68 protein-coding genes and 1 tRNA gene (2 of these 69 running past the window's edge) are annotated in these 54,462 nt (G+C 62.5%); 15 read left to right on the forward strand and 54 right to left on the reverse strand.

The genetic code is table 11. The features are described from left to right. Positions 1-548: the 5' portion of a hypothetical protein gene (locus MOK15_RS10295; protein WP_242932713.1), read on the reverse strand. The gene continues 136 nt to the left of window position 1, outside the view; 548 of the gene's 684 nt are visible here — the first part of the coding sequence; the start codon lies at positions 546-548; its stop codon lies off the left edge, out of view. A 167-nt stretch (positions 549-715) separates the two neighbouring features. Then, on the reverse strand, positions 716-1,102 hold the full coding sequence (locus tag MOK15_RS10300; RefSeq protein WP_242931534.1) for a PH domain-containing protein: 387 nt from the start codon (positions 1,100-1,102) through the stop codon (positions 716-718). A gap of 153 nt (positions 1,103-1,255) precedes the next feature. Here MOK15_RS10300 and MOK15_RS10305 point away from each other — a divergent pair, with 153 nt between their 5' ends. After that, on the forward strand, positions 1,256-1,969 hold the full coding sequence (locus tag MOK15_RS10305; protein WP_242931535.1) for a hypothetical protein: 714 nt from the start codon (positions 1,256-1,258) through the stop codon (positions 1,967-1,969). A gap of 212 nt (positions 1,970-2,181) precedes the next feature. On the opposite strand, the gene MOK15_RS10310 is transcribed toward MOK15_RS10305, so the two are convergent. From MOK15_RS10310 to lepA, 3 genes are all read right to left on the reverse strand, one after another. Then, positions 2,182-3,234, reverse strand: coding sequence for a PAS domain-containing sensor histidine kinase (locus tag MOK15_RS10310; RefSeq protein ID WP_242931536.1), 1,053 nt, complete (start codon positions 3,232-3,234; stop codon positions 2,182-2,184). Positions 3,235-3,510: 276 nt separating this feature from the next. After that, positions 3,511-3,987: a hypothetical protein gene (locus MOK15_RS10315; RefSeq protein ID WP_242931537.1), complete on the reverse strand. Its 477-nt coding sequence runs from the start codon at positions 3,985-3,987 to the stop codon at positions 3,511-3,513. Positions 3,988-3,991: 4 nt separating this feature from the next. Continuing rightward, positions 3,992-5,800 (reverse strand): translation elongation factor 4, encoded by a 1,809-nt coding sequence (gene lepA / locus MOK15_RS10320; protein ID WP_242932714.1) that lies wholly within the window; start codon positions 5,798-5,800, stop codon positions 3,992-3,994. 185 nt (positions 5,801-5,985) lie between these two features. Here lepA and MOK15_RS10325 point away from each other — a divergent pair, with 185 nt between their 5' ends. Further along, entirely contained in the window at positions 5,986-6,756 is a 771-nt protein-coding gene (locus tag MOK15_RS10325; RefSeq protein ID WP_242932715.1) for a CsgG/HfaB family protein, read from the forward strand. A gap of 50 nt (positions 6,757-6,806) precedes the next feature. Here the strand turns inward: MOK15_RS10325 and MOK15_RS10330 are convergent, their stop codons facing one another. From MOK15_RS10330 to rpsL, 29 genes are all read right to left on the reverse strand, one after another. Continuing rightward, positions 6,807-7,850 (reverse strand): acyltransferase, encoded by a 1,044-nt coding sequence (locus MOK15_RS10330; RefSeq protein ID WP_242931538.1) that lies wholly within the window; start codon positions 7,848-7,850, stop codon positions 6,807-6,809. Positions 7,851-7,990: 140 nt separating this feature from the next. Further along, positions 7,991-8,221 (reverse strand): hypothetical protein, encoded by a 231-nt coding sequence (locus MOK15_RS10335; RefSeq protein WP_242931539.1) that lies wholly within the window; start codon positions 8,219-8,221, stop codon positions 7,991-7,993. A 42-nt stretch (positions 8,222-8,263) separates the two neighbouring features. After that, entirely contained in the window at positions 8,264-8,920 is a 657-nt protein-coding gene (locus tag MOK15_RS10340) for an adenylate kinase (RefSeq protein WP_242931540.1), read from the reverse strand. 51 nt (positions 8,921-8,971) lie between these two features. Further along, complete coding sequence (secY, locus tag MOK15_RS10345; RefSeq protein WP_242931541.1) at positions 8,972-10,336, reverse strand: preprotein translocase subunit SecY; 1,365 nt, start codon at positions 10,334-10,336, stop codon at positions 8,972-8,974. Between the two features lie 190 nt (positions 10,337-10,526). Then, positions 10,527-11,063 (reverse strand): 50S ribosomal protein L15, encoded by a 537-nt coding sequence (rplO, locus tag MOK15_RS10350; RefSeq protein ID WP_242931542.1) that lies wholly within the window; start codon positions 11,061-11,063, stop codon positions 10,527-10,529. A 278-nt stretch (positions 11,064-11,341) separates the two neighbouring features. Further along, entirely contained in the window at positions 11,342-11,521 is a 180-nt protein-coding gene (rpmD, locus tag MOK15_RS10355; protein ID WP_066560520.1) for a 50S ribosomal protein L30, read from the reverse strand. 6 nt (positions 11,522-11,527) lie between these two features. After that, on the reverse strand, positions 11,528-12,244 hold the full coding sequence (gene rpsE, locus MOK15_RS10360) for a 30S ribosomal protein S5 (protein WP_242931543.1): 717 nt from the start codon (positions 12,242-12,244) through the stop codon (positions 11,528-11,530). Between the two features lie 2 nt (positions 12,245-12,246). Beyond that, a complete protein-coding gene (gene rplR, locus MOK15_RS10365) occupies positions 12,247-12,612 on the reverse strand; it encodes a 50S ribosomal protein L18 (protein ID WP_242931544.1) in 366 nt (121 codons plus the stop codon). A 1-nt stretch (position 12,613) separates the two neighbouring features. Continuing rightward, on the reverse strand, positions 12,614-13,147 hold the full coding sequence (gene rplF, locus MOK15_RS10370) for a 50S ribosomal protein L6 (RefSeq protein WP_242931545.1): 534 nt from the start codon (positions 13,145-13,147) through the stop codon (positions 12,614-12,616). Beyond that, the gene (rpsH, locus tag MOK15_RS10375; protein WP_022682106.1) at positions 13,147-13,542 is read right to left on the reverse strand and encodes a 30S ribosomal protein S8; all 396 of its coding nucleotides are present in this window, start codon (positions 13,540-13,542) and stop codon (positions 13,147-13,149) included. The genes rplF and rpsH overlap by 1 nt, the downstream gene beginning before the upstream one ends. A gap of 12 nt (positions 13,543-13,554) precedes the next feature. After that, a complete protein-coding gene (gene rpsN / locus MOK15_RS10380; protein WP_007707881.1) occupies positions 13,555-13,860 on the reverse strand; it encodes a 30S ribosomal protein S14 in 306 nt (101 codons plus the stop codon). Between the two features lie 67 nt (positions 13,861-13,927). Next, positions 13,928-14,503 carry a 50S ribosomal protein L5 gene (gene rplE, locus MOK15_RS10385; protein ID WP_242931546.1) on the reverse strand — a complete coding sequence of 192 codons (576 nt, stop codon included), beginning with the start codon at positions 14,501-14,503 and terminating at the stop codon, positions 13,928-13,930. After that, positions 14,503-14,814, reverse strand: a complete 312-nt coding sequence (gene rplX / locus MOK15_RS10390; protein WP_007686567.1) for a 50S ribosomal protein L24 — start codon at positions 14,812-14,814, stop codon at positions 14,503-14,505. The genes rplE and rplX overlap by 1 nt, the downstream gene beginning before the upstream one ends. Continuing rightward, the gene (gene rplN / locus MOK15_RS10395) at positions 14,814-15,182 is read right to left on the reverse strand and encodes a 50S ribosomal protein L14 (protein ID WP_007686569.1); all 369 of its coding nucleotides are present in this window, start codon (positions 15,180-15,182) and stop codon (positions 14,814-14,816) included. The genes rplX and rplN overlap by 1 nt, the downstream gene beginning before the upstream one ends. Positions 15,183-15,357: 175 nt before the next feature. Next, on the reverse strand, positions 15,358-15,621 hold the full coding sequence (gene rpsQ, locus MOK15_RS10400) for a 30S ribosomal protein S17 (protein ID WP_006960320.1): 264 nt from the start codon (positions 15,619-15,621) through the stop codon (positions 15,358-15,360). Between the two features lie 14 nt (positions 15,622-15,635). Continuing rightward, a complete protein-coding gene (gene rpmC / locus MOK15_RS10405) occupies positions 15,636-15,839 on the reverse strand; it encodes a 50S ribosomal protein L29 (protein ID WP_242931547.1) in 204 nt (67 codons plus the stop codon). Positions 15,840-15,842: 3 nt separating this feature from the next. Then, complete coding sequence (rplP, locus tag MOK15_RS10410) at positions 15,843-16,274, reverse strand: 50S ribosomal protein L16 (RefSeq protein WP_179043900.1); 432 nt, start codon at positions 16,272-16,274, stop codon at positions 15,843-15,845. A 21-nt stretch (positions 16,275-16,295) separates the two neighbouring features. Further along, on the reverse strand, positions 16,296-16,991 hold the full coding sequence (rpsC, locus tag MOK15_RS10415; RefSeq protein WP_242931548.1) for a 30S ribosomal protein S3: 696 nt from the start codon (positions 16,989-16,991) through the stop codon (positions 16,296-16,298). 4 nt (positions 16,992-16,995) lie between these two features. Further along, entirely contained in the window at positions 16,996-17,382 is a 387-nt protein-coding gene (gene rplV / locus MOK15_RS10420; RefSeq protein WP_242931549.1) for a 50S ribosomal protein L22, read from the reverse strand. Then, on the reverse strand, positions 17,382-17,657 hold the full coding sequence (gene rpsS / locus MOK15_RS10425) for a 30S ribosomal protein S19 (RefSeq protein WP_021244948.1): 276 nt from the start codon (positions 17,655-17,657) through the stop codon (positions 17,382-17,384). Before rpsS ends, rplV begins: the two co-directional genes overlap by 1 nt. A 5-nt stretch (positions 17,658-17,662) precedes the next feature. Next, complete coding sequence (rplB, locus tag MOK15_RS10430; RefSeq protein WP_242931550.1) at positions 17,663-18,499, reverse strand: 50S ribosomal protein L2; 837 nt, start codon at positions 18,497-18,499, stop codon at positions 17,663-17,665. Between the two features lie 10 nt (positions 18,500-18,509). After that, positions 18,510-18,827, reverse strand: coding sequence for a 50S ribosomal protein L23 (locus tag MOK15_RS10435; RefSeq protein ID WP_242931551.1), 318 nt, complete (start codon positions 18,825-18,827; stop codon positions 18,510-18,512). After that, on the reverse strand, positions 18,820-19,443 hold the full coding sequence (gene rplD, locus MOK15_RS10440) for a 50S ribosomal protein L4 (protein ID WP_242931552.1): 624 nt from the start codon (positions 19,441-19,443) through the stop codon (positions 18,820-18,822). Before rplD ends, MOK15_RS10435 begins: the two co-directional genes overlap by 8 nt. 3 nt (positions 19,444-19,446) lie before the next feature. Beyond that, positions 19,447-20,202 (reverse strand): 50S ribosomal protein L3, encoded by a 756-nt coding sequence (gene rplC, locus MOK15_RS10445; RefSeq protein ID WP_242931553.1) that lies wholly within the window; start codon positions 20,200-20,202, stop codon positions 19,447-19,449. Between the two features lie 273 nt (positions 20,203-20,475). Continuing rightward, positions 20,476-20,784: a 30S ribosomal protein S10 gene (rpsJ, locus tag MOK15_RS10450; RefSeq protein ID WP_007686587.1), complete on the reverse strand. Its 309-nt coding sequence runs from the start codon at positions 20,782-20,784 to the stop codon at positions 20,476-20,478. A 208-nt stretch (positions 20,785-20,992) separates the two neighbouring features. Then, the gene (gene tuf / locus MOK15_RS10455; protein ID WP_242931554.1) at positions 20,993-22,183 is read right to left on the reverse strand and encodes an elongation factor Tu; all 1,191 of its coding nucleotides are present in this window, start codon (positions 22,181-22,183) and stop codon (positions 20,993-20,995) included. Positions 22,184-22,319: 136 nt separating this feature from the next. Then, the gene (fusA, locus tag MOK15_RS10460) at positions 22,320-24,392 is read right to left on the reverse strand and encodes an elongation factor G (protein WP_242931555.1); all 2,073 of its coding nucleotides are present in this window, start codon (positions 24,390-24,392) and stop codon (positions 22,320-22,322) included. Between the two features lie 187 nt (positions 24,393-24,579). Then, a complete protein-coding gene (rpsG, locus tag MOK15_RS10465; RefSeq protein ID WP_021227559.1) occupies positions 24,580-25,050 on the reverse strand; it encodes a 30S ribosomal protein S7 in 471 nt (156 codons plus the stop codon). A gap of 18 nt (positions 25,051-25,068) precedes the next feature. After that, complete coding sequence (gene rpsL / locus MOK15_RS10470; RefSeq protein WP_004208728.1) at positions 25,069-25,440, reverse strand: 30S ribosomal protein S12; 372 nt, start codon at positions 25,438-25,440, stop codon at positions 25,069-25,071. Positions 25,441-25,942: 502 nt separating this feature from the next. Between rpsL and MOK15_RS10475 the strand changes: the two genes are divergently transcribed. From MOK15_RS10475 to MOK15_RS10485, 3 genes are all read left to right on the forward strand, one after another. After that, complete coding sequence (locus MOK15_RS10475; RefSeq protein ID WP_242931556.1) at positions 25,943-27,124, forward strand: M23 family metallopeptidase; 1,182 nt, start codon at positions 25,943-25,945, stop codon at positions 27,122-27,124. Next, positions 27,105-27,488 (forward strand): polymer-forming cytoskeletal protein, encoded by a 384-nt coding sequence (locus MOK15_RS10480; RefSeq protein WP_242931557.1) that lies wholly within the window; start codon positions 27,105-27,107, stop codon positions 27,486-27,488. The genes MOK15_RS10475 and MOK15_RS10480 overlap by 20 nt, the downstream gene beginning before the upstream one ends. Before the next feature lie 122 nt (positions 27,489-27,610). Beyond that, positions 27,611-28,108 (forward strand): N-acetyltransferase, encoded by a 498-nt coding sequence (locus MOK15_RS10485; RefSeq protein ID WP_242931558.1) that lies wholly within the window; start codon positions 27,611-27,613, stop codon positions 28,106-28,108. 403 nt (positions 28,109-28,511) lie between these two features. On the opposite strand, the gene MOK15_RS10490 is transcribed toward MOK15_RS10485, so the two are convergent. From MOK15_RS10490 to yajC, 7 genes are all read right to left on the reverse strand, one after another. After that, entirely contained in the window at positions 28,512-30,020 is a 1,509-nt protein-coding gene (locus tag MOK15_RS10490; protein ID WP_242931559.1) for a YifB family Mg chelatase-like AAA ATPase, read from the reverse strand. Between the two features lie 26 nt (positions 30,021-30,046). Next, the gene (locus tag MOK15_RS10495; RefSeq protein WP_242931560.1) at positions 30,047-30,724 is read right to left on the reverse strand and encodes an RlmE family RNA methyltransferase; all 678 of its coding nucleotides are present in this window, start codon (positions 30,722-30,724) and stop codon (positions 30,047-30,049) included. A 10-nt stretch (positions 30,725-30,734) separates the two neighbouring features. Next, positions 30,735-31,853: a Ppx/GppA phosphatase family protein gene (locus MOK15_RS10500; protein ID WP_242931561.1), complete on the reverse strand. Its 1,119-nt coding sequence runs from the start codon at positions 31,851-31,853 to the stop codon at positions 30,735-30,737. A gap of 127 nt (positions 31,854-31,980) precedes the next feature. After that, positions 31,981-33,405: a M20/M25/M40 family metallo-hydrolase gene (locus tag MOK15_RS10505; protein WP_242931562.1), complete on the reverse strand. Its 1,425-nt coding sequence runs from the start codon at positions 33,403-33,405 to the stop codon at positions 31,981-31,983. A 108-nt stretch (positions 33,406-33,513) separates the two neighbouring features. After that, positions 33,514-33,855: an Mth938-like domain-containing protein gene (locus MOK15_RS10510; protein WP_347567223.1), complete on the reverse strand. Its 342-nt coding sequence runs from the start codon at positions 33,853-33,855 to the stop codon at positions 33,514-33,516. Between the two features lie 47 nt (positions 33,856-33,902). Continuing rightward, positions 33,903-36,485 carry a protein translocase subunit SecD gene (gene secD, locus MOK15_RS10515; RefSeq protein ID WP_242931563.1) on the reverse strand — a complete coding sequence of 861 codons (2,583 nt, stop codon included), beginning with the start codon at positions 36,483-36,485 and terminating at the stop codon, positions 33,903-33,905. Positions 36,486-36,493: 8 nt separating this feature from the next. Then, positions 36,494-36,829, reverse strand: a complete 336-nt coding sequence (gene yajC, locus MOK15_RS10520) for a preprotein translocase subunit YajC (RefSeq protein ID WP_242931564.1) — start codon at positions 36,827-36,829, stop codon at positions 36,494-36,496. 185 nt (positions 36,830-37,014) lie between these two features. Between yajC and MOK15_RS10525 the strand changes: the two genes are divergently transcribed. Beyond that, a tRNA-Pro gene (locus tag MOK15_RS10525) sits at positions 37,015-37,091 on the forward strand. A 155-nt stretch (positions 37,092-37,246) separates the two neighbouring features. Here MOK15_RS10525 and MOK15_RS10530 read toward each other — a convergent pair. Further along, positions 37,247-38,004, reverse strand: a protein-coding gene (locus MOK15_RS10530; protein ID WP_242931565.1) for an IS5 family transposase whose coding sequence is annotated in 2 segments (ribosomal slippage) — positions 37,247-37,668 and positions 37,668-38,004 — 759 coding nt in all. Because the reading frame shifts where the segments join, the coding sequence is not laid out codon by codon here. Positions 38,005-38,245: 241 nt separating this feature from the next. Between MOK15_RS10530 and MOK15_RS10535 the strand changes: the two genes are divergently transcribed. Beyond that, positions 38,246-38,785 (forward strand): glycosyl hydrolase 108 family protein, encoded by a 540-nt coding sequence (locus MOK15_RS10535; protein ID WP_242931566.1) that lies wholly within the window; start codon positions 38,246-38,248, stop codon positions 38,783-38,785. Between the two features lie 11 nt (positions 38,786-38,796). Beyond that, positions 38,797-39,063: a 3TM-type holin gene (locus MOK15_RS10540; RefSeq protein ID WP_242931567.1), complete on the forward strand. Its 267-nt coding sequence runs from the start codon at positions 38,797-38,799 to the stop codon at positions 39,061-39,063. A gap of 519 nt (positions 39,064-39,582) precedes the next feature. Here MOK15_RS10540 and MOK15_RS10545 read toward each other — a convergent pair. The 10 genes from MOK15_RS10545 to coxB form a co-directional block, all read right to left on the reverse strand. After that, complete coding sequence (locus MOK15_RS10545; RefSeq protein ID WP_347567190.1) at positions 39,583-40,029, reverse strand: hypothetical protein; 447 nt, start codon at positions 40,027-40,029, stop codon at positions 39,583-39,585. Between the two features lie 166 nt (positions 40,030-40,195). Then, positions 40,196-41,077 carry a class I SAM-dependent methyltransferase gene (locus MOK15_RS10550; protein WP_242932717.1) on the reverse strand — a complete coding sequence of 294 codons (882 nt, stop codon included), beginning with the start codon at positions 41,075-41,077 and terminating at the stop codon, positions 40,196-40,198. A 10-nt stretch (positions 41,078-41,087) separates the two neighbouring features. Next, positions 41,088-42,488 (reverse strand): threonine synthase, encoded by a 1,401-nt coding sequence (thrC, locus tag MOK15_RS10555; protein WP_242931569.1) that lies wholly within the window; start codon positions 42,486-42,488, stop codon positions 41,088-41,090. Positions 42,489-42,532: 44 nt separating this feature from the next. Next, positions 42,533-43,189, reverse strand: coding sequence for an SURF1 family cytochrome oxidase biogenesis protein (locus MOK15_RS10560; RefSeq protein ID WP_242931570.1), 657 nt, complete (start codon positions 43,187-43,189; stop codon positions 42,533-42,535). 91 nt (positions 43,190-43,280) lie between these two features. Beyond that, positions 43,281-44,111, reverse strand: coding sequence for a cytochrome c oxidase subunit 3 (locus MOK15_RS10565; RefSeq protein WP_242931571.1), 831 nt, complete (start codon positions 44,109-44,111; stop codon positions 43,281-43,283). Between the two features lie 38 nt (positions 44,112-44,149). Continuing rightward, a complete protein-coding gene (locus tag MOK15_RS10570) occupies positions 44,150-44,725 on the reverse strand; it encodes a cytochrome c oxidase assembly protein (protein ID WP_242931572.1) in 576 nt (191 codons plus the stop codon). Then, on the reverse strand, positions 44,725-44,862 hold the full coding sequence (locus MOK15_RS10575) for a hypothetical protein (protein ID WP_242931573.1): 138 nt from the start codon (positions 44,860-44,862) through the stop codon (positions 44,725-44,727). Before MOK15_RS10575 ends, MOK15_RS10570 begins: the two co-directional genes overlap by 1 nt. Next, positions 44,859-45,779, reverse strand: coding sequence for a heme o synthase (locus tag MOK15_RS10580; RefSeq protein ID WP_242931574.1), 921 nt, complete (start codon positions 45,777-45,779; stop codon positions 44,859-44,861). The genes MOK15_RS10575 and MOK15_RS10580 overlap by 4 nt, the downstream gene beginning before the upstream one ends. Positions 45,780-45,913: 134 nt before the next feature. Next, positions 45,914-47,581, reverse strand: coding sequence for a cytochrome c oxidase subunit I (gene ctaD / locus MOK15_RS10585; protein WP_242931575.1), 1,668 nt, complete (start codon positions 47,579-47,581; stop codon positions 45,914-45,916). An 18-nt stretch (positions 47,582-47,599) separates the two neighbouring features. Beyond that, complete coding sequence (coxB, locus tag MOK15_RS10590; protein ID WP_242931576.1) at positions 47,600-48,607, reverse strand: cytochrome c oxidase subunit II; 1,008 nt, start codon at positions 48,605-48,607, stop codon at positions 47,600-47,602. Positions 48,608-48,897: 290 nt separating this feature from the next. Here coxB and pyrE point away from each other — a divergent pair, with 290 nt between their 5' ends. The 6 genes from pyrE to MOK15_RS10620 all read left to right on the forward strand — a co-directional run bounded on the left by pyrE (position 48,898) and on the right by MOK15_RS10620 (position 53,318). Then, entirely contained in the window at positions 48,898-49,479 is a 582-nt protein-coding gene (pyrE, locus tag MOK15_RS10595) for an orotate phosphoribosyltransferase (RefSeq protein ID WP_242931577.1), read from the forward strand. 5 nt (positions 49,480-49,484) lie between these two features. Beyond that, positions 49,485-50,222, forward strand: a complete 738-nt coding sequence (locus MOK15_RS10600; protein WP_242931578.1) for a pyridoxine 5'-phosphate synthase — start codon at positions 49,485-49,487, stop codon at positions 50,220-50,222. Positions 50,223-50,355: 133 nt separating this feature from the next. Next, entirely contained in the window at positions 50,356-50,757 is a 402-nt protein-coding gene (gene acpS / locus MOK15_RS10605; RefSeq protein WP_242931579.1) for a holo-ACP synthase, read from the forward strand. After that, a complete protein-coding gene (gene lepB, locus MOK15_RS10610) occupies positions 50,754-51,677 on the forward strand; it encodes a signal peptidase I (RefSeq protein ID WP_242931580.1) in 924 nt (307 codons plus the stop codon). The genes acpS and lepB overlap by 4 nt, the downstream gene beginning before the upstream one ends. 23 nt (positions 51,678-51,700) lie before the next feature. Beyond that, positions 51,701-52,783, forward strand: coding sequence for an AI-2E family transporter (locus tag MOK15_RS10615; RefSeq protein WP_242931581.1), 1,083 nt, complete (start codon positions 51,701-51,703; stop codon positions 52,781-52,783). A 205-nt stretch (positions 52,784-52,988) separates the two neighbouring features. Continuing rightward, positions 52,989-53,318, forward strand: coding sequence for a hypothetical protein (locus tag MOK15_RS10620; protein ID WP_242931582.1), 330 nt, complete (start codon positions 52,989-52,991; stop codon positions 53,316-53,318). A gap of 62 nt (positions 53,319-53,380) precedes the next feature. Here the strand turns inward: MOK15_RS10620 and MOK15_RS10625 are convergent, their stop codons facing one another. Continuing rightward, the gene (locus MOK15_RS10625; RefSeq protein WP_242931583.1) at positions 53,381-53,941 is read right to left on the reverse strand and encodes an FKBP-type peptidyl-prolyl cis-trans isomerase; all 561 of its coding nucleotides are present in this window, start codon (positions 53,939-53,941) and stop codon (positions 53,381-53,383) included. An 83-nt stretch (positions 53,942-54,024) separates the two neighbouring features. Then, positions 54,025-54,231, reverse strand: coding sequence for a 30S ribosomal protein S21 (rpsU, locus tag MOK15_RS10630; RefSeq protein ID WP_021226581.1), 207 nt, complete (start codon positions 54,229-54,231; stop codon positions 54,025-54,027). A gap of 225 nt (positions 54,232-54,456) precedes the next feature. Here rpsU and MOK15_RS10635 point away from each other — a divergent pair, with 225 nt between their 5' ends. Then, positions 54,457-54,462: the start of a class II aldolase/adducin family protein gene (locus tag MOK15_RS10635; protein WP_242931584.1), read on the forward strand. 753 nt of this gene lie beyond the right edge of the window; 6 of the gene's 759 nt are visible here — the first part of the coding sequence; its start codon is at positions 54,457-54,459; its stop codon lies beyond the right edge, outside the window.

Below are 54,462 nucleotides of genomic sequence, written 5' to 3' on the forward strand. Positions count from 1 at the left end.
TTGCGTGCCACGATCCTCAGCACGCACAGGCCATCGCCCCGCGCCGCCATCATCGAATAGCGGTCTCCGCGCAGCAGGAAATGCCAACTGCCATTGCCCGGCTTCCACTCATTGCCGTCGATGACCTGCACCGGCCCGCCATCCTGCGCGCCCAGCCGCACGCTGATCCGGGTCGCCCCGCTGGTCCGGCGCGGCGGCGCGAAAATCAGGATCGGTTCGCCATCCAGCGTGATCGGGATCGGCGTGTCGCGCAGCAACCGCGATCCACCGATAATCAACTGCGGCAATTCCGCCGAAAATGGCAGCCGATCGCGGGCGAAATGGCGCTGGCGCACCACGGGGTTGGCGTGGAAGCTGTGCACCTGGGTCGCCGTCAGCCGCCCTTCCTCGACCAGGCCATGGCAGGTCGGGCACAGCAAGGTCGCGCCCGGTCCGTCGGGCAACCCCAGATAACGATAGATGGTCACGCCGCAGCGCACGCAGGCAAAGCCACAAGTCTGGCGGATTTCAGCGCGCTGCTCGGCCGTCAGATCCAGCAAAGACGGCATCACTCGCAAACCCACCATGAAGACACCCCTTTGCGCCGCCGTCCACCCCTTTGCGGATCGGCGTTCCTGACATGGCGTCCTCTTGCGACTGGGCGTTCTGACGACCCCCTTTGGTTACGCTATCGTTGAAATAAATCCGTCCGAGTCAAGCGTCTGTACGAAATCTTCTATCGTTGCGGCAGCAGGTCCACGTTGCGCGCCGCCGCGATCGCGCGGATACGGTCGGGGCGCGGCATGTTCTTGATCGCGATTTCGGCGATGTCTCCCGCGCTGAACAGCTCGACATGGCCGACGCCGAACAACCGCTGCCCCAGGCTCTGGGTGATCCGCACCGACCGGATGCTCGACAGCGCGATTTCGGTCCGCTGCTTGGCCAGCAGCCCCCGCTCCATCAGCGCCTCCCGTTCCGACAGCGCCAGCCGCTCGCCCTTGTGCATCACCCACCACACCCCGATCGCCAGGATACCGACGACCGAAATCAGCAGCAGGCTGAACAATAAGGGATGCGCCCGGAACATCGCGGGATGCTCGTCATACAGCCAGGTTTCGCTCACGCCGCCTCCAATGATCTTGGCAGCGCCGACTTGACCATGGCCCGGTCGGGCCGTCAAGGCGCATGGCGCACAATCCGCACGACGTCGGCGATCGCCAGCCCGGCGGAGAAAATCGCTGTCCTACACATAACCAGATAGGTTATTTACGCAGGCATGACGAAACGCATCGCTCCCCCCGCCCCGCCATCGACCATGCGCCCTGCCGCCGATGTGGCGGCCAGGCTCGCGCAGTTACCCGATTTCAAGGCGGTCCCCCGTCGCTATCGCCATGACGGCTGGACGCCCGAACGCCAGCGCGCCTTCATCGCCGCGCTCGCCGACATGGGATCGGTCAAGGCGGCCGCGCGCAGCATCGGCATGACCTCGGAAAGCGCCTATTGCCCGCGTCGCCAGCGCGGCGTGGAGGGTTTCGCGGCGGCATGGCTGGCCGCGCTCGACCATGGCGTGCGGCGGCTGGAGGATATCGCGCTGGAACGCGCCATCCACGGGGTGGAGGTGCCGGTCTACAGCTATGGCAAACTGGTCGGCACGCGCCGCGTCTTTAATGACCGGCTCCTTATGTTCATGCTGCGCAACCGCGCGCCCGACCGCTTCACCCCCCGGGCGTCGGTCCGCCCGCAACCGGTGGTGGCCGATCCGATGGCAGAACGCCCGGACAGCCCCGACGCGATCCAGCGGGTCAAAGAGGTGCTGGAAACCATCCGCCGCTACCGCGCCGCCGAGGAAGCCGCCCCCCAAGGCCCGATCACGATCCGGGGCGACGAGCGCGTGGCGTTCGAACGGTGGAAGGCCGGGGGCGAAGCGGTGGCGGATGGTCGGGTGGACGACAGGGATGTGACCGAGGGGCTGGGGATCAGGCGGATTTGAGGGAAATGGCCGATTATTGCCATTTCCCCTGGTCATGCCGGGCTTGACGGTCGTATAAATGGCTGAAAATGGCCGTTTCCCGCCAGCCTGCTTCTGAAGTTACAACTTCAGGAAGCGGACTTTCGCAGCAAATTGTCGGTACGCAACGCGGGGAACATGGCACGGATTCTGCGGAAGGCCTTCCGCAGGGGGGAGAGCAGCGGCGCCAGGCGTTATGCCACCTTCCTCCGGTCAATGCCGTCGGTATCCGTGGCAGAGGTGTGGACGATCGAGACTATTGTGCCGGGATGGCCCCCCTGGGTCTCGACGGTAGCATCCATCTGATTGGCCAGTGCCTCGACGATGCTGGTGCCCAGACCCGGTTTCGCGTCGGCCAGCGACTTGGGGGTGCCAACGCCATCGTCACTGATCGATAGTTTCCAGTCCTGCCCGCGCGAATGATAATCGACCAGGATCTTGCCGCTGCGATCGCCGGGGAAGGCGTGTTTGAGCGCATTGATCACAAGCTCGGTGACGATCAGTCCCAGACTGACCGAAATGTCCGCGTTCACGCTACTGTCGTCGGCAGTCACTTCAAGCGACAGTTGATCATGATCGCGGATCATCGATGCGCCCAGGCTCTGACAAAGCTGGGTGAAATAGGTGCGCAGTTCCACATCGCCCAATCGCGATGCCGCAAGCTGCTGCTGGAGGGTGGCGATAGACATGACCCGGTGGTGCGCATCATGGAGATGGCCGCGGGTCTCTTCCGATTGCACCCGCCGCGCGCTCTGCATGAGCACGCTGGCAATGATTTGCAGGCTGTTGGCGACGCGATGCTGGATTTCCTGGAGCAGTATCGCCTTTTCGCGCAGCAGGTCATCCTTTAGCTTTTCGCTGATCCGTGCCTGGGTGACGTCGGAAATGGTCAGGAGCAGGCGGACCTGTTCGGCATCGCCATATTCAAGCTTCTGTGCGTTGAGGACGAGGCGGCGTGGTACGGCATCGCCCCTGAGTTCCATCTCATAGGCTTCGATCTTTGCATGACCGGAGAGGGTTGCCGCGAGCAAGGATCGAAGCTGCGGCACGTCCCATTCGCGCGCGCTTAGCTGGAATAGCGGTCGTCCGGCCACATTCTGCGGATCGAGGGCGAAAGTGCTGTAGAAGGACGTGCTGGCGGCGATCACGGACAGATCACCATCAAGCAGAAGCGCGGGCGCGGTGGAAGACGCAAGGATAGCCAGCGCCAGATTGTGCGCAATGTCGGTATGGCTCGTTCGGTTCACGATATGCCCCCTTCCGGGGAAGCCGGGAGCTTGCGGGGATGAAAGCCGGTCCGGGTAGCGGCGACATACTGCTCCCCGGTCGGGAACATGGACTCGCATCCGCTCCGTAGCATGGATAACGCCGAGACCCGGCGTCTATTCGATCAAGGGAGGATATTTCGGTTCGGAGCGCCCGCTGAGGGGAACGGATCGAGCAAGCCCCCCTGGGTGAACGAATCTCAGGTGTCGAACGCAATTGCCTGGCTGCTAAATGGCGACAATTGGCGCTGATCAACCCTACCCCACTCGCCCCCTGACCGCCGCCAGCACCTCGCCCGCCAGTCGCGCATAATCGGCGCAGGCGCGCTGCATTGCTGCCTCGGCGCCCTCACCGCGTAGGTGCCCATAATAATGGCGATTCTGCGCCGCGCGCATTTCGCGCAGCCGCGCGCGCGCTTCCACCGCCAGCCCCAGTTGCGGCCCGGTGCGCCGCCAGGCTTCGGCTGCGCTGAAGATGCGGCGGCCGGGATGAATGCCCGGATCGTCCCCCGCCGCCGCGCCCAGCCGGTGGCCCCGCCCCGCTTCCACGATCAGGTCGGTCAGGAACAGGTCGAGTTCGCGCAGGCCGTTGCCGATCAGCTTGGCCGGCATGGCGGCACGCCGCCTGCCCGCCGCATCGGGACAGACGCCCATCGACATGCCGTTGGCCAGAAACGCGGCCGCCCGCTCGATTCGTGCGACCTGCCGCGCAAGCTCTGCGCAGCGGTCGCCCATCAGATCAGCTCTCATCCCCCATGCGCAGCGCCGCAATGAACGCCTCCTGCGGAATCTGCACGCTGCCATATTCGCGCATCCGCTTCTTGCCTTCCTTCTGCTTGTCGAGCAGCTTCTTCTTGCGGCTGATGTCGCCGCCATAGCATTTGGCGGTGACGTCCTTGCGCATCGCCGCGATCGTTTCGCGCGCGATCACCTTGCCGCCGATCGCCGCCTGGATCGGGATTTTGAACAGATGGCGAGGGATCAGGTCCTTCAACCGCTCGCACATGCCGCGCCCGCGCGATTCGGCGGTGCCGCGATGGACGATCATGCTCAGCGCATCGACCGGCTCGCTGTTGACCATGATGCTCATCTTGACCAGGTCGCCTTCGCGATAGCCGATCTGATGATAGTCGAAACTGGCATAGCCCCGGCTGATGCTTTTCAGCCGATCGTAAAAGTCGAATACCACTTCGTTGAGCGGCAGTTCATATGTCACCTGCGCCCGCCCGCCGACATAGGTCAGGTTCTTCTGGATGCCGCGCCGGTCCTGGCACAGCTTCAGGATCGAACCCAGATATTCGTCCGGGCAATAGATGATCGCCTCGATCCACGGCTCCTCGATCTCGTCGATCTTGGTCGGGTCGGGCATGTCGGCCGGATTATGCAGTTCGATCTCGCCCGCGCCATAGGTGAGTTGGATCTTGTACACCACCGACGGCGCGGTGGTGATGAGGTCCAGGTCATATTCGCGCGTCAGCCGCTCCTGGATGATCTCCAGATGGAGCAGCCCCAGGAACCCGCAGCGGAAGCCGAAGCCCAGCGCCGCACTGCTTTCCATCTCGAAGGAGAAGGACGCATCGTTCAGGCGCAGCTTGCTGATGCTGTCCCGCAGCTTGTCGAAATCATTGGCGTCGACCGGGAACAGGCCACAGAACACAACCGGCTGCACTTCCTTGAAGCCCGGCAGCGCCTTGGCCGCGGGATTCTTGACCGTGGTGATGGTGTCGCCGACGCGGGTCTGGCTGATATCCTTGATCTGCGCGGTGATGAAGCCGATCTCGCCGGGGCCGAGTTCGGGCAATTGCTCGATCTTGGGTCGCATACAGCCGACCCGGTCGATGAGATGCTCGGTGCCGCCGATCATGAACTTGATGTTCTGCCCCTTCTTGATGACGCCGTTCATCACGCGCACCAGGATGACGACGCCCAGATAGGGGTCGTACCAGCTATCGACCAGCATCGCTTCCAGCGGGGCGTCGCGGTCGCCCTTGGGCGGGGGGATCTTCTTGACGATGGCTTCGAGGATATCGTCGATGCCGATGCCGGACTTGGCGCTGGCCAGCACCGCTTCGGACGCATCGAGGCCGATCACCTCCTCGATTTCCGCGCGCACCTTTTCCGGTTCGGCGGCGGGCAGGTCGATCTTGTTGAGCACCGGCACGATCTCATGGTCATGCTCGATCGACTGGTAGACATTGGCCAGTGTCTGCGCTTCGACGCCCTGCGCGGCGTCCACGACCAGCAGCGCGCCCTCGCACGCGGCCAGGCTGCGCGACACTTCATAGGCGAAGTCGACATGGCCCGGCGTGTCCATCAGGTTCAGCTCATAGGTTTCGCCATTTTTCGCTACATAATCGAGGCGCACCGTCTGCGCCTTGATGGTGATGCCGCGCTCCTTTTCGATGTCCATGTTATCAAGGACTTGCGCGCTCATCTCGCGGTCCGTCAGGCCGCCGGTGCGTTGGATCAGCCGGTCGGCCAGGGTCGATTTGCCATGGTCGATATGCGCGATGATAGAGAAGTTGCGGATGTGGCTGAGCTGTGTCATGGGCGCGCCGATAGCAGTCATTTCGCGCGCTGTCAGCAGGATCACGCTGTCAGCGTCAATCCATGACAAGGGCCGTCATATCCGGCCTCATTGCTTGGAAGCGAAAGGCCGCTGTGCTAGGTAGCCGCCAAAATATCCGGGGCGCGCGACATTCTTTATATCAAGCAAAGAACGGGGTTCTTGAAATGCGTGGATTGAAGACGCTGACCGCCACGGTGGTATGCCTTGCCTTGGCGATGCCGCAAGCGATGGCAGAAGATAAAAAAGGTTCCTCCGGCCGCCAGGCCCAGACGAAAAAGCAGATGGAAATTCCCCACTGCACCAAACGCCTCGGCACCGTCGCAATCGTTGAACCCGACAATCAGTGGTGGCGCGAACTCAGCCTTGGCAGCCCGGAAGCAATCATCAAGCTGTTCGTGCAGCAATCGGGTTGCTTCGGCCTCGTCAATCGCGGCCGCTCTATGGCCAGCCGCAACATGGAACGCGCCATGGCCGACTCCGGCGAACTGCAGGCGGGATCGAATCTAGGCAAGGGCCAGGTGAAGGCGGCGGACTATTTCCTGCAGCCCGATATCGTCACCACCAACAGCAATAGCGGTGGCAACGCGATTGGCGGCCTGCTCGGCGGCTTCATGGGCGGCACCCTCGGCGCGATCGCCGGCGGCATCTCGGTCAAGAAGAAGGAGGCCAATGTCACTCTTTCGATCGTCAACGCCCGCACCACCGAGGAAGAAGCGATGACCGAAGGCTATTTCCGCAAATCGGACCTCAGCTTCGGCGGCGGCGGCGGCCTGGGCTGGATGGGTGGCCTCGCCGGCGCCGGTGGTGGTGGCTACCAGAATACCGAGATCGGCCAGGTGATCGTGCTCGCCTATCTCGACGCTTATACCAAGCTGGTGACGCAGCTTGGAGGCCTGCCGGCTAACGCGGCGGCGGCGGCGCCTGTGGCGCAATAAGCGGCACCCCCATTGTCAAAAGGGCGCGGTCGGAAACGATCGCGCCCTTTTCATGTCTGGCTGGGCGCGGTATCGGGCAAGGGCGCCCGTGCCTCACGACGGCGTTTCCACCAGGCAAGAACCGCCTCGCCGACCGGCCGTTCGACGAGGCGGTTGATGGCCGTACCCAATAGCAACGCCACCATGAAGGCGACGGCAAAGCCGATCCATGGGCTATAGCCCGCCCTGGCGAATTCCAGCATGACGACGAAGCCCACATGCTGGTGGATCAGGTAGAAGGAATAGCTGATCCCGCCCAGCCAGACGAGCGGCTGCAAGCGCAGGAAGCGCAGATGACCATGGATCAGCGCCCCAAACGCGATCAGCAGGACGCAACCGACGATGGCCACGTCCCATGTCTCCATGGTCGCGATCGACAGCAGCACCAACGCGGCATAGGGTGCCTGCTGGCGCAGCGTCCGCTGCCCGCACCAGACACGATAGGCCAACATGCCGATGACGAAAAAGGGCGTGTAGCGCAGCACCAGCACCATGATGATCCGCTCCGGCATGTCCGGCCAGGCCCAGTAGAGCCACCGTATCATCAGCCACGCTGCCAGCACCGGTTCCAGCCGCCGAATGCCGATGAACTTCCAGATCGCGATCATGCAGAAATAGAAGGCGATCTCGACCGTCAGCGTCCAATAGGCGCCATCCACCTCCGGCAGGAAGGCAAAGCCTTGCAGCATGGTGACATTCGCAAGGATCGCAGCCGGTCCAACCAGCAATTGCGTCGCTTGCGCCAGATATTCGATCGACAAGGTCAGCAGCATCGCCACCAGATAGGCGGGATAAAGCCGCGCGAAGCGGTTGACGACGAAATCGGCGACCGTCCGGATACGATCCAGCGTGAAGAAAATCGCAAAGCCGGAAATAGCGAAGAAGAGCAACACCCGATAGTTGCCGCCGGGAAAGCTGAACGGCACATGCGCCGCCTGCGGGAACAGTTGGTGGAAGCGGGTGGAATAATGGAAGATCAGTACACACAGGGCACCGATACCGCGCAGGGCGTCCAGTTCCGTCAGGCGGCCATGGGAGAGCGGCGTTCCGGCCATGCGCTCTCATAGCAACAGCGCAGCAATGAATCCGTTAAGTTCGTGGTTAACGATGCGCGCAATATCAACGATTTTTGCTATTTTCTTGCCAGATTGAAACAGAAACGCCCGCGCGATTGATAGGACTGACCCAGGCCGGCTCAGCGCCTGTCCGACTCGGCCACCCGTTTCAGCCCGGCCAGTTGCTCGGCCAATAGCTGATCGACCAGCGGCGCCAGTTTCGCCGAACCACCGCGCAGATAGACCGCCTCGGCGCTCGCCGCGATCTCGACCCGGCTTTCGGTCGCGAAACCGTTCTCGCTCACCCCCGTCACAGCAGAATGGGCTGGTGTGGCCATCGCCACACCAGCCCATGCCAGTAACCCGATCATGCGCATGTCTCCGCCTCCCTCTTGTCCGGGAGGCAGCCTAACTCATGCCCCGCCGCGGTCCAATATGCCAGCGATCGCAACGGTCACGTCATCCATGTCGGCCATGCCGTCCACCCGCGACACGATACCACGCGCCTCGTAGATCGGCAGGATCGGCGCAGTCTTGGCACGATATTCGGCCATGCGCGTGCGCACCGTTGCCTCATTGTCGTCGGGACGACGCTTGAATTCATGCCCATGGCATTTGTCGCACTCGCCCTCGACCTTCGGCTGCTTGAAGATATCATGATAGCCTTCGCCGCAGGTCGCGCAGGTGAAGCGGCCGGTGATGCGCTCGACCAGCGCCTCTTCATCCACGTTCAGCTCGATCACATGGTCGAGCGTGCGCGCCCGCGCCGCCATCAGTTCGTCCAGCAATTCAGCTTGACGCTCGGTACGCGGATAGCCGTCAAAGATGATTCCGGTCTCAGGCGACAGCTTGTCCATATGCTCGCCCAGGATCTGCGCCATCAGTTCGTCCGGGAAGAATTTGCCGGATTTCATGATCTCGTCGGCCATCTTGCCGACTTCGGTGCCTTCCTTGACGGCGGCACGCAGAATGTCGCCCGTCGACAACTGCATCATGCCCCGACTGTCCACCAGGCGCGCCGCCTGCGTGCCCTTCCCGGCACCCGGAGGGCCAAGCAGAATGATATTCATTGCGCGCATACTCCCCTGTTTGTGCGCTGTAGGTCGTAAGCCGTGCGCCCCTCAGCGCAGACGACCCTTGAGCTTCGCCTTCTTGATGAGATCGCCATATTGATGGGCGAGCAGATGGCTCTGAATCTGGGTCACGGTATCGACCGTAACATTGACCACGATCAACAGGCTAGTCCCGCCAAGATAGAAGGGAATTCCCGCCCTGGCGATGGCGAACTCCGGCGCAAGACAAATGAAGGCCAGATAGGCGGCACCGATCACGGTGATGCGCGTCAGCACATAATCCAGATAATGTTCGGTGTTCTTGCCCGGACGGATACCGGGGATGAAGCCACCGTTGCGTTTCAGATTGTCGGCCGTCTCTTCCGGATTGAACACCACAGCGGTGTAGAAGAAGCAGAAGAAGACGATGCCGAGGCCATAGAGCGCCATGTAGACCGGGCTGCCGTGCGACAGATACTGGTTCAGCGTCAGGACGAAATCGCCCCACTTGCTTTCACCTGCCACGGTGTTGCCCGCAAACTGCGAGATGGTGAGCGGCATCAGCAGCAGCGATGATGCAAAGATCGGCGGAATCACGCCGGCGGTGTTGACCTTGAGCGGCAGATGGCTGCGGTCCGCCTGCATCAGGCCCTGACGTGTCTGGCGCTTGGGATATTGGATCAACACCCGGCGCTGCGCGCGTTCCATGAAGCAGATCAGCAGGACCAGCCCAAGTGCCAGCACGATGATAAGCATAATCAGCAGACCGGAGATCGACCCTTCGCGACCTGACTTGAACAGGTTGCTGAGCGTCACCGGCAACTGGGCCACAATGCCCGCCATGATGATGAGCGACACGCCATTGCCGATACCGCGTGAGGTGATCTGCTCACCCAGCCACATCAGGAACATGGTGCCGCCGATCAGCGACACGACCGCCGTCAGACGGAACAACAGGCCTGGATCGACCACCGCCTGCACGCCCGACTGGGCGCCAAAACTTTCAAGGCCGACCGCGATGAAATAGCCCTGCACCGCCGTCAGCGCGACCGTACCATAGCGGGTATATTGGTTCAGCTTCTTCCGGCCGCTCTCGCCTTCCTTCTTGATCGCCGCAAGCTGGGGCGAGAGGCTGGAGCCGAGTTGGACCACGATCGAGGCGGTGATATAGGGCATCACGCCGAGCGCGATCAGGCTCATGCGCGACAGCGACCCACCGGAAAAGGTGTTGAAGATGTCGAGGATGCCGCCATTCGTCTGGGCATAAAGCGTCGACAGCGCGGTCGGATCAACGCCCGGCAACGGTACGAAGCTCAGGAAACGGAAGACGATCAGCGCGCCCAGCGTGAACCACAGGCGCTTCTTGAGGTCGGTCGCCTGGCTGAATTTCGCGAGGCTGAGATTGGATGCGAGCTGGTCGGCTCTCGATGCCATGGTGGCTGCCCTTCAAATCACTCTTGCCCAGATGGAGATCCGAGCCGGAATCGCATTCCCCTTAGCGGGGGCTTGGGGCGCTGTCGAACCGGGATTTGCCGCCCTTGCAACAAACAGCGTCCCCGATACACATGACCCCGCCGACCCATATCGGGCAGCGGGGTCATGCTTGCAAGACTTGCAGACCGGATCAGGCCTTCGCTGCGGCCTTCTTGGCGGCAAGGGCGGTGCCCTTCTTCGCCTTGGCCTTCTCAGCCGCGGGAACGACTTCGATCACATCGACCTTGCCACCGATCTTTGCGACCGCCTCGACCGCGCCCTTCGACGCGCCGGCGACCAGGAAGCTGACCTTGGCCGTCAGTTCGCCCTTGGCGAGCAGACGGACGCCGTCCTTGCCGCCACGGGCCAGGTTCGCCGCCTTCAGCGCGGCGTGATCGACAGTGGCGTTGGCGTCCAGCTTGCCGGCGTCAATCACCTTCTGCACTTCACCCAGGTTCACGATCGCGTAATCCTTGGCGAAGATATTGTTGAAACCGCGCTTCGGGATGCGCATGTGGAGCGGCATCTGGCCACCCTCGAAGCCGTTGATGCTGACGCCCGAACGCGCCTTCGCACCCTTCTGGCCGCGACCGGCGGTCTTGCCCTTGCCCGAGCCGATACCACGGCCGACGCGCATCCGGCCCTTGCGGGCACCGGCATTGTCATTGAGTTCGTTAAGCTTGGTCATATAATGCACTCGCTTTCGCTTTTGTCGCGCGAGACATGATTGCCTACGGGTAATCATGCCGAAGTCCCAGCCAAGGCTGGGACCGCTGACGGCCAGATGCGCCCTTGCGGATCACGTCTGACCAGATGAAACCGGGGGTCTCCTCATCGAGGACGCGCCATCCGGCCTGAGAACCCAGCCTGTGCTGGTATTTTCGGAACCGCGCCTGTAGCGCGCCTCTGAAAAAAACGAAAGAGGGGTTTCCCCCTCTCACGCTTTCTATCGATGAACCGAAGGGTTTAGCCTTCGACCACCGCAACCATGTGGGGGAGCTTCTTGATCGCACCGCGGACTTCCGCCGTGTCTTCAAGCTCCACCACCCGGTGCATCTTGCCAAGGCCCAGACCGATCAGAATCTTCTTCTGGTCGGCGGGGCGACGGATCGGCGAACCGATCTGCTTGATCTTGATTTTCGCCATATCCTGTTACTCCGCAATCGCTTCGGCATCAGCCTGCGCGACTTCGTCCGAGGCGCCACCGCGACGCAGAAGGTCGGCGACCTTCTTGCCACGGCGCTGCGCCACCGACTTGGGGCTGGTCTGTTCGCCCAGCGCCGCGAAGGTCGCACGGATCATGTTGTAGGGGTTCGACGTGCCGTTCGACTTGGTCACGACGTCTGCGACGCCGAGGCTTTCGAACACGGCGCGCATCGGACCACCCGCGATGATACCCGTACCGGCAGGCGCCGAACGGACAGTCACCTTGCCCGCACCGAAATGGCCAAGGCCATCATGATGCAGGGTGCGGCCTTCCTTGAGCGGAACGCGGACCATCGCCTTCTTGGCAGCGGCAGTCGCCTTGCTGATGGCTTCAGGCACTTCGCGCGCCTTGCCATGGCCGAAACCCGCACGGCCCTTGCCGTCGCCGACAACAACGAGAGCAGCGAAACCGAAGCGCTTACCGCCCTTGACGGTCTTCGAGACGCGGTTGATGTGAACCAGCTTCTCGATCAGCTCTTCGCCCTGCTCCTCGTCGCGGTTGCCGCGACGATCGTCGCGACGGCCACGGCCACCGCGATCGCCACGGTTGCGATCGCCGCCGCCACGGTTGCCACGGCCACGGCCGGGACCACGACCTTCGGTCGGTGCAGCCTCGACGCCCTCGACGGGCGCGACGACTTCATTGGTATTTTCGTCAGCCATGATCAGAACTCCAGCCCGCCTTCACGGGCGGCATCGGCCAGCGCTTTGACGCGGCCATGGAACAGGAAGCCACCACGGTCGAAAACGACGCGGGTGACACCGGCTGCGGTCGCCGCAGCGGCGACACGCTTGCCGACTTCGGCTGCGGCTTCGGAGCTGGCGCCGGTCTTGCCCAGAGCCTTGGAGCCGACATCCTTGTCCAGGGTCGACGCCGAAGCCAGGGTCTTGCCCTGTGCGTCGTCGATGACCTGGGCGTAGATGTGACGACCCGACCGGTGCACGCTCAGGCGGGGCTTGTGACCCGAAACCGCCTTGAGCGCGGTGCGAACGCGGCGACGACGCCGCGCGAAGAGGGAAAGCTTTGCCATCTTACTTCTTCTTCCCTTCCTTGCGGAAGATGAACTCGCCGGCGTACTTGATGCCCTTGCCCTTATAGGGTTCGGGCTTACGCCAGCGACGGATCTCGGCCGCGACCTGACCAACCTGCTGCTTGTCGATGCCGCTGATCTCGACCGTAGTGTTATCCGGGGTCTTGATCTCGATGCCTTCCGGAATCTCGAAATCGACGTCGTGCGAATAGCCGAGCTGCAGCTTCAGGGTCTTGCCCTGCGAGTTGGCGCGGTAGCCGACACCGGTGATGAGCAGCTTCTTGGAGAAGCCCTCGGTCACGCCGGTAATCAGGTTCTGGATCAAGGTGCGCTGCATACCCCAGAACGCGCGAGCGCGCTTGGTGTCATTGGCAGGCTTCACCGCGATCAGGCCGTCTTCGACGCTGTAGGTGACTTCGTCGGCCAGCGGAATCGCGAGGGTACCCTTGGGGCCCTTCACCGACAACTGACCGTCTGCGATCGACGCGGTCACGCCCGAAGGCACTGTGACCGGCTTTTTACCAGTGCGGCTCATCAGAACACCTCCGCCAGCACTTCGCCGCCGACATTCTGTTCGCGCGCTTCGGCGTCGGACAGAACACCGCGAGGCGTCGAGACAATGGTGATGCCCAGGCCGTTGCGAATAACCGGCAGTTCCTTGGAACCCGAATAGACGCGGCGGCCCGGCTTGGACACACGGGCGACATGCTTGATCGCCGGCTGGCCCTCGAAATATTTCAGCTCGATGCGCAGGCCGGGGTGCTTGCCGAGGGCTTCCTCGGAATAACCACGGATATAGCCTTCGCGCTGCAGCACGTCGAGCACGCGGGCGCGCAGCTTCGAAGCGGGGGACACAACGCTGTCCTTCTTCGCCTGCTGCCCGTTGCGGATGCGGGTGAGCATATCACCCAGGGGATCGGTCAATGCCATCTCAAATGATCCTTACCAGCTCGACTTGGTGACGCCGGGGATCAGGCCCTTGTTGGCCAGATCACGCAGCTGCACGCGGCAGAGGCGGAATTTGCGGTAGTAAGCGCGGGGACGCCCCGTCAATTCGCAGCGGTTCCGAACGCGGGTCGGGTTGCCGTTGCGGGGGATCTCCGCCATCTTCAGACGCGCGATCAGACGATCGCTGTCATCGGCCGCGGTATCATTCGCGATCGCCTTGAGCTTCGCATAGCGGCCGGCATATTTCTTTACCAGCTTCTTGCGGCGCTCGTTCTTGTTGATCGAACTCAGTTTCGCCATGACTTAAGTTCTCTTCCTTAGCTTAAGCGTTGGGAGAGAAGCGGGGCCAGATTCCCTAAAAAGGGTTTCAGGCCGCCTGCTTCTCTTCTTCCTGCGGGAAGGGGAAGCCGAAAAGGCGCAGCAGTTCGCGCGCTTCGTCGTCCGTCTTCGCGGTGGTGGTCACGATAATGTCCATGCCGCGCACCTTGTCGATGCGGTCATAGTTGATCTCCGGGAAGATCAGCTGCTCCTTGATGCCGAAGGCATAGTTGCCACGACCATCGAAGCTCTTCGGGTTCAGACCACGGAAATCGCGCACGCGAGGCAGCGCGATGTTGATGAGGCGGTCCAGGAACTCGTACATGCGCTCACGGCGCAGCGTGACCTTGGCGCCGATCGGCATGCCTTCACGCAGCTTGAACTGCGCGATCGACTTGCGAGCCTTGGTGATGACCGGCTTTTGGCCAGCGATCAGTTCCATTTCCTCAGCCGCCGAAGTAACCTTCTTCTTGTCCTGGGTCGCTTCGCCCACGCCCATGTTGAGCGTGATCTTCTCAATCTTGGGCACTTCCATGACGTTCTTGTAACCGAACTTCTCGGTCATCGCCTTGGCGATTTCAGCGTCATACTGCGCCTTCGAGCGCGGAATATATTTGTCGCTCATTACAGCACCTCACCGGACTTGACGGCGACGCGGACCTTCTTGCCGTCGCGATCCTCGAAACGGACGCGGGTCGGCTTGCCATCCTTGTCGGCGACAGCGACGTTCGAAATGTGCAGCGGCGCAGGCTTGCGCTCGATGCCACCCTGCGGGTTCGCCTGGTCGGGCTTGCGGTGACGTGCGTGCACGTTGATGCCTTCGACCAGGACCTTGTCGTCCTTCGGCAGCACCTGCAGGACGGCACCGGTACGGCCCTTGTCCTTGCCGGCCAGGATGACGACCTTGTCGCCCTTCTTGATCTTCGCAGCGCTCATTACAGCACCTCAGGGGCGAGCGAGATGATCTTCATGTGCTTCTTGGCGCGCAGTTCGCGAACGACCGGGCCAAAGATACGGGTGCCGATCGGCTCCTCGTTCTTGTTGATGAGCACAGCGGCATTGCCGTCGAAGCGAATCACGCTGCCATCAGCGCGACGCACGTCCTTGGCGGTGCGCACGATGACGGCGCGATGCACGTCACCCTTCTTCACCTTGCCACGAGGCGCAGCTTCCTTGATCGAGACGACGATGATGTCGCCCACGCTCGCGAAGCGACGCTTCGAGCCGCCCAGCACCTTGATGCACTGGACGCGCTTGGCGCCGCTGTTGTCAGCGACGTCAAGATTGGATTGCATCTGGATCATGGATCCGGTTCCTTCTTATTTGGCCTACCGGGACAATTCCCGGCGGTTCCGAATTTCGTGCATAGAGACTCATGACGAGCCTTTGACTCTACGCGAAGCGCGGGCCTGTACCCTTTCCGAGAGGAAAAGGCCAGCCCCGCGCCCCATTTTAGTTCAAAGGCTCAACGAGCCTCCCTCAGGCCGCCGTCTCCGGCGACTTGTGGGTGTCCACGCGCTCGATGACCTTCCAGGTTTTGAGCTTGGAAATCGGCGCGGTCTCTTCGATGCGGACCGTTTCGCCTTCCTTGTAGACATTGCCCTCGTCATGGGCGTGATACTTCTTCGAACGGCGGATAATCTTGCCGTAGAGCGCATGCTTAACCTTGCGCTCTACACGAACCACCACCGTCTTGTCGGTCTTGTCGGAAACCACCGTTCCCGTCAGCACGCGCTTGGGCATCGTGTGTTTCCTTCTTACTTCGCAGCCGAGCGGTTACGCTCGGACTGAAGGGTCTTGATCTGCGCAATCGACCGGCGAACTTCCTTCACCCGGCTGGGCTTTTCCAGTTGGTTGGTGGCCGCCTGGAAACGCAGGTTGAACTGCTCGCGCTTCAGGTTGTTGAGTTCGGTCGACAGTTCGTCGTCCGTCTTGGTCTTGAGGTCGGCAACGTTCGCCACGGCTTAACCCTCCAGGTGCGAGGTGTCGCCGAGGCGGGCAACGACCTTCGTCTTGATGGGCAGCTTCATCGCGGCGCGCGAGAAGGCCTCTGCTGCGAGCGGACCGGGGACGCCATCCAGTTCGAACAGGATACGGCCCGGCTTGACACGAGCGGCCCAATATTCGACCGAACCCTTGCCCTTGCCCTGACGGACTTCGGCAGGCTTCTTCGACACGGGAACGTCGGGGAACACGCGGATCCACAGACGGCCCTGACGGCGAATATGACGGGTGATCGCGCGGCGCGCCGCCTCGATCTGACGCGCGGTGACACGCTCAGGTTCCAGTGCCTTCAGACCATAGGAACCGAAGTTCAAAGCCGAACCGCCCTTGGCGTCGCCCTTGATCCGGCCCTTGAAGGTCTTGCGGAACTTCATTTTTTTCGGTTGCAGCATGACGCTATACCTACCTTATTCTCAGCGCGCCGGGCGCACGCCGGAGGTTTGAGCCTCCAGCATCAGCCGGTCGGTCGCGAACGGATCATGGCCGAGAATCTCGCCCTTGAAGATCCAGACCTTGATGCCGCACACGCCATAAGCGGTGTGCGCCGTGGCTTCGGCATAGTCGACGTTCGCGCGCAGCGTGTGCAGCGGAACGCGACCTTCACGATACCATTCGACACGCGCGATCTCCGCGCCGCCCAGACGGCCGCCGCAGGTGATCTTGATGCCTTCGGCGCCCAGACGCAGGGCCGACTGCACCGCACGCTTCATCGCACGGCGGAACGCCACGCGACGTTCGAGCTGATCGGCGATGCCCTGCGCAACGAGCTTGGAATCGACTTCCGGCTTGCGGATTTCGACGATGTTCAGGCTGACGTCCGAAGAGGTCAGGCTGCCCAGCTTCTTGCGCAGCTTCTCGATGTCCGCGCCCTTCTTGCCGATGATGACACCGGGACGGGCAGCGTAGATCGATACGCGGCACAGCTTGGCCGGACGCTCGATCACGACCTTGGAGATCGCGGCCTGCGGCAGGTTCTTCATGATATACTGGCGGATCTTAAGATCCTCCAGCAGCAGGCGACCATAGTCGGCGCCTTCCGCGAACCAACGGCTGTCCCAGGTACGGTTGATCTGCAAACGCAGACCGATCGGATTGCTCTTGTGACCCATAGTCTTACGCCTCCGCCTCTTCTGCAGCTTCACGCACGACGATACGCACGCGGCTGAAGGGCTTCAGGATCCGGGTCGACTTGCCGCGGCCGCGAGCGTGGAAGCGCTTCAGGGTGAAGCTCTTGCCCACCGATGCTTCCGCGACGACCAGAGCGTCGACGTCCAGATTGTGATTGTTTTCCGCATTGGCGATGGCCGAAGCCAGCACCTTGCGCACGTCAACCGCCATCGCCTTCTTCGAGAAGGCGAGGATGTTCAGCGCTTCCTCGACCTTGCGGCCGCGGATGAGCGTCGCCACCAGGTTCAGCTTCTGGGCCGAACCACGGATCTGCGTGCCAACGGCCAGCGCCTCATTGTCGGCGACGCGACGGGGAGCCTTTTCCTTGCTCATTAGCGCTTGCCCTTCTTGTCGGCAGCGTGACCGGGGAAGTAGCGGGTCGGGGCGAATTCGCCCAGCTTGTGACCAACCATATCCTCGTTAACGGACACCGGAACATGCTTGCGGCCGTTATAGACGTTGAACGTCAGGCCAACGAACTGCGGCAGGATGGTGGAACGACGCGACCAGGTCTTGATCGGCGCACGGCCACCCGCGTCCTGCGCGGCTTCCGCCTTCTTCAGAAGGCTGAGGTCCACGAACGGACCTTTCCAGACGGAACGAGCCATCTCGCTTACCTCTTCTTCTTCGCGTGGCGGCTACGGATAATGAACTTGTCCGTCGCCTTGTTGTGGCGGGTGCGCGCACCCTTAGTCGGCTTGCCCCAGGGCGTAACCGGATGACGGCCGCCGGAGGTCCGGCCTTCACCACCGCCATGCGGGTGATCGACCGGGTTCTTCGCCACACCGCGCGTCAGAGGACGCTTGCCGAGCCAGCGGTTGCGGCCGGCCTTGGCGAGGTTGGTGTTGGCGTTGTCCGGGTTGGACACGGCACCAACGGTGCCCATGCAGTCCGAACGGATGTAGCGCTGCTCGCCCGACGACAGACGGACCATCACCATGCCACGATCGCGACCAACCAACTGGGCATAGGTGCCCGCCGAACGGCAGAGCTGTCCACCCTTGCCGGGCTTCATCTCGATATTGTGGATGATGGTGCCGACCGGCATCTGGCCCAGTTCCATCGCGTTGCCGGGCTTCACGTCGGTCTTCTTGCCGGCGACGATCTTGTCACCGGGAGCAAGACGCTGCGGCGCCAGGACATAGGCCTGGGTGCCGTCGGCATAGTTGACCAGCGCGATGAAGGCGGTGCGGTTGGGGTCATATTCCAGACGCTCGACCGTGCCCTCAACGTCCCACAGGCGACGCTTGAAGTCGATGATGCGGTAACGCTGCTTGTGGCCGCCGGCGATGCCGCGCGACGTCACATGGCCCTTGTTGTTGCGGCCACCGGTCTTGCGCTTGCCTTCGGTAAGCGCCTTGACGGGCTTGCCCTTGTGCAGACCGCTGCGGTCGACGAGGATCAGGCCACGCTGGGCCGGGCTCGTCGGGTTATAGTGCTTGAGTGCCATCTATCCCGCCTCAAATACCGGTGGTGACGTCGATGGACTTACTGTCGGCAGTAAGCGTCACGATCGCCTTCTTCACGTCCGAACGCTTGTAGGGCTTACCCTTCCAGCGCTTGACCTTGCCCTTCTGAACCAGCGTGTTGACCGCCTTCACGGTCACGCCGAACAGGGCTTCGACAGCCGCCTTGATCTCCGGCTTGGTGGCATCGCCGGCGACCTTGAAGACCACGGCGTTGTTCTCGGAGAGAAGGGTCGACTTCTCGGTGATGACCGGCGCGACAACCACATCGAAATGACGGTTGTTCACGGTCGCGGCTTCTTTCTTAGCCATTGAAACGGGCCTCCAGCTTTTCGACCGCGGCGCGGGTAAGCACCAGCGAATCGGCCTTCAGGATGTCGTAGACGTTGGCGCCAACGGCCGGCAGCAGGTTCACGCCGATGATGTTCGCCGAAGCCTTCGCGAAACTGACATTGACCGCATCGCCGTCGATGAACAGCGCCTTGGTCAGGTTCAGCTTGGCGAGGTGCGCGACCAGAGCCTTGGTCTTGCCTTCCGCCACGTCGAGCGTGTCGAGAACGATCAGCGAACCGTCCTTGGCCTTGGCCGACAGGGCCATCTTCAGGCCAAGCGCACGCACCTTCTTGTTGAGGTCGTGACCGAAGTCACGGGCGCGGGCGCCGTGCGCCTTACCACCGCCGATGAAGATGGGCGCCTTGCGATCGCCGTGACGAGCCGTACCGCCGCCCTTCTGGCGACCGAACTTCTTGCCGGTGCGGGCGACATCCGAACGCTCGCGGGTAGCGCGGGCCGGGGCACGACGCTTTTCGAGCTGCCAGGTGACGACGCGGTGCAGGATATCGGTGCGAGGCTCGATACCGAACACGGCATCGTTCAGCTCCACTTCACCGGCAGCTTGCGCGTCGAGGGTCTGTACATTGACCTTCATGGTTTAGCCCTCCTGGCCTTCGGTCGCTTCGGGAGCGACTGCTTCTTCAGCAGGCGTCTCGGCCGGAGCGTTGTTGCTGTTCCCCGCAGCCTTCAGGCTGGCGGGATACGGAACGTCGGCGGGACGCTTCACCTTGACGGCGTCGCAGACGGTCAGCCAGGTGCCCTTGGCGCCCGGAACGCTGCCCTTGACGAACAGCAGACCGCGCTCGACGTCGGTGCGCACGATTTCCAGGTTCTGCTGGGTTCGCTCGCGATCACCCATGTGACCGGCCATCTTCTTGTTCTTGAAGACGCGACCCGGATCCTGACGATTACCCGTAGAACCATGGGCACGGTGGCTGATCGACACGCCGTGGGTAGCGCGCATACCGCCGAAGCCCCAGCGCTTCATGGCGCCGGCAAAACCCTTACCCTGGGTGTGACCGGCAACGTCGACCAACTGGCCAGCGATGAAATGATCGGCCGCGATCTCGGCGCCGACATCGAGGAGCGCGTCCTCGGCGACACGGAATTCGACCAGGCGCGCCTTCGGCTCCACTTCCGCCTTGGCGAAGTGGCCGCGCTGCGGCTTGGCGACATTCTTGACCTTCGCGACACCCGCACCGAGCTGAACCGCAACATAACCGTCACGATCAACTTCCTTGCGAGCCACGACCTGATTGCCCTCAAGGGCCAGAACCGTAACCGGAATATGCCGTCCGTCCTCCTGGAACAGACGGGTCATCCCGACTTTCTTAGCGATCACGCCTGTGCGCATCACTGATTACTCCCATAGAGGCCCGCCTTAGCAGCGGGCGTATCCAACGAAAAAACCGCTCAGGATCTCTCCTTCGCGGCCCAACCCAATGTATAGATCACCCCGTCCGGGTTGGATGCCGATCCCGCCAGGGAAAGGCGACGGGGGACCAGGACCACGCGCCGTTCCGGTTTACCGGAAGGGCCGTGCGGTATCCCTTGTGTCGTTTGAGCTTCCGGCAGACCGGAATGCCCGATACCCTGCCCTCCTTTCGGAAAGCAGGGACTTGTCGGCTTATGCCAACTTGATCTCGACGTTCACGCCGGCAGCCAGGTCCAGCTTCATCAGCGCGTCGACCGTCTGCGGCGTCGGCTGCACAATGTCAAGCATACGCTTGTAGGTGCGGACCTCGAACTGCTCGCGCGACTTCTTGTCGATGTGCGGACCACGGTTGACCGTGAACTTTTCGATGCGCGTCGGAAGGGGAATCGGACCGCGAATGAGGGCGCCGGTGCGGCGGGCGGTGTCGGCGATGTCGCCGGTCGCCTGATCGAGCACGCGATGATCGAACGCCTTGAGGCGAATGCGGATATTGCTGTCCATAGTTCCTGTACCGATGCGAAAGAGCCAAATACCGGAGCATTTTCATGAATCAGCCGGAGCAGCCGATGATTTACAAAAATGCGCCAACAAAAAAATATCCGCCCCGACATTTGCCCTTCTAGCTCATTCGAGCCGGAGAAAGGCGATCCGGGGCGGTTAAAATCCTCAGCGGCGCGAATCAGACGATTCGCGCCGCTGCGGTCCTATATTACTTCGAGATCGTGCCGACAACCCCTGCGCCGACGGTACGACCGCCTTCACGGATTGCGAAACGCAGACCGGAGTCCATCGCGATCGGGGCGATGAGCTTAACGCCGAGCTTCACATTGTCGCCAGGCATGACCATCTCGGTGCCTTCGGGCAGGATCACTTCGCCGGTCACGTCCGTGGTACGGAAGTAGAACTGCGGGCGATAGTTCGCGAAGAACGGGGTGTGACGGCCGCCTTCTTCCTTCGACAGAACGTAGACTTCGGCGTCGAACTCGGTGTGCGGAGTGATGGTGCCGGGCTTGGCCAGAACCTGACCGCGCTCGACTTCTTCACGCTTCGTGCCGCGAACCAGCGCGCCGATGTTGTCGCCCGCACGACCTTCGTCGAGCAGCTTGCGGAACATTTCAACGCCGGTGACGGTGGTCTTGGTGGTCGGCTTCAGACCGACGATCTCGACTTCTTCACCAACCTTGATGATGCCGGTTTCGACACGACCGGTGACGACGGTGCCGCGACCGGAGATCGAGAACACGTCTTCGATCGGCATCAGGAACGCCTTGTCAACCGGACGCTCCGGCTGCGGAATGAAGCTGTCGACAGCGGCCATCAGCTTCAGAACGGCGTCGTGGCCGATTTCAGGGGTCTTGTCCTGAAGGGCAGCGGCAGCCGAACCGGGGATGACGGGGATATTGTCGCCGTCGAAATCGTACGAGCTGAGCAGCTCGCGGATTTCCAGCTCGACCAGTTCGAGGATTTCGGCGTCGTCGACCAGGTCGACCTTGTTCATGAACACGACGAGCTGCGGCACGCCAACCTGGCGAGCGAGCAGGATGTGCTCGCGGGTCTGCGGCATCGGGCCGTCGGTGGCCGACACAACCAGGATCGCACCGTCCATCTGGGCGGCACCGGTAATCATGTTCTTGACGTAGTCAGCGTGGCCGGGGCAGTCGACGTGCGCGTAGTGACGGGCTTCGGTCTCATATTCGACGTGGGCGGTCGAAATGGTGATGCCACGCTCGCGCTCTTCGGGCGCCTTGTCGATATTCGCATAGTCGACGAAGGTCGCGCCGCCGGTTTCGGCGAGTACCTTGGTGATCGCCGCGGTCAGCGAGGTCTTGCCATGGTCGACGTGACCGATGGTGCCGATGTTGCAGTGCGGCTTGTTCCGCTCAAACTTAGCCTTAGCCATTTTATCCTACCTTCTAATCAAATCAGCTTTGGTCTGACCGCTCGGCCGCGCCTCGCGAAGGCGCGTCCATAGCAGCAAATTTTCAGATTACCAGCCCCTAACCGAGCCGTTCGCACGGCCCGGCCAGAGAAAATCATCAGGCCATCTTCGCCTTGACTTCGTCCGCCACATTCTGCGGCACTTCGTCATAATGCGAGAAGATCATCGAATAGTTCGCACGCCCCTGGGTGAACGAACGCAACGAGTTCACATAGCCGAACATGTTGGCCAGCGGGACCATGGCCTCGACCACCTGCGCGTTGCCGCGGGTGTCGGTGCCCTGGATCTGACCACGGCGGCTGTTCATGTCGCCGATGACATCGCCCAGATATTCTTCCGGAGTGACGACCTCGACCTTCATGACCGGCTCAAGCAGGGTGATGCCCGCCTTCTGCGCCGCTTCGCGCATCGCTGCACGACCGGTGATTTCGAATGCCAGCGCCGACGAGTCGACGTCATGATAGGCGCCGTCATAGAGCAGGATCTCGAAGTCGATGATCGGGAAGCCGATCAGCGAGCCGGTAGCTGCCGTTTCGCGCATACCCTTTTCGATCGCCGGGATATATTCCTTGGGAATATTACCGCCCTTGATCTCATCCTTGAAGATGATACCCGCGCCGCGCTCACCCGGCGTCAGCTTCACCTTGATGCGGCCGAACTGGCCGGTGCCGCCCGACTGCTTCTTGTGGGTATAGTCGATGTCGACGGGCTTCTTCAGATATTCGCGATAGGCCACCTGCGGCGCGCCGACATTCGCCTCGACCTTGAACTCGCGCTTCATGCGGTCGACCAGGATTTCGAGGTGAAGTTCGCCCATGCCCTTGATGATGGTCTGGCCCGATTCGTGATCGGTCGTGACGCGGAAGGACGGGTCCTCGGCGGCCAGGCGGTTGAGCGCGACGCCCATCTTTTCCTGGTCAGCCTTGGTCTTGGGTTCAACCGACAGTTCGATCACCGGCTCAGGAAATTCCATCCGCTCCAGAATGATCGGCTGGCGTTCGGCGCACAGCGTATCACCAGTGGTGGTTTCCTTCATGCCGGCCAGCGCAACGATGTCACCCGCATAGGCCGCCTCGACGTCCTCACGCGAGTTCGCGTGCATGAGGAGCATACGGCCGATCTTTTCCTTCTTGTCCTTGACCGAGTTCAGATAGGTGCCCTTGGTCAGGGTGCCCGAATAGACGCGCAGGAAGGTGAGCGAACCGACGAACGGGTCGTTCATGATCTTGAACGCCAGGCCGGAGAAAGGCGCGTCGTCCGCGGTCTTGCGGCTGTCGGGTTCTTCCGTGTCGGGGTTGATGCCCTGCACGTCGGGGATGTCCAGCGGCGAAGGCAGATAGTCGACCACCGCGTCGAGCAGCGGCTGAACGCCCTTGTTCTTGAACGCCGAGCCGCACAGCACCGGCGTGAACGCCTGCTCCAGCGTGCCCTTGCGGATCAGCTTCTTGAGCGTGGCGGTGTCGGGCAGATTGCCTTCGAGATAGGCCTCCATCGCCTCGTCATCCTGTTCGACGGCGAGTTCGATCAGCTTTTCGCGATATTCGGCGGCCTTGTCGGCGAGGTCGGCCGGAATCTCCTCATAGGAGAACTCAGCGCCCAGATTCTCATCTTTCCAGATGATCGCGCGATTCTCGACCAGGTCGACCAGCCCCTTGAAGTCCGATTCCGCGCCAATGGGCAGATACAGGACGGCCGGGGTTGCGCCCAGACGGTCGATGATCGTCTGCACGCAATAATAGAAATTGGCGCCGGTGCGGTCGAGCTTGTTGATGAAGCACATCCGCGGAACCTTGTACTTGTCCGCCTGGCGCCACACGGTTTCCGACTGCGGTTCAACACCCGCAACGCCGTCGAACGCGGCGACCGCGCCGTCGAGCACGCGCAGCGAACGCTCGACTTCGATGGTGAAGTCGACGTGGCCGGGAGTGTCGATGATGTTCAGGCGGTGATCGTTCCAGAAACAGGTCGTCGCAGCCGACGTGATGGTGATGCCACGCTCCTGCTCCTGCTCCATCCAGTCCATGGTGGCAGCGCCGTCATGGACTTCGCCGATCTTGTAGGACTTGCCGGTATAGTAAAGGATACGCTCGGTCGTGGTGGTCTTGCCGGCGTCGATATGCGCCATGATACCGAAATTGCGATAGCGTTCGAGCGGATGGCTGCGGGCCATGATGCTTCTCCGTTGCCGGCGCGCCGGCGGTTGGGGATTCGTTTGATCTGGGCGTGGCCCCTAAACCAATCCGTTCGCCATGGGTAGCCACCCATGGCGAACGGACCAATTCTCGAAGCCGAATGTCGAAGCGGGCACCGGAGCGCCCGCCACGATTTTACCAGCGGCACTTCTGCCGCTATCGCTGTTACCAGCGATAGTGCGAGAAGGCGCGGTTCGCTTCCGCCATGCGGTGCGTGTCTTCGCGCTTCTTCACGGCATTGCCGCGGTTGTTGGCGGCGTCCAGCAGCTCACCCGACAGGCGCGCGGCCATGGTGGTTTCGCTGCGATTGCGCGCGGCAGTAATCAGCCAGCGAATGGCCAGTGCCTGGGCGCGCTCAGGACGCACTTCGACGGGAACCTGGTAGGTCGCACCGCCAACGCGGCGACTGCGGACCTCGATGCCCGGCTTCACATTGTTCAGGGCATCATGGAACATGCCGATCGGATCCTTCTTGGCGCGGGTCTCGACGGTTTCGAGAGCGCCATAGACGATCGATTCAGCAACGGCCTTCTTGCCGTCCTGCATGATGCTGTTCATGAACTTCGACAGCACGATATCACCGAACTTGGGATCCGGCAGGATAACGCGCTTTTCGGGGCGACGACGACGTGACATATTTCTGGTCTCCCCTTCTTACTTCGGACGCTTCGCGCCGTACTTCGAACGGCTCTGCTTACGATCCTTGACGCCCTGGGTATCCAGAACGCCGCGCAGCACATGATAGCGCACACCGGGAAGGTCGCGTACGCGGCCGCCACGGATCAGCACAACGCTGTGCTCCTGAAGGTTATGACCTTCACCCGGAATGTAGGTGATGACTTCGCGCTGGTTGACCAGACGCACCTTCGCCACCTTACGGAGAGCCGAGTTCGGCTTCTTCGGGGTTGTCGTGTAGACGCGGGTGCAAACGCCGCGCTTCTGCGGGTTCGCATCCATTGCAGGGACCTTCGATTTGGTCTTCTGCAGTTCGCGGCCCTTGCGGACCAACTGGTTGATTGTTGGCATGAAGCCCTTCACCTTTTCAGTTACTTTACCGTGGCATTCCCGTGTTCCAAGCCATTTGGAAAGCAAAACCTCCAAACAGCAAAGGCCCCGGTGGGCATAAAGCCCCCTGGAGCCGCAAGAGCACCCGGCAATGTTCAGCTCTAGTGGCGCCCAGGGATATGTCGCGAGGAGACGAGTCTCCGTACGGCAGGCCGCTGGGCGAGCGGCGCTATAGCGATGCATGTCCCATGGGTCAAGAAGGCGCCTGAAAGCCCGTTATCCTTACCCCGGCAACATAGGAAAAAGGCGGTGGCGAGCCGACTCGATCAAGGGAACCGGATTCGGTGCGTGACATAATCGCCGAAAAGTGAAAAATATTGTCAGATCGATGGAACCAACGTCCGATTCCATCATTTCACCGCATCAAGCATTCGACTCGTCACGAGTCCGGGACACCGGATTCGCGCGATGGGCGGAGCTTTGCTAGCGGCTCTGCTCGAAGTAGAGAGTCGCGGGGTCGCACTTGTCGCATCAGAAGAAAAAGGGAGGGGCCGGCCTCCGGGACCGGCTTGCCGCCCTATGCCCTGAGCGGGAAATTTTCCTGCGATCCGGCGGCCAGGTCAAATTCATCCGTATTTCCCGCCGCGCGCAGATTGGCGCCTTCGGCCTTGCCGCAATTGCGCTGCTCGGCTGGGGTGGCGTCACCCTGTCGATGATGGTGAACAGCCTGTCTGTCGCGCATCAGCGCGCGGCGCTCGACCAGCAGGGCCGCTCCGTCGCGACCGCCGCCAGCAAGGTGGATGGCTATCGCAAGTCGGTCGATGATCTGGCGCAGGATCTGGAAGCCCGCCAGGATTTCATGGATGATCTCTACAAAACCCATTTCGGGACCGAGGACAGCAAGGCTGAAGGCGCCGACCTGGTCGGCCCGGAGAAAGCCGGCAAGAAAGACACCCCCTCGGCCAAGATCAGCATGGCGCCGGAAGCCGCGCCACTGGTCCGGCTGGAAGAGCGGCAGCGCCGCTTCGCCCTGTTGCTGACCGCGGCGGTCGAACGCCGCGCCAACAAGGCCGCCGCCGCCATCCGCAGCTTCGGCCTCAACCCCGACAGCCTCGCCCGCAACGCCGCGCGCGCGCAGGGCGGCCCCTTCGTCCCATGGAAGGGCGAGAAGGGCGCGATGACCGACGAACTGGAACATCTCGCTGACGCCATGGCCCGGATGGAGTTTCTCGAACGCAGCTTGTTGACGATCCCGTCAGGCAAGCCGACCGCCGCGCCGATGCTGTCCAGCTCCTACGGCTATCGCCGCGACCCGTTCAACGGCCATGCCGCCTTCCATGCCGGCCTTGACTTCCCCGGCCGCTACGGCCAGTCGATCCAGGCGGCCGCCGGCGGCAAGGTCAGCTTCGTCGGTCAGCGACAGGGCTATGGCAATGTCGTCGAAGTCGAGCATGGCAATGGTCTGATGACCCGCTATGCGCACTTGTCCGGTTTTGCCAGCCGCGTCGGCCAGCAGGTCGCACGCGGCGACACGATCGGCCGTATGGGTTCCACCGGTCGCTCGACCGGCACGCACTTGCATTTCGAGGTCCGGCTGAACGGCCAGGCCATCAACCCTCGCCGTTTCCTGGAGGCCCGCAAAGATGTTCTCCAAGTCCAGCAAGTCGCCACGGCCCGTTTCGCCGATGTCGGCAACCGGAGCTAAGCATACCCCCTTCTCGCTGATCGGCAGCGACGTGACGATAACGGGCAATCTGTCCGCATCGGTCGATCTGCATGTCGACGGCATGATCGAGGGCGACATTAGTTGCGCGTCGCTGGTGCAGGGACCCGATAGCCGCATCACCGGCCATGTGACGGCGCAAAGCGCGCGCCTCGCCGGCCTGGTCGACGGATCGATCGCCGCCGATCAACTGGTGGTGGAAAGCAGCGCCCGGATCACCGGCGACGTGACCTACACCACCATCACGATCGAAGCGGGCAGCCGCATCGAGGGCCGCTTCGCTCACAAGGATAATGAGGCGCCCGCGACCGAACTGAAGCTGATCGCCAACGACAGCGCGGGTTGATCGACGGAACGTCGACCGATCTTTCTTGTCCAGGGATTGGCTCACAGAGTGTTGGTGAGTGGAGAATCCTCTGCTTGTTTTCGGATGGACAAGACCGGAAGTGGCCATCTATCCTATGACCAATGCAGATAGTTCAAGAACGCCCCGGCGACGAGACGGCCATCCGCGCCGTGACGCAAGCCGCTTTCATCGGCCTGCCCCATAGCCAACAGACCGAAGCAGCCATCATCGATGCGCTTCGTGCTGCGGACGCGCTTACGATATCGCTCGTCGCCCTGGACGATAGTGCGTTGGTTGGACATGTCGCCTTCTCGCCCGTCATGATCGATGGCGCGGATCGCGGATGGTTCGGGCTTGGCCCGGTTTCGGTCGCTCCTGAGCGTCAACGCGACGGAATTGGCTCCCGGCTCATCAGGCATGGCCTGGAGCAACTGAAAGCCGACGGCGCGCGCGGCTGTGTCGTTCTTGGCGATCCCGAATATTATCGGCGCTTCGGATTTGAACCGAACCCCGATCTGAAATATCCCCATGCACCGTCCGAATATTTTCAGGCGCTCGCATTCCATGATGAAAATCCCCTCGGCGAGGTCGAGTATCATGCGGGTTTCAACGCAACTTGAACGCTGAAACGGCAGCCTGTCACATAACCGATTGGGCCGTTTACAGTCATCCCCCCGTAAGGTGAGGATCATTATGTCCGCTGCTGATCGTTCGAAGACCAACCGCTTTCCCTGTCGACCGCACCAGATCGCATCCAACCATATCGATCCGTAACCTCGCGGCCACAGGGTCGACAAAAAACGTCCTATTTCTCGCCCCGACGTCATTTCACCCTGTCCTATTTCCCTCCGGCCAGATTATCCTCCGTCCGTCTTTGAATTGCCGGACCAGTCCCGCCTTCGCGCGCCGGCGCACGCGCGCACATGCGCGCGCCAGAGTGTGAACTTCGGCGTAGAACAATCACTTATGCCACACCTTCGCCGCGACGCGACGGCGGCGCGTTCCTATCGAAAGCCCGCGCCGTTAATTGACCGGCGCCCGCCGCCGGTAACTGAGTGCTTCGGCGACATGCACCCGCCCCACTTCTTCCGCGCCGCCCAGGTCGGCGATCGTCCGCGCCACGCGCAGCACACGGGTATAGCCACGCGCCGACAGTTTCATCGCCACAGCCGCCTGCGCCAACAACTGCCGGCCCGGCTCATCCGGCCCAGCGACATGCTCCAGCCGCTCGCCATCCACCTCGGCATTGGTCCGGACCCCGCTCCCGGCATAGCGCGCGGTCTGCACTGCCCGCGCCAGCGCCACCCGCGCCGCGACTTCGGCCGATCCCTCGGCCGGCGGCGGCAGCACCAGGTCGGCGGCCGTCACCGCCTGCACCTCGACATGCAGGTCGATACGGTCGAGCAGCGGCCCCGACACCTTGGCCTGATAGTCCGACGCGCAGCGCGGAGCACGCGAACAAGCCAGCGCCGGGTCGCCCAGATGCCCGCAGCGGCACGGATTCATTGCGGCAATAAGCTGCACCCGCGCCGGAAAGGTCACATGCGCATTGGCCCGCGCCACCGTCACCTCGCCCGTTTCCAGCGGCTGGCGCAGCGAATCGAGCACAGTGCTCTGAAACTCCGGCAATTCGTCCAGGAACAGCACGCCCAGATGCGCCATGCTGACCTCGCCCGGTCGCGCCTTGATGCCCCCGCCGACCAGCGCCGCCATCGACGCGCTGTGATGCGGGTTGCGGAACGGCCGCGCCCTGCTGATGCGTCCGCCCTCCAGCGTGCCGGCGACGCTTGCCACCATCGAGCTTTCCAGCGCCTCGGATGGGGTCATGTCGGGGAGAATGCCCGGCAGGCAGCTCGCCATCAGCGACTTGCCCGCACCCGGTGGCCCGACCATCAGCAGATTATGACCGCCCGCCGCTGCGATCTCCAGCGCGCGCTTGGCGACTTCCTGCCCTTTCACCTGTTTCAGGTCCGCCGTCCGTACCGGTGCGGCGACCGCGCCCGGCTGCGGTGGGGAAAGCGCGGAAGTCCCCTTGAAATGATTGAGCAGGCTGAGCAGGTCCGGCGCGGCGACCACTTCCACCCGCCCTGCCCAGGCGGCCTCGGCGCCCTGGGCCGCCGGACAGACCAGTCCCATTTCCTGCCCACCGGCATGGAGCGCGGCCAGCAATACGCCGGGCGACGGTGCGGTGCGTCCGTCCAGCCCCAGCTCGCCGACCACGACATAGTTCGACAGCGTCTCCGCATCGATCACCCCCATCGCGCCCAGCAGGGCCAGCGCGATCGGCAGGTCGAAATGCGATCCTTCCTTGGGCAGGTCAGCGGGCGAGAGGTTCACGGTGATGCGCTTGGGCGGCAGCGACAGGCCGATGGCAGCAATGGCGTTGCGCACCCGCTCGCGGCTTTCCGCCACCGCCTTGTCGGGCAGGCCGACGAGAATGAAGTTGGGAAGGCCAGGGACCAACTGGCACTGCACCTCAACGGCGCGCGCCTCCAGCCCCAGATAGGCCACCGTCGAAACCGTTGCGACCAATTGCCCCCAATCCCCCTGTCAGCAGCCTATCCGGCCGGTTCGTCCGCGCGCCCTTTGAACCCCTGCGCCACGACATACCATTCGACGCTGCCCTTGCGGCTGGCCGGCGGCTTGGCGTGCTTGATCGTCGTGAAATTCTTCTTGAGCAGCACCAGCAATTCGCCATCGGTCCCACCCGCGAACACCTTGGCAACGAAGGTGCCGCCCTTGCGCAGATTCTCCACCGCGAACAAAGCCGCCGCCTCGACCAGCCCCATCGTGCGCAGATGGTCGGTCTGGGCATGGCCCACCGTGTTGGCCGCCATGTCGGAAATCACCAAGTCCGGCTCCTGCCCCAGCGCCTCGCGCAGCAGGTCGGGCGCCTTGTCGTCCATGAAATCCATTTCGAACAGGGTGACGCCGGGAATCGGATCGACCGGCAGCAGGTCGATGCCGACCACAGCCGCCTTGGGCGCCATCTTGCGCACCACCTGCGCCCAGCCGCCCGGCGCCACGCCCAAGTCCACGACCGCCCGCGATCCCTTCACGAAATGGAATTTCTCGTCCAGCTCGATCAGCTTGAAGGCTGCGCGGCTGCGCCATCCTTCCGCCTTCGCCTTGCGGACATAGGGGTCGTTGAGATGGCGTTCGAGCCAGCGCACCGACTGGGCCGTACGTCCCTTGGCCGTCTTGACCCGCACCTTGCCGGCGCCAGATCCCCTCATGACTCGCCCCTCACATCATCCTCCCGTCGCGGTCCATCAGCCCGCGCAATATGCCCTCTCGAATCCCGCGGTCGGCGACGCCCAGTCGCTCGGCCGGCCAGATGTCGAGAATCGATTCCAATATGGCGCAACCCGCCACCACCAGGTCGGCGCGCTCGGTGCCGATGCAGGGCAGTTGTTGCCGCTCGGCCAGCGCCATGCCCGACAGCCGGTCCGAAATGGCGCGCATCGATTCGCACGGCACGATCAGCCCATCGATCGCCTGCCGGTCATAGCGCGGCAGGTTGAGGTGCAGGCTGGCCAATGTCGTGACAGTCCCCGACGTACCGAGCAACCGGATGGCCTCCGCATCGCGCGGCAATCGCCGGGCAAGCGGCGAAAAGGCGTCGGCCACCCGCGCGCGCATTCGACCATAGGCGGCCAGCCGCTCGGCCGGATCATCATGGTCGAAAGCCTCGCTCTCGGTCAGCGATACGACTCCCCAGGGCGCGCTCACCCAATCGACGATGTGCGGCGTGCCATCGCCCCGCGCATCGACCAGCACCAACTCGGTCGATCCACCGCCAATATCGAAGATCAACGCCGGCCCGTCGCCCGGCTCCAGCAGCACATGGCAGCCCAGGACCGCCAGCCGCGCCTCCTCCTGCGCACTGATGATGTCGAGCGCGATGCCAGTTTCGCGATAGACCCGCTGGATGAACTCGGCGCCGTTCGATGCGCGGCGGCACGCTTCGGTCGCGACCGATCGGGCGAGCGTCACATGGCGGCGGCGCAGCTTGTCGGCACAAACCGACAGGGCGGCGATAGCGCGATCGATCGCCGCATCGCTGATCCGGCCGGTCGACGCCAGTCCTTCACCCAGCCGAACGATGCGCGAAAAAGCGTCGACGACGATAAAACCGTCAGCGGAAGGCTTGGCGATCAGCAACCGGCAATTATTGGTGCCCAGGTCGATCGCGGCATAGGATCGCCGTTCACGTGCGCCATGGAGCGCAAATCCCCGTTGCTTCGACGGGGGAGGAATGGCCGCAGCCTTGCTCCCATTGCCTGGACCGGAGTGGGCGCGCTTGCCCGCATAACGGTCGGCCGGGCCGGAACTCTGCGGCAATGGGCGGCTGTGCTGCACCATGGCCGTAACTCACTTCTGCACTCGCCAGTCCCCTTGCGGGACCGGAACTTGCCGTCATGCTTAAGCAGATACGGTGAGATGCGCAAGGTAGGGGGAGCCACCCGCCGCAAGCGGCTCCCCACCTGTCCTAGTTGCTGTACGCCTTTACCAGCCGATAGAGGAAGGCGCGCCCATCCAGCAGCGATTTCACCCGGATGCGTTCGTTGAGACCATGGACGCCCTGCCCGTCCGGATCGGCGAACATACCCGACACGCCATAGGTCGGAATCCCCGCCGCATTGGTGAAGCGTCCATCGGTCGCCCCGGTCGCCAGACGCGGGATCACGGGCACGCCCGGCCACATCTCCTTGGTCAGCGCCTCGATCGGACCCATGATCTGCGGCGTCAGTGCCGGCGCGGAGGATTTGGGCTGGGGTGGATCGGCCAGTGTCACCTTGATACGGGGATCAGCCGCCACATCCTTGAGGCGCTGGAGAATTGCATCGACGCTTTCGCCGGGGATGATGCGGCAATTGACGTTCGCGCTCACCGACTGCGGCTGCGCGTTCGGCGCATGACCACCCGAAATCAATGTCGGGATGCAGGTGGTGCGCAAGGTCGCATTCCAGCTCGCATTTTCAGCAGACACGGCGGCATAGTCGGCCTCGGTCGCCTTGCCTGCGCCGATTGCCGCCATCGCGGTCGACACCTTGCCCGGATAGAGCGGTGCCGATGCACCGAAATAGGCTTTGGCCGCCGGGGTCAGATCGACCGGGAAATCATAGTCGTTCACCCGCGCCAACGCCGCCGCCATCCAGCCGATCGCATTGACATGCGGCGTCTGGCGCGAACTGTGGCCGCCCGGCGCGGTCGCGGCGAAGGTGAAGTCCTGATAGACTTTCTCGCCCGCTTGCACCCCCTGGCTGACCGGCTTGCCGCTCTCATCCAGCGATCCGCCGCCGCCTTCATTGAGCGCCCATCCGGCCGTCAGTGCATCGGGCTTGTTCTTGAGCAGATATTCGACGCCGTTTAGCGCCTTCTCCGTCTCCTCGCCGCAGGTCAGCGCCAGCTTGATTGTGCGCTTGGGCTTATAGCTTTCCTGCTTGTAGCGGATCATCTGGTCGGTGAAGGCCGCCGCCATCGCCTTGTCATCCGACGTGCCGCGACCATAATAATATCCGCCTTCCTCGATCAGGGTGAAGGGGTCACGCTCCCAATCGGCGCGTTTGGCCGCAACCACATCGATATGGGCGAGCAGCAACACGGCCGGTAGCTTGGCATTGCTGCCGTGCAGGATGGCGGTGAGGTTGCCTTCCTTGGGATGGGCCGGATCGACGATGATCGACACATCCCCGTCAGAATAGCCCGCCGCCTTCAGTCGCGCGCCCATGCGTTCGGCTGCGACCGTGCAGCTTCCGTCGGGCCAGCTCGAATCGGTTTCCACCAGTTCCTTGTACAGTGCGCGGAACGCATCCTCGCCCGCGCGAGCTTGTGCATCGGGCGTCGCGGTGTGCGCGCTGGTGGTGACAAGAAGCGCAGCCAGCAAGGCTGTAGCGGGACGGCGGAATTTCATGAAAAAGCCCCCTCGAATGACAGAAGGACTTACTCTTGGCGAAGCCACGCCGGCAGGGCAAGGCGTGTCTAGCGCTTCCTCAATCCGTCTGCGCCTGGCAAAGACAGTTCAAAGCGGTAGCAGCGCCGCCACGATCTGACGCTCCTCGGCACGCAGCACGCCCCAGGCGCGCGCCGCCGCGCGGCTGTCCATCGCCTCCACGCCGATGCCCAACGCCTCGATAGCCCGCACGAAGGCCCGCGATGGCTGGCGCAGACCGGCTCCGGTGCCCAGCAACAGGAACTCCGGCTTGGGATCAAGGTCGAACAGGTCGCCCAACGACGCCACCGTCAACGCATCGATCGCCGGTGCATCGGCCCAGGCCAATGCCCGCACCGGGCTGAGCAGCAGACCATCCGGGAACACGTCGTCGCGTACCCGGAAACCCCGCCCCTGAAAGCCGGTGACGATCGGCCCCTGCCCGCTGTCGTCGCGACGGAGCTTGATGCCGGCGTCACTCAGGGCTGCGCTCCGTCATTACGCGGGGCGACACGTTCGGCCTGCCCGCCATAGCCACTCTTCTTCGCCGCCTTCTTCTCTGCTGCCTGCGGGTTCAGGCCCAGCGTAATAAGCAGCGAAGACGACACATAAACCGACGAATAGGTGCCGACGATGATGCCCAGCATCATGGCCGCCGTGAAGCCGCGCAGCACATGGCCACCCAGGAACAGCAGCGCACCCAACGCCAGCAGGATGGTGACCGACGTCATGACCGTGCGCGGCAGCGTTTCGTTTACCGACAGGTCGATCAGCGCCTTCATGTCCATCTTGCGGTATTTGCGCATATTTTCACGGATACGATCGTCGATCACCATCTTGTCGTTGATCGAATAGCCCACGATCGTCAGCACCGCCGCGATGATGTTCAGGTCGAATTCCAACTGAGTGACCGCGAAGAAGCCCAGCGTCATCAACACGTCGTGCATGATCGCGACGAAGGTCGAGACGCCGAACTGCCATTCGTAGCGGAACCAGGAAAAGACCGCGATGCCGATGACCGCCAGCATGACGGCGATGATGCCGTCGCGGATCAGCTCACCCGACACCTTGCCCGACACCGTATCGTAGCGGGAGAAGGTGACGCCGGGGAAATCGGCCTGCATCGCCTGCCGCGTCTTTTCGACCACCACATTGGCCGCGCCTGCGCCACCCTGATCGGGAAGCGGCAGGCGGATCTGCACGGTATTGGCGTCGCCGAACTGCTGCAGCGAGCTTTCACCGACATTGAGACGTGCAATGGTGTTGCGGACCCGGTCGGTTTCGACCGCCTGCGGGAATTTCGCCTCGATCATCAGGCCGCCGACGAAATCGACGCCCAGGTTGAGCTTCTGATGCGCGGTGACGCCCACGGCGAGCACGGTCAGCAGCGCGGTAAAGCCGAACGCCCAGCGACGGATCGCGACGAAGCCGATATTGGTATTGTCGCGCACGATGCGGACATAGCCCATGACGATATCGGTCGGGCGGGTCCGGCGTACCCAGTTGGCCACGAGCACGCGGGTAAAGGTCACAGCCGTGAACACGCTGGTCGCGATGCCGATCAGCAGCACGATCGCGAAGCCTTTGACGGGGCCGGAGCCAAGCACGAGCATGACCCCACCGGCAATGGCGTGGGTGACGTTCGCCTCGAAGATGGTGCGGCTGGCTTCCTTGTAACCGAACTCGATCGACTGGACGACATTGCGCCCGCGTCGTCGCTCTTCGCGGATACGTTCGTAGATAAGGACGTTGGCGTCCACCGCCGTGCCGATCGTCAGCACGAAGCCGGCAATGCCGGGCAACGTCAGCGTCGCGCCCAACATGCCCATCACGCCCAGGATCACCAGCACGTTGATGGCGACGGCGAGGTTCGCGTACATGCCGAAGCGGCTGTAGCTCATGAACATGAAGGCGGCGACGGCGATCACCGCGACCACTGATGCGATCAAGCCCGCGCGGATCGAGTCGGCGCCCAGGCCCGGCCCAACGGTGCGCTCTTCCACCACGGTCAATGCGACGGGCAGCTTGCCCGAACGCAGTGCAATGGCGAGCTGGTTGGCGCTTTCGACCGTAAAATTACCGCTGATCTGCGCGCTGCCGCCCAGGATCGGTTCATTGATGTTCGGCGCCGACAGCACCTTGCCATCCAGGATGATGGCGAAGGGACGATCGACATTCTGCGACGTCACCTGGCCGAACCGGCGGCCGCCCGCCCCGTTGAAGCGGATGTTGACGATCGCCTGGTTATTCTGGTCATAGCCTTGGGTCGCGTCGGTCAGATCCTCGCCCGAAACCATCACCTGCCGCTTCACCGCGATCACCGGCGAACCCGATGGATTGGCGGGATAGGGCAGCACTTCGCTGCCCACCGGCGCCCGGCCCTGCGCCACTTCGGCCGGATTAGCCGTAGTGTCGACCAGCTTGAATTCCAGCTTTGCGGTCTGGCCCAGCAGATCCTTCAGCGCCTTGGGGTCTTGGAGACCTGGCACCTGCACAACGATGCGGTTGCCGCCCTGCTGCTGGATAGTCGGTTCGCGCGTACCCATTTCGTCGATGCGCTTGCGGATCACCTCGGTCGCGACTTCCATCGCGCTCCTGACCGCATTGTCGATCCCCGCCTTTGTCGGCGTGATGGTGATGGTGGAACTATTCACCACCTCGACATTGAAGTCGCGCTGGCCGGTGAGTCCTGCACCCTGCGTCAGCGGGCGAATGCGCTCGACCGCGGCGTCGACCTGGGCAGGATCGCGCACCATGAAGCTGAGCTTCCCGTCGCGGCTGGAAATATCACCGACCGCGATCTTCGAATCACCCCGGCGCAGTTCCGTGCGGACCTGCTCCTCCATGTTGGTGAGCCTCTGCTTCGCTACATCCTGGGTCGATGCTTCGAGCAGCAAGTGGCTGCCGCCCGCCAGGTCGAGGCCCAGATTGACGCGCGTCTGCATGAAGCTGGGCAGCTTCGCCACAGTCGCCTCCGGCAGGAAGCTGGGCACAGCGCACAACACGCCGATGACCAACGGCAGGAGGATCGCGGTGATCGTCCAGCGCGAGAAGTTCAGCATGATGCCGCTCAGTCGTTCGCGGGCTTGGCGGTGGTCGGATCGATCACCTCGGTCAAGGTCGACTTGACCGCCTTGACCTTCATGCCAGGCGCCAGTTCGATGTCGACATAAATGTCATCGACGCGCGCAACCTTGCCCACCAGGCCACCACCGGTGACGACCTGATCGCCCTTCTTCACGGCATCGATCTTGGCCTTATGCTCCTTCATCTTCTTCTGCTGCGGACGGATGAGCAGGAAGTAGAAGACCACGAAGATCAGGACCAGCGGGGCCATCTGCACCAGGACACCGGCGCCGGATGCTTGCCCGCCCGCGGTCTGGGCAAAGGCTGGAGTAATGAACATGGGTGGGACTGCCTTATTTTCTGTCGGTCATGGACGGCCCGAAACCATCCATGGATCAAGGGCGGGCGGCTAACACAGAAGCGCCCGCGGAGGCAATATGATTAGGGATTCGGACAAAGCGCGAAAAGAGGCGTGATTGAGCGCTTGCAACTTCATTCATGTGCTTCTATTGGGCGCCCTCCGGTCGGGACGTAGCGCAGCCTGGTAGCGCATCACACTGGGGGTGTGGGGGTCGGAGGTTCGAATCCTCTCGTCCCGACCAAGATTATCTGATATTTATATATACTTACCTAAAATGCGCGCAGCGCCTTACACGGGCCATTTTTCCTGTGTAAGAGGTATGTCCCCTGAATCACCGCGCTTATAGGAGCGCCCACACCGGCGAGCCACAGGGCGCTGGCAGCGTCGGGTCAGGACTCATAGCCAGAACAGGACGGTAGCGGCGAGCGCGACAGCGGAGAGGAAGACGTTCGGACACCTGTCGTAGCGTGTTGCGACGCGCCTCCAGTCCTTGAGGCGGCCGAACATGATCTCGATCCGGTTGCGGCTTTTATAGCGGCGCTTGTCGTATTTGACGGGCTTGGTGCGGGACTTCCTGCCTGGAATGCAGGGGATAATTCCCTTTTCCTGCAAGGCATCGCGGAACCAGTCGGCATCATAGCCCCGGTCACCCAGCAGCCACTGTGCTTTGGGCAAGCTGTCCAGCAAAGCCGCGGCTCCGGTGTAATCGCTGACCTGACCCGCCGTCATGAAGAAGCTGATCGGACGGCCCCTGGCGTCGGTCACGGCGTGCAGCTTGGTATTCATGCCGCCTTTCGTGCGACCGATCAGCCGACCAGGCCCCCCTTTTTTACCCGCAGGCTTGATGCCGTACGGTGCGCTTTGAGATAGGTCGCATCGATCATGATCGTCTTGCGCTCGGCGCCTCTGGCAGACAGGCCATCCATCATCGCGATGAAGACACCCTTTTCACCCCAGCGCTTCCAGCGATTGTAAAGCGTCTTGGCTGGACCATACTCACGGGGCGCATCCCGCCACCTCAAGCCATTGCGATTGACAAAGATGATCCCGCTGAGCACGCGACGGTCGTCGACCCTCGGCTTGCCATGGCTCTTAGGAAAAAAGGGCTCAAACCGAGCCATCTGCTCGTCCGTCAGCCAATACAGGTCGCTCATAATCAGTCTCCTTGTGGAGCCTGAATCAGATTACGCCTCTCAGATCAATGGGTCCTGACCCTAATGAGCAGGACAGCGATCATCGCTTTTCTTCCTCTTCGGGAAGGCCATATTTTTCTGCAGGTCGATCAGGCCAAACGTCTTGCCATGACAATATCTTCCATGTGTCGATTTTCTCCTGTCCTACAACAAACCATATGGGATAAATGATTCGCCTCTTTCAACCATAAGGAGGCAACGCATGGGCATTTCAAACCTGGTCGACGAGGTCATCGCCCGCGAAGGCGGCTATAGCAATCATCCGGCCGATCGTGGCGGCCCCACCAATATGGGCATCACCCAGACAGTGGCGCGTGCAAACGGCTATGCCGGCGACATGAAGACGCTGCCCCGCAGTGTAGCCGAAGCCCTTTACCGCCGGCTCTACTGGGATCAGCCGGGTTATGCCTTCGCCGCAGAAATAAGCTGGTCAATCGCCGCCGAACTATTCGACACCGCGGTCAATATGGGCGTCGCCACCGCAACCAGCTTCTTCCAGCGCGCACTCAATGCGCTTAATCGCAACCAGAAAGATTATCCCGATCTCAAGGTCGACCGCATCCTCGGCGCGCGTACTCTGAGCGCACTTCGCGCTTTCCACACCCTGCGCGGGGCAGTCGGCGACAGGGTACTGCTCAAGGCGCTCGAAGCGCTGCAGGGCGAACGCTATATCGCCCTGGCCGAAAGCCGCCCCGCCAACGAAGCCTTCCTTTATGGCTGGCTTGCAAACCGTATTGGTTAAGGATGGACAAGATGGCTCAAACCAGTGAGGACAATAGCGACCCCTGGGCGATCCGCGCTCGCCCCGCTTTCCTCTATGTCATGTATGCCTTGCTGCTATGGTCGGTGCCGATGGGACTGATAGCAGGCGTGCGGCCCGACGTGGCGGCGGCGATTACCGCCGGGATGCGCGCCTACCTCAATGCCCTGCCCGAACCGCTCTATGCCCTCTTCGGTACCGGCTATCTCGGCTACACCGCCGCGCGTGCTTGGGGCAAAGCAAAAGGGGTGGAGCGCTGAAGACAATTCAGCACGCGATCTTTTGGTGAGAAGGTACGATGGCGGCCGTGATCGAACAGAAAGCCGCACTCCGGCAGATCCGCCATCTCTCCGCAGGTCGCGCAAAAATGAGAGGGGCCGCCGGGCAGATAACCCCCGACGGCCCATCATTGACATGGTCAGCGGCCAAAAGCGCCGCCCAAGGGAAATGTGTGTCGCGCTATCTACCGTCAGAAGAACTGGCCTGAGATAAAGGCCTGTGTATCGGCGCTCAGAGTCTCTGATGGAGGATCGACGCTATGGCGTCGCTCAGCGGCGCACTTCCCGAATGGACTTGACCGACCCCATTGCTGAACCATGAGACATCGGATCACCTCCTTTCGCTTTGTTGAGCCCGCGTGCCCGGCGTTGGATCAAACCTTCATCCGGCCACGAAGCGAAATGTGAATCAGACGGATTCCATCTTCAAGACTTGTATTATTCTTTTTTGGAATCATAATTGTCCGTCTGCGCGTCGTTCCTCGACGACGCATATTCCCCTCAGATTCGGCAATCCTCGATCACGCGCGCTGGCTCCGCCCAGGCGGGCAGAACGAGCGGCGCCAATCCCTGCACCTCCACACCGATCTTGCCACGACTATAGGCGACCTGATCCAGCACCGTGTCGGTGGCCGCGCGCGCCGCGACGGTCTGTGGCTGTCCGCTGGCGTCAGACGTGGCCGGCCAACTGACCGCGCCATAGCTGGTGCGAACCAGCATCGCCCCTTGCCCCGCACCGACACGCAGGGCTGTGATGCGACGGCTCGCCCGGTCACAGCGTAAAGTGAATAGAGGTTGGGCCGACGATCCGAACAACGCAGCACTGCCGTTGGCCTCAGGCCGATAGGTCCAGTTACCCGGCGTGAACGGACGATCCTCCCACGCCGCCGCTAGCGGCACTGGTGTCGCCGCAGGGGATTGCTGTGCCGATGGTTGAGCCGGACGCATTGTGGGCGTGGACTGCCCAGGTGCCGGCGGACGGCTCGGTGGGCTAACGCAGGATGCCAACAGAACCATTGGAGACAAAGCGGCGGCAAAGACGGGTATAGGACGCATGGACATAGTCATGCCGGAGCGCGCCGGAGCGCTCAACCCGAAAAGGGCGAAGCGATGTTCAGCGCCGCCAACGCGCCCATATCGCGGTGGGCAGGGCGATGCCTCGCGCTTCCTCCCGCACGGCCAGTTCGCCCGCCTCGACCGTGCCGGGCAGGTCTACGAATGCCTGCCGCAACAATTCACCGATCGCCAGGGCCGACATGCGCACGGCATAGACCGTCAGGAACAGAAAACGGCTGTCGGCATCCAGCAACGCGCGGCAATTGGCGATGAGACCGGGCAAGTCTTCCTCCAGCCGCCACACTTCGCCGTCAGGTCCGCGGCCATATTTGGGCGGATCGAGCAAAATGCCGTCATAGCGGCGGCGGCGGCGCACCTCGCGCGCGACGAACTTGGCGGCATCCTCAACGATCCAGCGGACGGGACGGTCTTCCATGCCGGACAGGGCAGCATTGGCGCGAGCCTGGGCCACCGATTTCTTCGAAGCGTCGACATGAACCATGCGAGCACCGCCCGCCGACAGGGCTAGCGTGCCGACGCCGGTATAGCCGAACAGGTTCATCACCTCGGCCCCGGATTCCGATGCTTGCTTGTCGGCGATGGCGCCGCGCAGATCATCCCAGATCGGCGCCATGTCAGGAAAGAAGCCCAGATGACGGAAGGGCGTGCAGCTAGACTGGAAGGTCACTTCCTTCCAGTGGAGCGGCCAGCCCTCTGCCGGGACGGGTTTTTCATAATACCAGCGGCCGCCGCCATCCTCGTCGGAACCCGGAATGAACTCGCCGTCGGCGCGCCAGTCGGTCGTGGCGGGCGCCCACATGGCCTGCGGCTCGGGACGGATGAAACGGAAGCGACCATAGCGCTCCAGCTTGCGGCCATTCCCCGAATCGATCAGTCCATAATCGGACCAAGGTTCGCCGATGAGGGTCTTGAGTTCCAAACCTGCCTCGTCAGCCGCGCGGTGTCGCACGCTCGGCGACATAGGCGGTGATCGCCTCGAAGGTCGCGGGGAGCTTGGCATAGCGTTCCTCGCGCGAGAACAAATCACCCACGCGCGGCGAAAGCGGCGGCCGGGTGCCGGTGGCGCGTTCGACGGCATCCGGGAACTTCGCCGGATGTGCGGTCGCCAGCGTCACCACCGGAACCGATGCGTTCACGCCCGCTTGGCGCGCAGCGGCCAGACCGATTGCGCTATGCGGATCGATCACCTGCCCAGCGGCGTCATAAGCCCAGCGCATCGCCATGGTCATGTCATCGGCGTCGATCCGCGCCGACCGGAAGATCCGCGACGCACCCTCACGTTGCGCCTTGGTGAGGCGCATCGCCTTGCTGGTCTCGAAACCGCGCATCTGTTCGGCAAGCGCCAGGCCATCACGGCCGCCCGCGTCGAACAAAAGCCGCTCGAAGTTCGAGCTGACCTGGATGTCCATGCTCGGCGTTGCGGTCGGCACGACCTGACCCTGGCTGTAGTCGCCATCGGCCAGCGCGCGATGAAGGATGTCGTTGACGTTGGTGGCAACAATCAGCTTCGCGACCGGCAACCCCATCTTCGCCGCGACATAGCCCGCGAACACGTCGCCGAAATTGCCGGTGGGGACGGAGAAGGCAACTTCCCGCTCAGGCGTCCCCAGACGGACAGCCACGTAGAAATAATAGACGACCTGCGCCATCAACCGCGCCCAGTTGATGCTGTTCACGGCCGACAGGTTGAAACGGCTCTTGAAGTCGCTGTCGTTGAACATCGCCTTCACCAGCGCCTGCGCATCGTCGAAACTGCCGTCGATGGCAATATTGTAGACGTTGGGTGCGCGCACGGTCGTCATCTGCCGACGCTGCACGTCGGAGACGCGACCGTCGGGATGGAGCATGAAGATGTCGATCTTCGCACGGCCCGCAACGGCATCGATCGCCGCCGATCCGGTATCACCCGAAGTCGCACCGACGATGGTGAGATGATCGTCACGACGCGACAGGAAACGCTCGAACAACTGGCCGAGCAGTTGCAGCGCCACATCCTTGAAGGCAAGCGTGGGGCCATGAAACAGCTCCAACACCCAATGCTGATGGTCGAGCTGGACCAGCGGTGTCACGGCCTGATGGCTGAAACGGCCATAGGCGGCAGTACACAGTTCACGCAGTTCGTCATCCGTCAGCGAACCCGCAACAAAGGGGCTCATCACCCGGACGGCAGTTTCGACATAGGAAAGACCGGCCAGCGCACGAATCTGTTCGGCCGTGAAAGCGGGCCAGCTTGTCGGGAGATAAAGGCCGCCATCGGACGCCAGCCCCGCTAGCGTCACATCCTCGAACCCGAGCGACGGCGCGCTCCCCCTGGTGCTCTGATATTGCATAATGGGAAAGCGCGGTAGCGGCACCCGCGCCAGGGAGCAAGCGTTTAGGCCGATTTCTGCGTGTTCCGACGGCGCAGGGCCAGAATATAGATGATGACCGCGATCGCCGCGAAGAAGAACCATTGCACAGCATAAGCCAGATGGTTGTTGGGCAGGTCGGTCGCGGCGGGCGGCGCAACGGGCTTGAGGCCGGCAGGCGCCTGGCGCGCGATCAACATCGGCCGCAAGGGTGCAGCCTTCCCACCGAGCCGCGTCAACAATGCGCGATGGTCAGGCTCCTGACTGATCCAGCCTTCCACTTGACCGCCCGTCCAGGCGGGCCTGTCATCGGGCTTTTGGCCGACGCCCACCGCGACCAGCACGCCCGGCCCTTCTGCCCCGGTCGAACAATGGGCGACATGGCGATAGCCAGTCGATCCATCAGCGGCACGGCCAGCCTCCACCTGCCAACTCTCAACGGCCAGGCAATGGACCGACGAGGGGCGGAAGAGAATGTCGGGTTCGACAGGGGGCAGCTTCGGAAATGCGACGGCAGGGCGGCCGGGATTGGCAGCCGCAAGGGCAAGGGCCTCCGCCTTCTCGGCGCGGCGTTGAAGCTGCCACACCCCCAAGGCGATCATCACCAGCACCGCCAGCGTAACGAGGACGGTCGGGATCACGGGGATGCGCGGGGCATGGGCGGGATCGGGCTGCTCGGTCATGACCGCTCCTCAATAGCCGCCAGCGCGGCAAAAGAAAACGGCCGGAGCAGTACGCCCCGGCCGCATTTCATGTCAGGCTCAAGGCCGCTTCTCAGCCTCCATGGACCGGCGCGCCCCAGCCGCCCCAGACATAGATGGCAACAAAGAGGAACAGCCACACCACGTCGACGAAATGCCAGTACCAGGCCGCAGCTTCGAAGCCGAAATGCTGGCGCGGCGTGAAGTGCCCCTTATAGGCGCGGACCAGGTTCACGGTCAGGAAAATGGTGCCGACCAGAACATGGAAACCGTGGAAACCGGTCGCCATGTAGAAAGCCGAACTATAGGGATTGCCGCCGAAACCGAACGGCGCATGGGCATATTCATAGGCCTGGATACTGCTGAACAGCGCGCCCAGAATGATGGTGCACCACAGCCCCTTGATCAGGCCGTCACGATCACCATGGATCAGCGCATGATGCGCCCAGGTGACGGTAGTGCCCGAGCAAAGCAGGATCAGCGTGTTGAGCAGGGGAAGTTCGAACGCATTCATCACCTCCACGCCCTTGGACGGGAACAGCCCGTCGATCGGTGCGAGTTGGCTGGGGAACAGCGAGAAGTCGAAAAAGGCCCAGAACCAGCCAACGAAGAACATTACTTCGGAGGCGATGAACAGGATCATGCCGTAGCGCAGATGGAGTTGCACCACCGGCGTATGGTCGCCGGCATGGGCTTCCCCAACCACATTGCCCCACCAACTGAACATGGTGAAGAGTACGCCGGCCACGCCGATCAGGAAGATCCAGCCACCGCCCGGCCCCATCGCATCGGGGTGCATCCACATGATGGCGCCCGACGCCATGACCAGCGCCGACATGGAGCCGAACAGCGGCCAGATGCTGGGTGGAAGGATGTGATAATCGTGATTCTTTGCGCCTGCCATGACCTGCTCTTCCCTGCTCCTGTTCTTGGCTATTTTCCTTAGCTTGCCTTCCGGCCCTGCTCAACAGGGTAGAAAGTGTAGCTCAGCGTTATCTCTTGCGTATCCTTGTTATCCGGATCGTCGAGGATTTTCGGATCGACGTAATAGAGGACGGGCATCCGCACCTCCTCACCGGGCTGCAGCGTCTGCTCGGTGAAGCAGAAGCATTGAATCTTGGTGAAATAGGCGCCCGCCTGGATGGGGGTGACATTGAAGCTGGCGGTGCCCGTCACCGGCTCGTCGGACATGTTCTTGGCGATAAAGATCGCCATGTCCTTTGCCCCTATGGTCACGGTATCGGTCGGATGTTCGGGATAGAATTTCCACGGCATCCCCGGTTGGACGTTCGAATCGAAGCGGATCGACAGGGTGTGGCCAGTCGCCACCTGCACATGTGTCGACGCTTCCGCCCGCTGGGTCGTCCCGCCGAAGCCCGTCCGCTCGCAGAAGATGCGATAGAGCGGCACGGACGCGAACCCCAGGCCCAGCATCGCCAGGCCGATACCCGCCATCGCCACCAATGTCCGGCGATTGCGCCGTTCCCGGTCGAAGGGCGAAGGGGGCAGCGTCGCCATCAGATATTATGGCTCGCGCCTATCTTCGCCAGGGTGATGGCGAAGAAGAGGATGGCCAGGAAGCCCAGGAGCAATCCGGTGATGATTGCGCGCGACTTCTGCCGGGCACGGATCTGGTCCTGCTCCTCCGGCGTCACAGCAGCAGCCAGCGGTCCACGACCACCGCCCCAAACAACAGGAAAAGATAGAGTATCGAATATTTGAACAGCCGCTTTTCCTGCGCCATGCGCGCGGGATCGGTTTCGCGACTGCGATAGACTTTAAAGGCGAAGAACGCGAACAGCGCCGTGCCGAGCAGTGCCGAGACACCATAGATCGCGCCAGTCAGCCGCATCAGCACCGGCGCCAGAGCGGCAACCGCCATGATCGCGGTATAGAGCCAGATCTGGCGACGAGTCGTGCGCTCGCCCGCGACGACAGGCATCATCGGGATGCCGGCGGCGGCATAGTCTGGCCGCACGTACAGGGCGAGCGCCCAGAAATGCGGCGGCGTCCAAAAGAAGATCAGCAGGAAGAGCGCGACTGGCAATGCACTGATGTCGCCGGTCACGGTGGCCCAGCCGATCACTGGCGGGAAAGCGCCCGCCGCGCCACCGATCACGATATTCTGCGCCGTCCGCGGCTTGAGCCAGATGGTGTAGATGAAGACATAGAAGAGGATCGAGACGGTCAGCACCGCAGCGGCGAGCCAGTTGGTCGCAATCCCCATCAGGATGACCGAGAAGACGGCCAGGCCGACCCCAAAATGCAGCGCCGATTGCCGGTCCATGCGGCCCGCAGGCAGCGGCCGGTTGGCGGTGCGCTTCATCTTGGCGTCGATATCCGCTTCCCACCACTGATTGAGCGTGGCGGCCGCGCCGGCGCCCAGAGCGATGCAGAGAATGGCGGTAAAGGCCAGAACCGGATGAATATGTCCCGGCGCCGCAAGCAGGCCGCACAGGCCCGTGAACACGACCAAGGTCATGACGCGCGGCTTGGTGAGGGCAACGAAATCCCGCCAATGGGCAGGCATTGCGGGCGCACTCATCCCGGACATGATCGGCGAACTTGCCATAAACTCCTCTTCAATCGGCCAGGCGCGCCATAAAGGTGCGGGCCGATTCCCGCAATGGACAGACGGTCCTACCCCGGTGCCTGCCCTATGCGTGGCGCGCCCGGCCGGAACCGGACGCACTCACCCTCCGATCGTCAATCGACGACCGGCAGCGTTTCGAACTGGTGGAAGGGCGGCGGGCTGGACAGCGTCCATTCCAGCGTCGTTGCGCCTTCACCCCAGGGATTGCCCTCTGCCTTCTTGCCGGCGACGAGCGACCAGATCAGGTTGATGAAGAAAATCACCATGGCGCCAGCCATGATTTCATAGCCATGGCTGGCAATGCCGTTCCAATAGGCGAACGCCTCAGGATAGTCGGGGTAGCGACGCGGCATACCCGACAATCCCAGGAAATGCATCGGGAAGAACAGCACGTTCACGCCAATGAAGAACACCCAGAAGTGAAGGTGGCCGAGAAACTCATTATACATGCGGCCCGACATCTTCGGGAACCAGTAGTAGAAGCCGGCGAACAGGCCGAATACCGCGCCCAGCGACAGAACATAGTGAAAGTGCGCGACGACATAATAGGTGTCGTGCAGCACGTCATCGACCCCGCCATTGGCCAGCACGACGCCGGTGACGCCACCCACGGTGAAGAGGAAGATGAAGCCCAGCGCCCACATCATCGGCGTCTTGTAGCTGATCGATCCGCCCCAGATGGTCGCGATCCACGAGAATATCTTGATACCCGTCGGAACAGCGATAACCATCGTCGCGGCGGTGAAGTACATCTTCACGTTCACGCTCATGCCGGTGGTGAACATGTGGTGCGCCCAGACGACGAAGCCGACGACACCGATCGCCACCATGGCGTAGGCCATGCCGAGATAGCCGAACACCGGCTTCTTCGAGAAGGTCGAGACGATCTGGCTGACGATGCCGAAGCCCGGCAGGATCATGATGTAAACTTCGGGATGGCCGAAGAACCAGAAGAGATGCTGGTAGAGTTCGGGATCGCCGCCGCCAGCCGCATCATAGAAAGTCGTGCCGAAATTGCGATCGGTCAGCAGCATGGTGATCGCGGCGGCCAGAACCGGAAGAGCCAGCAACAGCAGGAAAGCCGTGACCAGCACCGACCAGACGAACAGCGGCATCTTGTGCAGGGTCATGCCCGGCGCCCGCATGTTGAGGATGGTGGTGATGAAGTTGATCGCGCCCAGGATCGAGCTGGCGCCAGCAATATGGAGCGACAGGATCGCCATGTCCACGGCAGGCCCGGCAGACCCGCTGGTCGAGAGCGGGGCATAGACGGTCCAGCCCGTGCCCGCGCCATTGCCGGTGCCACCGGGAACGAAAGTCGAGCCGAGCAACAGGGCAAAAGCCGGAATGAGCAGCCAGAAGCTGATATTGTTCATTCGCGGGAAGGCCATGTCCGGCGCGCCGATCATGATCGGCACGAACCAGTTGCCAAACCCGCCGATCATCGCCGGCATCACCATGAAGAACACCATGATGAGGCCATGCGCGGTGATGAGCACGTTCCACAGATGATAAGCCTGGTCGAGCGTAGCGCTCGGACCATCGGACCACATCGCCCATGTATGAAGATATTGGATGCCCGGATGCGCCAGTTCCGCACGCATCAGGCCGGAGATACCGCCACCGATGATGCCCGCGATGATGGCAAAGATAAGATAGAGGGTGCCGATGTCCTTGTGATTGGTGGACATGAACCAGCGCTGGAAGAAGGCCGGCTTGTGATCGGCATCATGATGGTCGTGAGCATGATCGCTATGATGATCGGCTGTGATGGTGGTCATGGCGTTCCTACCCCTGCATCAAATCTTTTTTTCGCCATTGGCCGGAGCGGCCTGGGCGGTCGTTGCCGCCCCTTCTTTCTTCAGCGAACCGCCCTGTGAGAGCACCCACTGGTCAAACTGCGCAGGCGGCAGCGCCTCGATCGCGATCGGCATGAAGCCGTGGCGCGCGCCGCACAGTTCGGAACATTGGCCGTAATAGACGCCCGGCTTCTCGATGGTGAAGCTCTTTTCATTGAGGCGGCCCGGCACCGCATCCATCTTCACCCAGAGCGAAGGCACCGCAAAGCTGTGAATCACATCCGCGCCGGTGATGATGAGTTTGATCGGACGGCCGACCGGCAGGACCAGGCGATTGTCGGGCGAGAGAAGATAAGGCTCACCATTGGCGGCGGCCTGCTCCTTCGTCTGCATGTTCGATACGAATTCGGGGATGCCCGCATCGGGATATTCATAACCCCAATACCATTGATATCCGGTGACCTTGACGGTCAACGCATCTTTCGGCGCGGGCTTATACTGGTCCGCGAGCAAGCCGATCGAGGGCACCGCGATCACCAGCAGGATCAGAACCGGAACGACCGTCCAGATCACTTCGATAAAGGTGTTGTGCGATGTTTTCGACGGCACCGGGTTGGCGCTGGCCCGGAATTTCCACATCGCATAGAGCATCAGAATCAGGACGAAGATCGAGATCGCGAAGATCAGCGGCACCAACATCTTGTCATGCAACCAGCGCGCGGTCTTGCCGGTTTCGGTGAACTGCTCCTGCAAGGTGATTTCGCCCGGACGAGGCATACCGATGCCTTCGGTCGGTTTCATCCGAGGTGGAGCCGCGACCTTAGCGGCCGGGGCTGCTGCGGCAGCCGGCGTGGCGGCATTGGCGACCGATTCGGCTGGAGCGGCAACATTGCCCGCAGCCGGTGCGACAGCGGTGGCCTCATCCTGTGCAAAAGCAGGACCGTTCATCGCCATGGCGGGCGCAAAAGCCAATAACCCGGCGAGAACGAGCGATTTCACCTTCTTCATAGCCTCTTCATACCCCTAACCCCTTGGCGCCGCTGCAACGAAGGCCCACTTTTCGTGCATGGCCTTCACTCGTCCGGTTCTGTCGCGGCTTATAGGCAGGGTTTCCGCCCGCCTCAAGCACAGATGGAGCAGATTTTCTTCGCTGTTGCAACGCACCCCCCGCCCGCCTATTTCGCAGGTCCGCGCACAGGGGCGCGGACGGAACGCGCAGGCGCGCTCCTTTTTGATGCAAGGCAACGGACCGGGACGCGAACAGGCGCCGGATCGGCGCGACAGGATTAATGGACAGCATGACTGACGAGGAAATATTGGCGGAATTCCGGGCAGCGGGCGCGCTGCTCGAAGGGCATTTCATCCTGTCGTCGGGCCGCCGCAGCGGCAATTATCTGCAATGCGCGCGGGTGCTGATGAACGCCGAACGCGCCGGCAAGCTGGCCCGCGCCACGGTGCAGAAACTGCCCCGCGAGTTGCGGCAGGAGATCGATCTGGTGGTTTCGCCGGCGATGGGCGGCCTCATCATCGGCCATGAGGTCGGCCGCGCGCTGGATAAGGACGCCGTGTTCCTGGAGCGTCCCGAAGGCGTTTTCGAGCTGCGTCGCGGCTTCACCATATCGCCCGGACAGAAAGTGTTGATGGTCGAGGATGTCGTCACTACCGGCCTGTCCTCGCGCCAGGCGATCGATGCGGTCGAAAAGGACGGTGGCGTAGTCGTCGCCGAAGTCGCGCTGGTGGACCGTTCGGCCGGCGAAGTGGATCTGGGCGTACCCTTCTACCCGCTCGTGAGCATCAACTTCCCGGTCTATGATGCCGACGCCATTCCGCCCGAACTGGCGGCGATCCCGGCGATCAAACCAGGCAGCCGGAAACAATAGGTCCCATGCCCAACGCCCCCTCGCACCTTCGCCTTGGCGTCAATATCGACCATGTGGCGACCATCCGCAACGCACGGGGGGGAGAGCATCCCGATCCGGTCAAAGCGGCGTTGCTGGCGGCGAAGGCCGGGGCCGACGGCATCACCGCACATCTGCGCGAAGACCGACGGCATATTCGGGATGAGGACATCGCCATGCTGATGGCCGCGCTCGACGTGCCGCTCAATCTGGAGATGGCAGCAACGCAGGAGATGCTGGCGATCGCACTAAAGCACAAGCCACACGCCGCCTGCATCGTACCGGAAAAGCGCGAGGAGCGCACCACCGAGGGCGGCCTCGACGCCGCAAGACAGATTGAGGCACTGGCACCTATCGTAACTGCACTGAGTGAAGCGGGCATCCGAGTCAGCCTGTTCATCGAAGCCGACGCGGCCCAAATCGCGGCCGCGATCAAGCTGGGTGCGCCCGTCGTGGAGTTCCATACCGGTGCCTATGCGCATCTGACCGGCGAGGCGCGCGCATCAGAACTGCGGCGGATTGCCGACGCGGCGGCGCTGGCGGCCAAGAACGGGATCGAACCCCATGCCGGCCACGGCCTGACCTTCGACAATGTCGCGCCGATCGCGGCCATCCCGCAAATCGCCGAACTCAATATCGGCCATTTCCTGATCGGCGAGGCAATCTTCGGCGGATTGGAGGGCAGCATCCGCGAAATGCGCCGGCAGATGGATCTGGCGCGGTGAGTCCTCTCCGGCACGGAGAGAGGGACCAGCCACAGGCTGGTGGAGGGGGCTGGCTTCATGCGGCTCCCTGCCCGCCGCCCCCCTCCACCACCAGCTTCGCTGGCGGTCCCCCTCCCCGTACCGGGGAGGACTCATGATCATCGGCCTCGGCTCCGACCTCTGCAATATCGAGCGCATCCAGCATTCGCTCGAGCGTTTCGGCGCGCGGTTCGAGCAGCGCGTATTCACTGACGTCGAACAGACCAAGGCCAATCGCCGCCCCTTCACCAAGGCGGGAACACTGGCCAAGCGCTTCGCCGCCAAGGAAGCCTTTTCCAAGGCCGTCGGCACCGGCTTCAAGGCCGGGGTGTTTATGAAGGATATCGGCGTGGTCAACGCGCCGTCGGGCGCGCCGACACTGAAGCTGACCGGCGGCGCGCTGGCACGGCTCGAATCGATGGTGCCTGCCGGCCACAAGCCTGTCATTCATCTGACGCTCACCGACGATCATCCATGGGCGCAGGCCTTCGTCATCATCGAAGCGCTGCCTCTATGATGCCGCATCCCGACGATAGCAGCGAGACACGAGACGTGACCGCCATCAACCTGCCCGAAGACCAGCCAGCCCCGGACACGCAGCAAGAGGGCGAGGAGGGCAAGCCGTCGGTCAACTGGTGGCATGAGGTGAAGAGCATCACGCTCCTCATCCTGGCGGTGCTGGCCTTCCATAGTTTCGTCGCCAAGCCTTTCTACATCCCGTCCGAATCGATGATGCCGGTGCTGCTGACCGGCGACCGACTGGTGGTGAGCAAATTCCCCTATGGCTGGTCCTATGTCTCGCCCAGCTTCCACCCCCTGCCCTTCCTGAAAGGTCGCATCCTGGGCCGGTTGCCCGAACGGGGCGACATCGTCATCGTCTCACCCCAAAATCGGCGCGAAGATTATATCAAGCGCGTCATCGGCCTGCCCGGCGACATCATTGAGGTGCGCGGCGGCCAGGTCATCCTGAACGGCGTCGCGGTGCCGCAAAAGATACTGAAGCCAATCCGCATCCCCGTCGATGGCAATGCGCCTTGCTCTCCGCTGCAATTCCCCGGCGCGCGCGTGACCGGCAAGGATGGCCGCGACTATTGCGAATTGCCGGTGCGGCAGGAAATCCTGCCCAACGGCAAAACCTATGTGGTAATCGATATGGGGCCGAGCGCGCTCGACTGGTATGGGCCGGTGCGGGTGCCAGCAGACCACGTCTTCTTGATGGGCGACAATCGCGACAACAGCGCCGACAGCCGCGCGCCGCTGGAAGAGAACGGCCTGGGCGGGCCGGTGCCGTGGGAAGCGATCGGCGGCCGCGCGGAGTTCATCACCTTCTCGCTTGATGGCGACGCTAGCTGGAACCCGCTGAGCTGGTTTCATGCTTTCCGCGGCGGCCGCGCGGGGAACAGCCTGCGACCGGAGAGCGTTGCACCACCGAAATAGACGGAAACAAGGGGCATCGGATCTTGAGCGACAGACAGCATCATGTCGAAGCCCCCGGTCCCAGCGAAGTCCGCAGCCCGCTGGTCCAGCATGAACTGAAACGCGCCAGTGTGTGGTTCGCGTTGGCTATTGCCGTGGCGCTGATCGTGTTGCTCGCGCAACCGTTGATGCTGGTCATGGGCGCGCTGGTGCTGGCAACCATGATGGACGGGGGCACGCGGCTCTTGGGCCGGGTGCTGCCGATCGGCCGGGGATGGCGGCTGGCCATCGTCCTGATCGGCGCCGTCGCCTTCCTGGCCTATACCTTCTATCTCACCGGATCGAACCTCGCCGCGCAGGCACAAGCGATGCGCACCATTGTCGAAACGCAGGTGACGCGGATTGGCGGCTGGATGCAGCAACTGGGCGTCACGACGACGCCCGATGATCTCAAAAGTCTGGCGAGCCAAGCGATGAATTCGATGGGCCGGGTGACGGCGGCGGTCGGTACGGCGGTGGGCGCGATCACCAGCGCGGTGATGATGCTGGTGCTCGCCATCTTCATCGCGATCGAGCCAAAGCTGTATGAACGCGGTGTCGCCTGGATGCTGCCGATGGAGGCACGCGGCCATTTCTACAGCATCGCCGACAAGATGGGCTGGACCCTGCGCCGGCTGATGTTCGGGCGAATCATCGGCATGACGGTCGAAGGCGTGGGCACCTGGCTGCTGCTCTGGGCGGGCGGGGTGCCGATGGCGGGGCTGCTGGGCATCCTTACCGGTCTCTTCGCCTTCCTGCCCAATATCGGATCAATCATCTCAGGCATATTGATCGTGCTGGTAGGCTTTTCGGCGGGGGTCGATACCGGCCTTTATGCCTTCGGCGTCTATCTGGCGGTACAGATCGTCGATGGCTATCTGATCGTGCCGATGGTAGCCAAGCGCGCCACCGACCTGGCCCCAGCGCTGGTATTGGGTGCGCAAATCCTGTTCGGCGCGCTGTTTGGCCTCATCGGCCTGTTCCTGGCCGACCCGATCGTGGCGATGATCAAAGTCTATCTGGAAGAACGATCCAAGGCGCTGGAGGCCAAAGCCGGAGCGCGGCCCCCGCAAGGGTCGGACGCTTAACTTCGCACATTTCCCGTAAATTTCGACATTTCCGAACAAAAGTTGGAAATTATCGTTCGCGCATAGCCCAGGCCACGCGCGCACCACTGCTTTTATCACCCGACATGCCGGTAGGACAGCGACAAGGCCATGCAATGATGGAACGTCCTGGCTGTCCAGTGCTTCTCTCTCATGATAGCTTGAATTGTCTGAGAGGAGTCGCACCATGACCATGGGCCTGGACAAGCAGAAGAAGCTGCATTTCGACCTCACCAATGTGGGTATGCGTGCCCAGGCAACGGCCGTGGGGCTGTTGCAATTATGCCTGGAGTTGCGGAACGCCGGCATATTGGATGATACGGCGATCGAGCGGATCAAGGGCGCCATCGCCTGCGACATCGAAGTATCGGCACCGCGATCGGTTGCCAGCGCCGCCTATCGACAGGACATCAAGGCGCGGCTGGACCAATTGTTCGCCGGCGAGGCGAAGATCGGTAGCGCCGATGCGCTGGCCTTCGGCACAACGGCCGACACCGCCTATCGCGAGCCGCGCTGAGCCGACCAAAGAAAAGGGGCCGACAAACGCGGCCCCTTCTTCGACTCATCTGGCTGTGCGGATCACCGACCCGGCTGCGGGATACCACCCTGCTGCTGCATCATCTGCTGCTGCAACTGCATCAGTTCCGCCTTCGACTTGAAGTCGTGCAGCGTGACGTCGAACACCAGCACCGAACCGCCGGGTATCGGGCCATTGTCCGCATCGCCATAGCCAAGCTGCGGCGGAATCCAGAGGCGGTACTTGCCGCCCTTCTTCATCTTCTGCAGGCCTTCCGAGAAACCCGGCACGACGCCATCGATCGGCATCGGCGCCTGCGGATTCTCATCGAAGACGGTGCCGTTGAGCAGCGTGCCCTTATAACCGACCAGCGCCACGTCCGCAGTGGTCGGGCTGGCGCCCGTGCCTTCTTCCAGCACCTTGTACTGCAAACCCGATTCGGTCGTCTCCACGCCAGTAGCGTGGGCGTTCTGCGCGAGGAAAGCCGCCGGCGACGCCGCGACACCCTGTTGTCCTGCCCAGGCCAGGCCGCCTGCGGCCAGCGCAACGACGGCAACGCCGATCCAGAGCCGCGTCAGCGATCCCTTGGCGATAGGACGAAGGGGAACGGCCGTCGTGGACATGGCGACAAATCTCGCAATTTCGAAGGGCAGAAATTCAGCAGGCAAACGGGGCCGCCCAGTGGCAGACCCCGTTGAAGGCGACCTTAACGGACGCCGTCGCGCTCGGCGCGCTTGCGCTCCATCTTACGAGCCCGGCGGACAGCGGCTGCCTTTTCACGGGCGCGCTTTTCCGACGGCTTCTCATAATGACGACGCAGCTTCATTTCGCGATACACGCCTTCACGCTGCAGCTTCTTCTTGAGCGCGCGGAGGGCCTGGTCGACATTATTGTCGCGAACGATGATCTGCATAAGTCCGTCAATCTCCAATCAAAAACGAGCGGTTCGCCGGGACAATATCTCTTTCCCGACGGCCCGACCGAATAGCAAAGCCAGTGAGTCGTCGCAGGTCGCCCCGCGCCATGTGGGCGGCGCCCTACCAGCGCAAGCGCGTAAATTCAACCCTAAAGGCCGCAACCTCGACTTTTGCGACAAGCCGACCGATAGTGCGCCAACAAAATAGACAGGAGGATCGCCATGGCA

The sequence above is a fragment of the Sphingobium sp. BYY-5 genome, assembly GCF_022758885.1.
GTDB lineage: Bacteria > Pseudomonadota > Alphaproteobacteria > Sphingomonadales > Sphingomonadaceae > Sphingobium.

Excerpts from the sequence above, each read along its gene's own strand:
- MOK15_RS10305 (WP_242931535.1), top strand. The coding sequence starts at position 1,256 with ATGACGAAACGCATCGCTCCCCCCGCCCCGCCATCGACCATGCGCCCT.
- MOK15_RS10315 (WP_242931537.1), bottom strand. The coding sequence starts at position 3,987 with ATGGGCGACCGCTGCGCAGAGCTTGCGCGGCAGGTCGCACGAATCGAG.
- lepA (WP_242932714.1), bottom strand. The coding sequence starts at position 5,800 with ATGACACAGCTCAGCCACATCCGCAACTTCTCTATCATCGCGCATATC.
- MOK15_RS10325 (WP_242932715.1), top strand. The coding sequence starts at position 5,986 with ATGCGTGGATTGAAGACGCTGACCGCCACGGTGGTATGCCTTGCCTTG.
- MOK15_RS10330 (WP_242931538.1), bottom strand. The coding sequence starts at position 7,850 with ATGGCCGGAACGCCGCTCTCCCATGGCCGCCTGACGGAACTGGACGCC.
- MOK15_RS10335 (WP_242931539.1), bottom strand. The coding sequence starts at position 8,221 with ATGATCGGGTTACTGGCATGGGCTGGTGTGGCGATGGCCACACCAGCC.
- MOK15_RS10340 (WP_242931540.1), bottom strand. The coding sequence starts at position 8,920 with ATGAATATCATTCTGCTTGGCCCTCCGGGTGCCGGGAAGGGCACGCAG.
- secY (WP_242931541.1), bottom strand. The coding sequence starts at position 10,336 with ATGGCATCGAGAGCCGACCAGCTCGCATCCAATCTCAGCCTCGCGAAA.
- rplO (WP_242931542.1), bottom strand. The coding sequence starts at position 11,063 with ATGACCAAGCTTAACGAACTCAATGACAATGCCGGTGCCCGCAAGGGC.
- rpmD (WP_066560520.1), bottom strand. The coding sequence starts at position 11,521 with ATGGCGAAAATCAAGATCAAGCAGATCGGTTCGCCGATCCGTCGCCCC.
- rpsE (WP_242931543.1), bottom strand. The coding sequence starts at position 12,244 with ATGGCTGACGAAAATACCAATGAAGTCGTCGCGCCCGTCGAGGGCGTC.
- rplR (WP_242931544.1), bottom strand. The coding sequence starts at position 12,612 with ATGGCAAAGCTTTCCCTCTTCGCGCGGCGTCGTCGCCGCGTTCGCACC.
- rplF (WP_242931545.1), bottom strand. The coding sequence starts at position 13,147 with ATGAGCCGCACTGGTAAAAAGCCGGTCACAGTGCCTTCGGGCGTGACC.
- rpsH (WP_022682106.1), bottom strand. The coding sequence starts at position 13,542 with ATGGCATTGACCGATCCCCTGGGTGATATGCTCACCCGCATCCGCAAC.
- rpsN (WP_007707881.1), bottom strand. The coding sequence starts at position 13,860 with ATGGCGAAACTGAGTTCGATCAACAAGAACGAGCGCCGCAAGAAGCTG.
- rplE (WP_242931546.1), bottom strand. The coding sequence starts at position 14,503 with ATGAGCGACAAATATATTCCGCGCTCGAAGGCGCAGTATGACGCTGAA.
- rplX (WP_007686567.1), bottom strand. The coding sequence starts at position 14,814 with ATGAGCGCTGCGAAGATCAAGAAGGGCGACAAGGTCGTCATCCTGGCC.
- rplN (WP_007686569.1), bottom strand. The coding sequence starts at position 15,182 with ATGATCCAGATGCAATCCAATCTTGACGTCGCTGACAACAGCGGCGCC.
- rpsQ (WP_006960320.1), bottom strand. The coding sequence starts at position 15,621 with ATGCCCAAGCGCGTGCTGACGGGAACGGTGGTTTCCGACAAGACCGAC.
- rplP (WP_179043900.1), bottom strand. The coding sequence starts at position 16,274 with ATGCTGCAACCGAAAAAAATGAAGTTCCGCAAGACCTTCAAGGGCCGG.
- rpsC (WP_242931548.1), bottom strand. The coding sequence starts at position 16,991 with ATGGGTCACAAGAGCAATCCGATCGGTCTGCGTTTGCAGATCAACCGT.
- rplV (WP_242931549.1), bottom strand. The coding sequence starts at position 17,382 with ATGAGCAAGGAAAAGGCTCCCCGTCGCGTCGCCGACAATGAGGCGCTG.
- rpsS (WP_021244948.1), bottom strand. The coding sequence starts at position 17,657 with ATGGCTCGTTCCGTCTGGAAAGGTCCGTTCGTGGACCTCAGCCTTCTG.
- rplB (WP_242931550.1), bottom strand. The coding sequence starts at position 18,499 with ATGGCACTCAAGCACTATAACCCGACGAGCCCGGCCCAGCGTGGCCTG.
- MOK15_RS10435 (WP_242931551.1), bottom strand. The coding sequence starts at position 18,827 with ATGGCTAAGAAAGAAGCCGCGACCGTGAACAACCGTCATTTCGATGTG.
- rplD (WP_242931552.1), bottom strand. The coding sequence starts at position 19,443 with ATGAAGGTCAATGTACAGACCCTCGACGCGCAAGCTGCCGGTGAAGTG.
- rplC (WP_242931553.1), bottom strand. The coding sequence starts at position 20,202 with ATGCGCACAGGCGTGATCGCTAAGAAAGTCGGGATGACCCGTCTGTTC.
- rpsJ (WP_007686587.1), bottom strand. The coding sequence starts at position 20,784 with ATGGACAGCAATATCCGCATTCGCCTCAAGGCGTTCGATCATCGCGTG.
- tuf (WP_242931554.1), bottom strand. The coding sequence starts at position 22,183 with ATGGCTAAGGCTAAGTTTGAGCGGAACAAGCCGCACTGCAACATCGGC.
- fusA (WP_242931555.1), bottom strand. The coding sequence starts at position 24,392 with ATGGCCCGCAGCCATCCGCTCGAACGCTATCGCAATTTCGGTATCATG.
- rpsG (WP_021227559.1), bottom strand. The coding sequence starts at position 25,050 with ATGTCACGTCGTCGTCGCCCCGAAAAGCGCGTTATCCTGCCGGATCCC.
- rpsL (WP_004208728.1), bottom strand. The coding sequence starts at position 25,440 with ATGCCAACAATCAACCAGTTGGTCCGCAAGGGCCGCGAACTGCAGAAG.
- MOK15_RS10480 (WP_242931557.1), top strand. The coding sequence starts at position 27,105 with ATGTCGGCAACCGGAGCTAAGCATACCCCCTTCTCGCTGATCGGCAGC.
- MOK15_RS10485 (WP_242931558.1), top strand. The coding sequence starts at position 27,611 with ATGCAGATAGTTCAAGAACGCCCCGGCGACGAGACGGCCATCCGCGCC.
- MOK15_RS10495 (WP_242931560.1), bottom strand. The coding sequence starts at position 30,724 with ATGAGGGGATCTGGCGCCGGCAAGGTGCGGGTCAAGACGGCCAAGGGA.
- MOK15_RS10500 (WP_242931561.1), bottom strand. The coding sequence starts at position 31,853 with ATGGTGCAGCACAGCCGCCCATTGCCGCAGAGTTCCGGCCCGGCCGAC.
- MOK15_RS10505 (WP_242931562.1), bottom strand. The coding sequence starts at position 33,405 with ATGAAATTCCGCCGTCCCGCTACAGCCTTGCTGGCTGCGCTTCTTGTC.
- secD (WP_242931563.1), bottom strand. The coding sequence starts at position 36,485 with ATGCTGAACTTCTCGCGCTGGACGATCACCGCGATCCTCCTGCCGTTG.
- yajC (WP_242931564.1), bottom strand. The coding sequence starts at position 36,829 with ATGTTCATTACTCCAGCCTTTGCCCAGACCGCGGGCGGGCAAGCATCC.
- MOK15_RS10535 (WP_242931566.1), top strand. The coding sequence starts at position 38,246 with ATGGGCATTTCAAACCTGGTCGACGAGGTCATCGCCCGCGAAGGCGGC.
- MOK15_RS10540 (WP_242931567.1), top strand. The coding sequence starts at position 38,797 with ATGGCTCAAACCAGTGAGGACAATAGCGACCCCTGGGCGATCCGCGCT.
- MOK15_RS10545 (WP_347567190.1), bottom strand. The coding sequence starts at position 40,029 with ATGCGTCCGGCTCAACCATCGGCACAGCAATCCCCTGCGGCGACACCA.
- thrC (WP_242931569.1), bottom strand. The coding sequence starts at position 42,488 with ATGCAATATCAGAGCACCAGGGGGAGCGCGCCGTCGCTCGGGTTCGAG.
- MOK15_RS10560 (WP_242931570.1), bottom strand. The coding sequence starts at position 43,189 with ATGACCGAGCAGCCCGATCCCGCCCATGCCCCGCGCATCCCCGTGATC.
- MOK15_RS10565 (WP_242931571.1), bottom strand. The coding sequence starts at position 44,111 with ATGGCAGGCGCAAAGAATCACGATTATCACATCCTTCCACCCAGCATC.
- MOK15_RS10570 (WP_242931572.1), bottom strand. The coding sequence starts at position 44,725 with ATGGCGACGCTGCCCCCTTCGCCCTTCGACCGGGAACGGCGCAATCGC.
- MOK15_RS10580 (WP_242931574.1), bottom strand. The coding sequence starts at position 45,779 with ATGGCAAGTTCGCCGATCATGTCCGGGATGAGTGCGCCCGCAATGCCT.
- ctaD (WP_242931575.1), bottom strand. The coding sequence starts at position 47,581 with ATGACCACCATCACAGCCGATCATCATAGCGATCATGCTCACGACCAT.
- coxB (WP_242931576.1), bottom strand. The coding sequence starts at position 48,607 with ATGAAGAAGGTGAAATCGCTCGTTCTCGCCGGGTTATTGGCTTTTGCG.
- pyrE (WP_242931577.1), top strand. The coding sequence starts at position 48,898 with ATGACTGACGAGGAAATATTGGCGGAATTCCGGGCAGCGGGCGCGCTG.
- MOK15_RS10600 (WP_242931578.1), top strand. The coding sequence starts at position 49,485 with ATGCCCAACGCCCCCTCGCACCTTCGCCTTGGCGTCAATATCGACCAT.
- acpS (WP_242931579.1), top strand. The coding sequence starts at position 50,356 with ATGATCATCGGCCTCGGCTCCGACCTCTGCAATATCGAGCGCATCCAG.
- lepB (WP_242931580.1), top strand. The coding sequence starts at position 50,754 with ATGATGCCGCATCCCGACGATAGCAGCGAGACACGAGACGTGACCGCC.
- MOK15_RS10620 (WP_242931582.1), top strand. The coding sequence starts at position 52,989 with ATGACCATGGGCCTGGACAAGCAGAAGAAGCTGCATTTCGACCTCACC.
- MOK15_RS10625 (WP_242931583.1), bottom strand. The coding sequence starts at position 53,941 with ATGTCCACGACGGCCGTTCCCCTTCGTCCTATCGCCAAGGGATCGCTG.
- rpsU (WP_021226581.1), bottom strand. The coding sequence starts at position 54,231 with ATGCAGATCATCGTTCGCGACAATAATGTCGACCAGGCCCTCCGCGCG.